Genomic DNA, 55,855 nt, shown 5'->3' with positions numbered 1-55,855 from the left:
GTTCGAGAAGTTCGGCCAGCACCAGCCATTGAACCGCCAGGCTGAGCGCTACGCCAGGGAGGGCGTCGATCTCAGCCTCTCCACGCTGGCCGACCAGGTTGGAGCCTGCGCAACGGCGCTGCAGCCGATTCATGATCTGATCCGCGCCCATGTGCTGGCCGCCGGGCGGCTTCATGGCGACGACACTACCGTGCCGCTGCTGGCCAGAGGCGCAACGAAGCAAGCGAGGTTATGGACCTACGTTCGCGATGATCGTCCCTTCGCGGGGGGCGCGCCTCCTGCGGCACTCTTCTACTTCTCACCAGATCGGGAGAAGACCCATCCCAACACGCATCTTGCCGGATGGCACGGCATACTGCAGGCAGATGCCTATGGCGGCTACAACGACCTCTATCGTGCCGGCCGCAGCCCCGAACCAATCAAGAGCGCGCTCTGCTGGAGCCATGCGCGACGCAAGTTCTTCGAGTTGGCCGACATCGCCGGCAACGTGCGCAAGGGCAAACCTGCCCATGAGATATCGCCGGTCGCGCTCGAGGCTGTAGCCCGTATCGATGCGCTCTTCGACATCGAGCGGGGCATCAACGGGACGTCCGCAGAGGACCGATTAGCTGCCCGACAACAGCATACTCATCCGCTTGTCGAGGACCTACACGACTGGCTCATGGCCCAGCGCTCCCAGATGTCGAAGCACAATCCCGTTGCCAAGGCGATCAACTACATGTTCGAAAAGGACGGGCGCTGGGAAACCTTCACCCGGTTCCTCGACGATGGCAGGCTCTGCATGTCGAACAATGCGGCAGAGCGTGCCCTGCGCGGGATCGCTCTCGGAAGAAAGGCATGGCTATTCGCGGGCTCCCAGCGCGGCGGCGAGCGTGCTGCCTTCATGTATTCCCTGATCGTCACGGCTAAGATGAACGATATCGATCCGCAGGCCTGGTTGGCGGATATCCTCGCCCGCATGCCCAACATTCCCGTATCACGACTGCCGGATCTGCTGCCTTGGAACTGGTCTGCCGCTGGCAGCGGCCGACAGATGGCCGCCTGATGGGCCGCCCGACGCATGTCTACACGATCGGCTACGTCGCTGCGCTGATCGCCGAAAACCTCGAACTCATCCAGGAAATCGCCAGCAACTCCGACAATATCGACTATGGCGAGATGATCCATGCCCATGACGGCAGCGAAGAGGGCATCACGACATTCACCGACCGGGGCGTCGAGAGCCTGAAGGAATTCCTCGCCGACATCCGCACCTGGGAGGGCGGCGTTCGCCAGTTCCTTGTCGACGAGCAATGCGACCAGGAAAAGATCGAGCGCATCATGGCAGACCAGCCAAAATCATAAGCGGTGCGGCCTACGCCGGATGGCTACCACTCAGAGGCTTTGCGCTCGGCAGAAAATCGTGGCTCTTCGCCGGATCGGACCGCGGCGCGGATCGTGCTGCCTTCATGGCCACCTTGATCATGACGGCAAAGCTCAACGACATCGATCCGCAGGCGTGGCTGGCCGACGCTCTTGCCCGCATCGCTGACACGCCGGTGACCAAGCTGGAACAACTGCTTCCGTGGAATTGGACACCGCCAACCGTCAACGCTCAAGCGGCTTGACCTGCGGCCTTCACCGGAGGCTTACTTATTTCGCGCATGAGTTCCAGATCGACCTGCTCGGCGAGCGGCCCGCCTTCCAGACTCTCCGCCATATGCGCGAGATCAGCGTTTGCAGCCAGTACGTCGTCGGGAAACCGTTCGTAGCGTATCGGGCGACCGGATGCTTCACTGAGTAGAACCTCAAGCTCGCGCCCGGTCAGTCGATCGCTGGCGATCTTAAGTGTTGCGCCGCCGAAGCGTGACTTGTCGGCAAGCACGGCAGCGACAAATCTGCCGATGTCTTCCACGGAGGTAAGCTGGATGGAATGGTCAGGTCGGATCAGGGACACCAGCCGGCCCTCATCCAGACCGAAGCCGGGCCTCACCAGCATTTCCATGAAAATCATCGGCCGGATGATGGTCGTAGTCATGTCGAGCTGTCGAATATGGGCTTCGATACGAGGCTTGGCGTCGAAACGCGGAACCCCTGTCAGTTCATTCCCCACGCTGGCGCCCGAAGAATAAACAAAATGGTTGATGCCGGTTTCGGCAGCGATATCCGCAATCGATATACCATGACGGACTTCGTCTTCGGCAGCCAGGCTGGCTGGCAACACGCTAAAGACACCGTAAGCGTCTTTCATCGCTGTGCGGATTACTTTGGTCTCTTCAAATGAACCCTGCACAAGCTCGACGCCTGCATTCCGCAATTGCAGCGATGCAGCTTTAGTGGAATCCAGAACGAGTGCGCGAACAGGCCATCCCGCCTTCAGCAAAGCATTGGCGACAGATCCTCCCTGTCTTCCGGTAGCGCCGAAAACCAGAATGGGTTGCTTGCTATTGGTCACTTGAAGCCCTCGCGTTAAAACAAGGACCGTCTATATATACGGATGTAATTTTGCCGGAAGACGGCACATTTTTCAGCATCAGGCACAAGGATGATACCCTTGGAAGAGCAGATCGATGCCGGCCCATCGCGCGGATCAGAAAACGACAGACACTTCAGACCCATCCCGTCAAACGGAGTCTGCAGCCTGCTGAGTGACAAATGGACTGTGCCGGTTCTTTGGCGTCTTTCTCTCGCGGAAGATCATCGGCTCCGCTTTTCGACATTGAAAAAAGAGGTCGGTGAGATCACCCAGCGCATGCTGACGCTCACGCTGCGTAATCTCGAGCGCGAAGAATTTGTTGTGCGTCACTACTTTCCCGAAGTGCCGCCGCGTGTCGAATATGAGTTGACAGAGATCGGCCACGGAGCTTTGCGTGCCCTTGAGGAATTTAACTTCTGGGTCCACGACAATCTGGACACCATCAAAGCGCGCCGGAGCGCTTACGACCGGGCAGAGTCTTAGACCAGATCCCCGAGAAGAGCTGGGTGGAGAGGCCGCTTCAGGCAACCGTTTCGCCACGCCCGCTTTCCGCGCTCAACGGATGCGTTCAAAATCGCAAGCCACATTTTGTGATCTGTTGCTGTCGATCGTTCCGGCGGAGATGTTTGGGCCTGTCGTATCAAAATGACGGTTCGCTCATTGACCTATTTGCCGATTGGACCGTTCGCCGGTTTGCTCAATGACAGAACAACCTTTTGACGGTTTCACCTCTTCGCCCAACCGGTGCTTCACCGCTTCACCGCTTCACTGCTTCACCGCTTCTCTTCTTTGCTGATCGACCGATTCTCCGGTTGGCGTAAACACCGATTCGCTCATTCACCGACTTGCCCAATCACGGATTCGCCTGGTCGCGCATACACCGGTTCACTCCTTCACCTATTCGGCGAATAGGCGTTGCGTCATTTCGCCGATACGTTTCTTTGCCGATCTGCCGATTTACCTATTCGGCCAAGCACCGCGCCACTCATTCGCTTATTTGCCGATGCACTCACTCGGCAAAGCACTCATTCACACCATCGCTCAGCCGCGGATTCGCTGACCCACCTGCCCACTTATTCGCTTGTTCACTTAACTGCACAATCGCCGATCACCGGAATTACGGGATATCTCCAGCCGGATGAAGGCTCCGGGAACCCCTCAAAACAGGCGCAACCGCCCTCCTCACTTCCGGCCGGACATCGATCGCTCACACCCGTCGTTCTTGTCCAATACTGGCAAAAGTTTGCAGATCACGGAGATGCCCGGTCGCTCTGGCGACCATCGCCCCTCGGGCGAAACGGCTAATGGTATACCATTAGCCTATCCTGCCATCTTCCACCACCATGTCCGGACCACGTGCCCGACCCGCCAATGCTGTTGCGAGTCGTCAGACGATGCGACAGCGATCACAGGTGTACAACCTGTGATCCGCGGAGGAGGAATAGCACGTGGTCCGGACATGGTGGTGGAAGATGTTGAAGCGAACCGCCCTCGGGAGCAGTCGGGATGCCCGTGACCGAAGGGAACGGGCATCGATGACATGCGAACGACGGGGCGGCGAGCGCACCGCAGGAGAGGATGATCGTCTGGAGCGGATGCCCGAAGCATGAGGGCGCAGCGCAGGACGATCATCCTCTCCGTATTGTTTGGGGAAGTCGCGGCAGCGTCCGTTTACCGGCCCGAAAGGCCGGGCGGGGCTTGCCACGCACAATAGGGAGAGGGGTGTTTGAGGGGAGAGGCGGCAAGTCTCTCCCCTCAAGACCGCGCCCAGGCTCGATGCCGGCAAGCGGTCAGGACCACGCGGAAAAGACGAGAGGCGATCGTGCGGCCTCTCGTCTGCATGTCAGTCGGTCCCCAGTTCGCGGATCACGGCGGCGACAGGCCAGTCGCCGAAATGGGTTCGGCGTTGGGCAACGAGGATATCGACGGCCGTCTCATTGGCCTCGATGGCTCGGATTGCCTCATCCATATCGTCATAGGGGCCGAGATTTTCGACCGGCTCATAGTCGCCATAGTCGTCGTCCCAGCTGCCGGCAATGTATTGCGGCGCGTTTTTGACACGGACCAGTGCCCGTTCTGCCTCGCGGATGAGACGGAACCCCTCGGTACGCTGCCGCCAGTATTCCGGGCTTCCACCATCGATGTATTTGATCTTGCGCTGTGTCATAAGAAGTCTCCTTTCGTTTTCTGACGGAAGGAGACCGCACGATAGCCGCGAGGGGTCAGGGAGCGCGGCACGCGACCGCCGGAGGCGGCAAGCGGGGGAGCCGATTTTCTGACGACGCCCGCAGGCGGCGGCTGAAAATTGGGGGAACCGCGCAGTCCTTGACGCCGGAGTGGCGGGTGCAAAATGGGAAGTCAGAGAAGAAGAGACCACGGCGCCAGGGGCGCCGTGTCCGTGTGGAGGGAGAGTGTGAGAGGGCCAGCCCTCTTGCCGCCGGGCGGGCCGGTCGATCCGGACCACCCGGCGAAGGTGCGATGACGGCCCGACCCATCCGACGGGGCCTCAGCGCGTCGGATGGGTTGAGCGGGGACGGGATTGCCGCCCCCTTCTGCCGTCGTCACGCCGTGGCGATCACGGCCGGATTGGCGGCCTTCAACGTGGCGGTAAAACCGCTGACGCGGCTGCCGAATACATGCGGCCCGCTGATCGTCTCGAAAGTCGGTGATAGAACCGGGAACCGGATCGTCAGGATGCCGGCAAAATCCTCGATCGGCCGTTGCGGTGATACGGTTTCGCCAAACTGGTCGGTGCCGACGATCAGGAGGTTTCCGGCCAGCGGACTTGCATAATCGGCAACCTCGGTGAAGCATGGGATCTCGTCCATCAAACCGTTGTCGTCGACGATGATGCAATGGTTCCGGTCGATCCTCACCATGTCGATGAGGTTGCATCCGATATGACGGCGAATGTCGGCGAGGCTGTTTGCCGGATCGATCGTCACCATGCGGATGCTGCGGGTTTCGACTTCGACAAGATAGGCATTGAGGGTCATTTTGAAGCTCCTTCGGTTCGCGAAGCGAAGGGCCTTTGGTCAGGAAGCAGGCCCCGCTCCTGCTTCCCGAGTGCGCGCGGAGCGGCGGGTGAGAGGGGGGCAAGGCGCAGGCGCCGGAGGGGGATCACCCGTCCTGCACAAGCCGGCGCGGAAGGACGGGGAGACCGGCGCCTGCACCTTGCTGGGGAGAGAGGGCGGCGCCCTCTTTTCCCGACCAGACCGGGATGAATCGCCAGGGGCGATTTCCATCGGCGCAGCCGAGCGAGAGGATCGTCACCGGGATCGGCGGAGACCGCCTGCGGGCTCCGTTCGCGCAGCGAATAGAGCCGTCCGCGAAGCGGCTCGCCCTGAATGACCTTTCATTCCGTTGATATTCGGATAAGGCGGGAAACGAGAACAGATTGCGAGGACCGGCAGGCATTGAACAAAATCGTCAAGCTCGACGAAGAGCGGCGCAAACGGACAAACCCGTCAAGACCGACAACAGCCGAAAGGGCCAGACCGGCAAAACGGCCGAGGTGGAAACCCAGCCGTATCCGACCCAGCAGCATTGTATTGGCGACCATCATCGCTTTGGTGGTGCTTGGTGGATATCTGGTTGCGACGCAGGACATCACCGCTGGTCTCGGACCGCCGATGACCGCACGGGCAAGCGGTTCGATTTCGGTTCGCTTCGGCATCTGTCCGGATGGGCTGCACCGCGACTGCGTGGTCGACGGCGACACGTTCTGGCTTGGTGATCAGAAGATCAGGATTGCGGATATCGACACGCCGGAGCTCAGCCCGCCGCGGTGCGAGGCGGAAAAGATCAAGGGCGAGGCGGCGAAGATACGTTTGCTCGACCTCCTCAATGACGGGGAGTTCTCGCTTGTGGCGGGTGATCGGGACGAAGACAGGTATGGCCGGAAGTTGCGCAGGGTTGTCCGCGACGGGCAGTCCATCGGCGAGATCCTCATTTCGGAAGGTCTAGCGCGGCGTTGGGACGGCGCGCGCCATCACTGGTGCGATTGATCCATCACCATGATGAATCGGTCGGGCCTGACCGATTCAAATCTATGGTTGGACGCGGAATCGGCAATCGACGATTCTGTCGTCATGATGGCGCAGCCCTATCAGCTTTATATAGAACGCAGGGACGCCTCGATGAACATGGCGCGTTACTATGCCATGGATATCTCGGAAACCCTGTTTGGAGAGACCCGGCTGACGCGCCGCTGGGGACGCATCGGCGCGCGCGGCCAGTCGAAGGTGCATATCTTCCAGCGTGAAGAGGAGGCGGTACTTCTGTTTCTCGATCTCGTTCGCCAGAAGCGGACACGCGGCTATCGCCCGGCTGAACAGCAGGTGGAACGAGGCCCGCGCGAGCGGGCCCCGGCAGGCGCCTTATCGGCGCCGGTCCCAGTCCGTCTCGAAGGCGATCTCGATCTCGACGAAGAACGGGATCTTGATTGCGAGCTTGAGGCCGAGTTTGCCTTTACGGAAGAAATGGCCGGCGACTTTGCCGAGTGCGCGCAGCCGGCGACCCGTGGCGGTGAGGAATTGGGCGAGTTGGCGCATGATGTTTACTCCTTTCGATAACGTGTCATTGCGGGGATAGGCCGCGGCCCGGAGAGGCGTGCTGCACCCGAAAGGGCCGCAGCGCATGCGGAGGACCTGCCGGCGACGGAATTTTGCGGCGCGAGGAGCCCAAGGCGGGGAAAATTTCGTTGCCGGCAGGTTGCAGTGCGACGACCGGGCTGCAACATCCCCGATGCCGATGACAGGGGATCGAAAGGAAGGACGCGGCTACGTCCCCGATCTCTACCGGTGGGATGCAGGCTGCGGTGTTGGTGTGGTCGGTGGCGATGCGGAGCGTCGAGCCCTGGCCGCCGGTCGATCCGGCGGGCTGGGCCGGCAACTGCGGCAGAAGCCTCCGTCAGAACGGAGGCTCCGAGGAATGGCTGCCGTCCTGTTCGGCAAGCGCGGCGGCCAGTTCGGCCTGGGCGAGTTCGAGCTCGGCCTTGATCTGACGGCGCTCTGCGGCATCCACTACGGCCCGCATCTCTGCGCGCAACTCTTCAACCTGGATTTCGAGGGCATAGGTCATCGTCGTCTCCTTGACGTTTGTGAAAAACGAGGACCCGCGGCGTGAGGGGATGGCGGGGTCAAGGATCGCGGCACGCGACCGGCGGAGCCGGCGCATGGGGGAGCCGATTTTCTGACCCGGCCCTTCGGGACGGGGCTGAAAATTGGGGGAACCATGCGTCCTTGAGGCCGTCATCTCCGAACGGCACAATGGGACGATCTGAGCAGACCCCACCTCTCCGTAAGCGCTAGTTTCGCCGCACCCGTTTTGGTGAAGATCAGGTGTTTTGGCTCTGACGATCGTCAAGTTTTTGAATTAGCGCGTCAGCAGAAGGCCATTGGTATCGCAGCAGCTCGACAGTAGGGTTACCCCATCGCGATACATCACGCTTCTCGATGACTGTGCCATTGAGCTTTTCGTATATTGCAACGGCATTTGTGTTTTTAGCAAATACAAGCAAATGAACTGGCAATTTTTGCCGCTCGCTATCAAATGCTGCGATCGCTTGCTTAAGAAGCGACTTCGCCACCCCACGCTTCTGATATTCCTGCGAGACGTATAGATTATGCAGATACGTACCGTGCTCCTTCTCTTCATTGAAGACGAAGCAGCAAAACCCAGCGATTTCCTGGCCCTGCATGGCTACAAAAATAAGTTGGTCGGTATTCGGCCCAACGAACCTCTTCTCCCACAGCTGTCTTTTTTCAAGCGGAAGTTCATTATCCAGATAATTTTGTGGCAAGACACCGGGGTAAGTGCTTTTGCTCATTACCACATGAAGATCGATAATCATTTCGATATCTGAGACTAATGCCCGACGATATTTCAGCATAAGAATGTTACCCGTCTAACGTGAGACAACCTTGAGGACAGCAATATTGCTGATTGACGGTACGCTGTAAGTTTGGCGTCTGCCAAGACACTATTGCTTAGCTTTCGGGCTCAAGGGTCGATTGAATACGATTAGATGTGGGATATTCGCGTATCAGAGATGCTTCTTGTGTATCGGTGCGCTCTACGAAGTTGAATGGCAGCAGATCGTCGATATTAGCGTCTTGGGATCGCTGCGGCAGTTCGGTGAGGACGTGCTTAAGCCATGCAAATGGTTCAACGCCACATGCCCGACAAGTCAGCATGAGGCTGTAGACGATAGCGCTGGCTTTGGCTCCGTCTACTGTATCGCTGAAGATCCACGATTTTCTTCCTGTGGCAAAAATCCTGATGTCGCGCTCCAGAAGATTGTTGTCGATCGGCATGCTGCCGTCTTCGGTGTAGCGGATCAGATATTGCCACTGATTGAGCGTGTATGAGACCGCATCCTCAAGCTTGCTTTCCGGCAAAACCTTTGGGGCGATTTTGTCGAGCCATTCCTTAAGGGCATTGAGGACCGGAACGCTGTGTTGCTGGCGAAAGCGGCGAATGCAATCAGCCTGCGTTTCACCATCATCCGGTTTTTCATTGCGAGCCTGTTTTTCAATCCGGTAAAGCTGCTCGAAGAACTTCAGCGCCTGCTCTGGCGGTCCGCCGCCTTTCTTTCTGGCGCGCAGCGCTTCGACAAAGCGCCGCCGCGAATGCGCCATGCAACCAATATGCGTTGCACCTCTCAGGGTGCGCCATGCCGTGTAACCATCGCTCATCAGTATGCCGCGAAAGTCACCGAGAAAGGCCTGCGGATATTGCTGCCCGCGACCGGGCTGATAATCGAGCAGCACGATCGGTTCGGAACTGTCTTCGCCGCTGCGGTAAGCCCACATGTAGGACGTGCTGGTGGCAGCCTTGTCCTTCTCCTTGAGCACCTGAACCGTCGTCTCGTCACCATGAATGAGGGACTGTGATCTGAGCTGCAGTTTCAGCGCATCATAGATGCGGGAAAGATGTTTTTCGCTCGAACCGATCACCCAATGACCAAGAGCGCCACGGCTGACAGGAACGCCAGCACGCTCGAAGGCTTTTGCCAGACGATAAAGCGGCGTCCCGTCGACATATTTGTGAACGAGCGCAAAGGCTAGCGTCGAGGCCGTGGCGATGCTGCCCGGCAAGGGCTGTGCGGGCATCGGCGCGATCAAAATCGGGGTTTTGATCGCGGTTCGATCGCAGTTGCGGCACGCGTACTTGAACCGCGCATTCTGCAGGACCTTGGCTTTCACCTCGATGTGAAGCTGCTCGGTGACCAGTTCCCCCATGCGGTGCATCCGCTGACTACAACATGGACAGTTCTTCTGATCTTCGGCAAGATCATATTCGACACGCTCGCGCGGCAGATTGGCAGGAAGCGGTCGGCGTCCAGGTTTCTTACCGAGCGGTTGTCCTGTTTCCGGCAATCCCGTATCCGGAGGTTCAACGGGGTCCGCCCCGGTGTCTGCAAGATCGTCGCTTTCATCCGCTTCCAGAACCGCCTGTTCGGCTTCATCAAAGAGGCGATCGACACCCTTTTCGCTTCGCGGCGCAAAACGATGCAGTCGCGCCAACGCCAGCTCTTCCTCAAGCTTGAAGACACGCTCGTTCAGTTGCTGATTTTCCGCCTGCAACGCAACTATCTGCGCCATCAGATCTTCGACGGTGGGCTTGCCGGTTCGATTCATCCCAATGCTTGAATCGAACGCGGCTCCAGACGTCGATAAACGAATGTAGATTTTGTCTACATTTATGCGCCGGGCTCAAATCCCGTCAGCCGGCAATTCTATATTGACGCACCGGGTGACGAACCATCGCATCGATATCAATGCCATCAAGCAACCAGTGTAATTGCTCGACGTCAAGCTGCATGATTGTGTCCTGACGTTGCGGCCAGCGGAATTTGTCGTCAGTCAATCGCTTTAACAAAAGCACAAAACCTGACCGATCGAAGAACAAAATCTTCATCCGGTCGCGACGTCGGTTGCAAAAGGCAAAGATCGCCGGTGCAAACGGATCGAGCTCCATCTCCTCCTGAACCAGAACCGCAAGGCTGTTGATCCCACCACGGAAGTCGATAGGATCGCGATGCAGATAGACCTGAACGTCAGAAGAAAAATTAAACATCGCTCACCGCTCCGATGACTGCCGTCAATGCACGAGCATCGTCGCATTCCAGTGACAGCTTCACACCGTTGGGCAGCGACACATGCAGCTTTGCCGCAGAGGAGAACGAAGCAGCATTCGCAGGAGCCTGCCGCATCTCGCCAGAATCGCGAACCTTCAAGTTCAGGGCGTGGGCGTCGTCATGCCTGGATACAATATCGTTTGCAGCAGCCTCGATCCGAACCGGAATAAATGCCGACCCTAAAGATGGCGAAGGCCGCAAGGCCTCCATTTCTGTTGCCTTATGCTTACGCACCCATTTGCGCACAAGGTTCGTATTAATCCCGTGATCAATGGCAACACGCGATAGAGAAGCGCCGGGTTCAAGGGCCAATCCAACAACCTGCTGTTTCCATGCGCGATCATAGTGATGGTTCCCTTGTCGGTCCACAAACAGCACATGTGGCTTGGCTCCGTCCGCTCCCATAATTCCCATCGGTGTCCACCCTTTCAATCGGTGGACACCCTTTGCACCACTCCTTTGAGCCAGTGAAGGTGCCGCGAATTGAGCGCTTACACCTCTCCATATGGCACCGGCAAGATGCATGCGGGTTCGATACCCGCCTGCATCTTCATCGTATCGGGAGACACCGGACCTGTTCGCCGGAATTGGAGCATAGAGCGCCGCGGGATCGCTCGCGAGGCGTCAGGAACGCCTGGAGAGGGCACATTTCCTGTGGTTTTCGCGTCTTATCTAACGAATGCGGATGTTTCGCACTTATCGTTGCGGCATCTTCAACTTCATACCGGAAGCTGTGAAACACGAGGAGCCATTATATTATGACCACGACCAGCGAAATTGCAGACAAGATCGCGTCCGAGCAGAACCTGAGCAAGGCGCAGGCCAAGGCGATTGTGGAGAGCGTCTTCCGGCAGATCACCGAAGCGGCGCTGGCCGGTGCGGAGACGTCCATTCCGAGCTTTGGCAAATTCAAGCTGAAGGAAACGCCGGAGCGCGAGGGCCGCAACCCGGCAACGGGCGCGACGATCAAGATCGCGGCCGCGAAGAAGCTGGCGTTTACGCCGGGCAAGGCCGTGAAGGACGCACTCAACGCCTGAGGCATCCCCATGACTAAGGCAAAGCCGGAACCGTGCACGCTGCCCGGATCCGGCTTTGTTGCGTTTTGCGAACGACCCCGCCTCGCGGCGGGGCCATTTGTGGATTCCGGTCATGCGGCCTCGCGGTTCGGGCGGGACCAGACAAGGACGTAGTCGCCTTCCTTTTCTGCCGGCCACAAGGCGGCGTTGATCGGGGCGTTGAAGCTCGGATCGTCGAGCTTCAAGGAGATGTAGGGCTCGCCGTTGGCCGAGACCGAGTTCCAGCCGGCTCCCACTTCGGCGGCGCCGGAGGTGACTCGGAAGTCCGGGGCGTCGCGGGAGACGCGCTCGATGGGATTGAGGCGGGCCTTCATTGCGACGGTTAGAGTGCGAACGTTGCCGACGATGGTGTTGCCGTTGGTGGTGAATTCGCCGATGACTGCCATGACTTGGTTCCTTTCGTGTGATCGGGCTGCGCCCATCGCTGCCTCGATGACGGTGTAAGGACCGGGAGCGATCAGCACTGCACCCCTTCAGGGGCCGGAACGCAGTGGAGGGCGACTGGAGCGGGCTATTTTGGTTCGCGATGCAAAGCCCGGCTCGCCGGGCGGCGGAAAATAGTCCGGGCCGGTCGTTGCGGTCGGCCGATCGAGCCGCAGGCGTCTTGCGGTCACACCAGTTCCATCGAGGTCTGCGTGGGTGCGCCGGTGTCAAGGGCGTTGGAACCTGGCAGGGCGCGTGGTGTCGGCGGTCCCCGGCGTCGAACGGACCCTTTCGGTGGCACGGACTTTCGGGATCGGCCGCATGCTGGCGCTTTGGTCCGGCGACGCTGTTTTCCGGGACGTGGCGTTTTTCGCATCCCCTCCCCTGGCGTTTGAGGCAGCCCACAGGTGGACTTCACCCACGCACTGTCCGCTCTCCTCATGCATGTGACGCATCAGTGGCGGCACCGAATTTCTCGTCGGCAACCCTGCCGAATGGGATGAAGACCGCCATGTCCCTTCTACCGCCCATCAGAACGCGGGGTATAATGTCCGGCGGCCCGATTGCCGACTTCCGCCTCTAAGGGATGGGGCGCGCCCGCTCGCTCGCGCCGGGCTCCTGTCAGACGTGCGATCCGACAAAGATGCCCGGCATAGACGGCAACGGCTTTCCAGTAGACCGCCATCGGCGCCTTGTTCTGTCGCCAGCTGCGTTCGGCGCGTTCCCGCGCGTCGAACGACAGTTCCCGCAGAAGCTCTGCCAGAACCGCACGCGCTTCCGGTGGCAGGGATCGCATTTTTTGCGCCGCGGGCAGTCCCAGAAGAGGGTTGCGCACTTCGGCGCTGGAGGATCGATCAGACACCGCACATACCCTCGCATTCATTCGGCCACAGATCGAGCTGGCCGTGGTCTGCGGCCGTCGACAGGTCCGCCTCTTCAAGTGGCACGGCGGAGCGATGGAGAAAGACCTTGCCGCGAATGCCGCGCAATCCGCTGCGAATGGCGCGGTCGACCTCGACCGCATCGATCCAGGCATCGGTGTCGTGATCGCGCATGAAGCGCCAGCGTGCATCGTCATGGAAGGGGCACCCGATGCAGGCGGATTTCGGGGGCTCGGGATAGTCATGGCGGCGCAGCCACGCAAGGCAGTCGCGTCGGCTCATGCGCTGTTCAATCAGTGGCCAGCGATTGGCTTGCCATGCCTCCCGGCTTGGTTTCATCCTGACGACTTCATCTGTCGAGATGCCGATCCATTGTTCCACAACCGGTTCGCCGGGAGACCGCCGGCGTGTTAGCCCTGCAAGCTCGCGTACCTTCCTGCGGATCGGAACGATCTTGTAGTCGGAGGTGCATTGGCGTCGGATCATGCCGATCGAGATTGTCTCGCTCCTGGTTCGACGGGTGCCGACTGTGACGATTTCACCGTCCTCGTCTTCATCAAGGATCGGCACACAGGAACCGACCGGCGTTACCGTGCGGGTGAAGGCGGGAATGGAGGCCCAGCGGTTGCCAGCACCTGCCTCCATGAGCTGGCTACGGATGTTTCCGTTCGAAACGATATGGACCGGAAAAGGCAGGACATTGGATGACATCAGCCATGCGAGATGATCGTAAACGGCCTTCGGTTCCCATCCGGTGTCTGCGAAGATGGCGCAATCGGGCATCGGGCCAATCTCGCCATGCGCCGCCATCAGGGCCATGGTGGTCGATTGCACGCCAGCACCGAGACTGAGCGTCCTCAGCCTGATTTCGGAGGATCCTGTGACATGGTCCGGGACAAGTGGAGAATACGCCATCAGCCCGCCTCCCCGTTCTGGTCGCGGAGCCAGCGGCGCAGGTCGCGTCGCATCAAGCCGATGGATCGATTGATCTCCGTGATCCGGGCGTCGCCTGCGACATAGCCCGCTTTGCGAAACAGATCGACAAGGTGCCGCATGACGTCGAGATAGAGATACCCGCCGGTGAGCCCGACATCGCAAAAGGCAAATTCCCGATGCTCGGTGAACAAGGCGATGTGCATTCCCGGATATTCGCCGGAGGGCATGACGCGGGCATGAGAAGTGGGACGCGGCCAGCGTGTTCCGAGATCGCCGCTCTTCATCGCCGCGACCATCGTTTCGGTCATACGGGCATCGTAGATCTCGATCGGCATTTCTGCGGCCCCGAAGCCGAGATGGACGGAAAGAACGGCGACTTGCGCCTTTTCCCTTCGCGGATCGACCGTGCGCAGCGTTGGCCAGAGCGGGCCATCGTAGCAGTCGATGGCCGGCATGTATCGGGGACCGTCTCGTTTGGTCGCCGAGCACGCGACGATGGGCAATCTTATGCAAGGGATGGCCATCACGCAGCCTCCCTGTGTTCAGCGCCGTTCGGCTGCAAGCCATGCAGATAGGCGGTGGCGCGTTGCGCGTGGGCCGCCGCCTGGAAGATTGCACGCTTGTCTTCGCCCAACACCTTCAACCATGAGTGGAGGTAACTTGCATGATCGGGCCGTGGTTCGAGCTCGGGCGAGATCCCCAGGTCTGCGGCTAGAAAAATGCTTCCCAGCTCGGCAATTAGCTCTTCGCGGCTGCGCTCCGATCTGTCCTTGGCATAGCGGCTGAGGTCGCGTCCGACCCGCTCCGGACTTGCCGTCCAATGGGTTGCTTCATGACTCAGGGTTGCATAGTAGCTTGCCCTATCCTTGAACGTCTCGAAGGGTGGCATCTGTATGTAGTCCATGACCGGCGAATAATAGGCCTGGTTGCCGCCATGCCGGATAAGGGCACCGGTGTGGCGAAAGAACCGGTCAGCGTGTTCGAGGCGCTCGACGGGATCGATCTGCGCGACCGGGCGGTGGTAATAATGCTCGGGCAGACCGTCGATTTGTTCGACATTGAATACATTGTAGGCCTTCAGGAACGGTATCTCCCGATCGACCTCGCCGCCTCTTCCATCGTCCTCGGACTTCGTGAAGCGGCTGGCGAAAACGACGGTGGAACCGGTCTCGCCCTTGCGCACGGCAGCGTCAAGCTGCAAAGCCTGTTTGAACGTCATCCAGGTCTGCGAAGAGAAGCCTCGCGCGATACCCTCCGACCACAACAGGAGGACGTTCATACCGGAATAGGGCTGTTCGTTATGGCGCAGCGGCCGGGTAACCCGACCAGCCGCGTTGGCGGAACTCCAGGGTTTCATCCACGGCCGGACGCCCTTCTCCAGCTCGGCGATGATCCGGTCGGTGATCCGTGAATAGATATCGCTTCGATCGCTGTGTTCTTTCCTGCTCATATTCCTTGTACCTCCATTCAGGAGGCCGCGCCATTGCGGCCCCGTCGCGGAGGGACAAGGGCAGGAGCGGTCAGGTGGTGAGCCGCACCGGAAGGCTTGCCGCCGGCTCCTGCAGGACCGACAGCAAGGACGGGGCCGCATTGCAGCGATCGTTCAAAGCCGGTTGTGCATCGATGCGTTCACGGCGGGGGCGGCACCCACGACTGCCGTCAACCGAAGACCACAATAGGGTCGAGCGCTGTCAGCGTGACGGCGGTGGATGGGTTCAACCCTGTTGGGTACCGCTGATACCGGCAATATCGGCTTGCAATTTTCTTTCGCGGCGGATTTCCAACACGCGCCGTTGCGCCGCCATTCTGTCATCGGCACTGACCGGCGATGTCGGGCGCCCGGCAATATCGTGGCGCATCGCATCCGGCTGGGCGCAGGCCAGCAAGTAATTTTTTGCCGCCGCGTAGGCGGCGACAGCGCGGCGAAGACGGATCCTGGCGATTCCAGGCTGAAGTCGAGCACTGAATTGCTCGAAGATGCCGATCTCGAATGGCAAAACCGGATCAGTTTCCTTGTGCGGAAGGATTGCCGCAACATCGATCAGCAATTCGTTGATGGCAGCAGCTTTTTTGAGATCATTGGCACTGGCAGTAACCAGGCCTTGCGAGGTGGCCCAGGGCTTCAGTTCGGACGCCTGTTCGTTATTCATGTCATCCCCATCGATAACGCCGTCCATGGGATATAGTGACAAACTGCGACGGTTAAACGGCTGCACGGCGAAACTGGCCGAGGCGGCCACCGCTATAGGCACAAAAAAAGCGGGGCCGAAGCCCCGCCATCAAGCGGATCAGTCGAAAGCCGCCAACTGAGCGGCCGCAGCCTTGCGGTCGAGATTTTGTCCGGGATTTTCGACCGGGCGGTCGAACGGCTTCCAGCTTTCACCGACCACCTGTTCATAGGCTGCGACGGCACCTTCGGCCGCCATGCGCAGCGCGTGGGACTGTATGGCCATGTCCGCGGCAAACTCCCGTTTGCGCTGGGCGGCGCTGTCGTAACCGACCGGACCATCGAGGTCCTCGTCGCGGGCGTCATTGGCGGCTTTGGCCGTCGCATCGCGAGCTTCGGTGACGGCGCGGCTGTAAAACTGTCCCGCACCATGAGCGGACCCGACATAGGCGCCGACGACACGCTGGAGATGGATCTGCATCGCCCGCTCGCCCAGGCCCTCGGAAAGGCTGTCTGCGGTTTCGATGATCAGCCGCTCATGCAGGTCGCGGATGCCGTCGCTATCGACGACGGCGGTCCCGAAGCTTTCGGCGATCAGTAGCGCCTGCGCGGTATCGGGGCAAGTGAGCCGAACCATTTCGAGGGTGGCTCCCTTGCGGAGCTGGACGACGCGCGCCGACGGGCGGGGGGACTGACGGGAGGGGGTAGCGGGCTTTGCCATGAGGGTTTCCTTCTCGGGTTTTCCTCCGGGGACCCGAAGCGGCCCCTTGCCGCTCCGTCCCTCGGGTGCGGTCTGGAAAAGCCGGCGGAATGACGGTTGCTTCAGGGTCCGGGGCGGCCATGACGAGCGTCATCGGCCTGCGGCCAAGCGGGGTGCAGCCCCGCGCGGGACGCGGGATGGTGATGTGAGACAGGCTGTTCCGGCCGCCACGCGGCGCGATAGCGGCCTTGAAGCAGACGGCCGCCGGTTTAGACCGCAACACAACCGAGGGGCGGAGCGGCAAGAGGTTGAAGGCATCATCGGAAACGCGTGATGGGATACCCGCCCGACAATGAAGCGCCCTCACCGCAGTTGACAATCACCGTGTCAGCGCTCCTTGTCCCCGTCGCAGGACCGTCCCTGTGAGCCGCTCACGCAGCCCTGCGGCCGGCCTCTTCGCCAAGTTTTCGTCGCAGCGTGTCGATGGCCTGCTCCTGACGAGCCAGTTTGCCGGCGAGCCCATCGAGTTCAAGACGCCGTTCGAATTGAAGCCGATCGAGATGTGCCTGAAGAAGCATCCGGTCGTTTCGGCACCACCGCGTTCCGGACCGCTTGCGGGAGGGGTGTCTCGCCTTTGCCTTCTGTGTGATCGCAATGCGTTCGGCGCGGCCTGCGATCTGCCGATGAACGAGATCGAGGTGCCGGCGGGTCTCGCGATGCGCAGTCTCCATTCGCTTCAACAGCACGCGAGGATTGACGGGTTTCATCCGACCATCCTCCGCGCGTCCCAGCCCACGAAGCTCGACCGACCGTCGTAGAGTTGATGTCGGTCGGGATCGATGACGAAACCGAGTGGGCTTCGGGTGACATATTCGGGACTTGGCACAAGATAGCGCCGCTCCTCGGCAGAATGGTCGCGTTTCCCGCCGAGTGTGGCGATCACTTCGGTCATGCCAGGACGCGGGTCAGAGAGGATGGCGGAAATGACCACCCAATCGCCGGCATGCGCGTCATCGAAAAGCCTGCGGGCCTTTTCCCAGGATTGGCCAGGATCCAGCACGCAACCATGGATTGTTTCCCACGCGTCCGGCCAGCTATTGCGGATCGCGTCGCCGGCGACCCGGCGCTCGTAAGTGGTGAAGAGATCCGGGAAAGTCAGCGCGACGATCGCCCATTCGGCATCTTCTTCGTACCACGGGGTCTCCTTGCGAAGCGAAGGATGGATCCGCAGATTGCGTTCCATCGACAGGTGAAATCCGCCGTGGCCGGCCGTCATGTGTGAGGTTATGCCCTCGGCATAAACCGTCGCCATTTGCGAGGCGCCCCATGGGGTGCTGCAGGCGATCCTCGTTTCGACACGGGCAAAAGCTGCAAGCTCACGACGGTGCTCGGCCGTCTCGAACACCCGATCGCGGAATGCCGCCTCGTCGTCCAGCCGGCCTTCGTGACCGAAAAAGTCAGCGCGCGTCATCTCGGCAAGTGGCCGGGATACGCACCAGGCACTGGCAAGGAAGCCGCCGCCATCGACCAACGACAGCATCGCGAGGGTGATATCGCCGATCCGGGCGACCGGGAAATCATCAGCACTGCGCGCGAACTCGACCCCTGAATTTTTGGGGGTCATTGCATCATGGGAGTTGGCTGGCCTGCTCATGCCACCCTCCCCTCTATCCGGTCGGCGGCGACTTCATCCGCTGTGACCTCGCGCAACATCGTATTGGTGAAGCCACAGCTCCGTAGCCAGATCTCGGCATGGTCCCGATTGGCTGCAAGATGCAGGAGCTCAGCATCCTCGGCATCGCCATCGAAAATGCGGATGGAGCCGATCTGAGGCCGTTCGAGCACGGCGAAAGTCAACACGCAATCGACTGAAAATGTCCTGAAGTCGGGGCCGATGATGACACCGAGATCGTCGACACCGTCGGTGGTAACCTTGAAGCATGCGGGAATGCGAGACTGTGCCATGACAGCATGGCTGCGTTTACGCACCAGCCGTCCAACGGCATTGTCGCGTTTCCATCCCGCGAGTGTGTGAATTCTGTCCTCGGGAGGACGAGGCCTGCCGTCCGACCAGGAAATGACGGCGCCGACCGGCGCAAGGTCGAAGATCATGAGTGCGGACATCTATGTCCTCCTTCTCAATAGGGGAATTGAACACGAGAGCGCCGCCGGACAGGGCCCGGCGGCGGTAGATGACTTCGATGTACAAAGGGAATGGTGGCCTATGCGGCGGCCTTGTCCTCGGAGGGGCTTTCCTGGCTGCGCGTTACCTCTTCCAGCACGGCGTGCGGATGCCGGTGGCGGGTGAGCCATTCTTCCGCCGCAGGACGATCGTCAGCGATATGAACGAGCTCCGCGCCCTCGCCGGCGCGATCGAAGACCCGCACCGAACCGATCGCTGGCCGCTCGACGACAGAGAAACTCAGGGAGCAGGCTCCAATATCGAAGGTGCGATAGACGCGGAGTACGATGGTGCCGTTGCTGCCATGGTCACCTTCATGGATGGTGAAGCAGTCAGGCGCGGTGTAGCTGCCACGGGTCTGGCTGGGCTGCTTGCGGATCAGGCGGCCGGAGCTGTTTCTGGTCTTCCAGGCAGCGAGCTTTTTCTTGTGACGCTCCGGCGGCTTGGGCGTTCCATCAGACCAGGAAACGATGGAGCCGATCGGAACGAGCGTGAAAACGAGAGACGCGGACATGCGATTTCTCCTGAAGATTTGAGGATCTGTAAACGAAACCGCCGCTGGTGATAGGCCGGCGGCGGAAACGATCTTGATGAGAGCACCGCCCCTATTCGGCGGCGATGCCGTAGGCACTGTCTTCGTCGTCGGACTCCGGAGTGTGCGATCCGTCGTCCGTGTCAGCCGGATCCTCGCCCGGTTCATCATCGCCGGCTTCGGACGGGTCGCTGTCAGCCACCTCGGTTTCAGCCTCGGCATCCTCGGAGACGGCAATCTCCTCCTCGTCACTGCCCGAGCCGTCGTCATCGGCGTCGATGACCTCGCCACGCTTGATCAGATCTGCCACGTCGCCGGCCTCCGGCGCGAAGAGAGCCGAAGCGTGCACGAAATGGCCGTCCTGGTAGTGGTCGACCAGCGCAGCGCGGGTTTCCCTCACCTTCTGGCGCGGAACGACCGAAGCGTCCTTGCAGGATGCTTCCAGCGCCTGGCGCGACAAGCAAAGCAGGAAGTCTCCGGTTCCCATATTCGGCAGATAGCCATCCGCCCCGATGGCATCGCCCGCAATCCGGGAGATGACGCCGCTGTTCGACATGCCACGGCGGCATGACAGCACCTCAACCAATGTCGAGCGGGCAACGACCCGCAATGTGTCGAGATCGAAGGACAGCTTGCCATTCTCGTCGATCAGGCGAACGACATGACGGGCGAAACGCTTCTGGCCGAAGACAGTGTCACCCGCGCCGGAATCGACGCGTACGTTGGTCCCGGCAAAGGCCAGGACGAGCAGAGCAAGCAATGTATCGTCCTCAATCGGCGCGCGACCGAGCGCCTCATGCAGGGCGTCCGTGCGGAAATCACCGACCATGTCGAGACCCTTCTGGGTGACATCCGGGCGCGGCTTTGCCCCGACGATCGTGTCGTCGGCCTCGCCGGCACCGCCCGCCGTCGCACCACCGGCGCCCTTCGGCTTCTTCACCTCGGGGAGACGATAGTGGACCGTCTGCACTTTCCCGTCACGATCGAGATACATGCCTGCATGGTCCGATTTCTGTGGCTTACCGTAGACACGCTCTGCCTTCTTCGGCAGTTCGGGCTGTCCCCAGGAATTGACCTCGACGATGGCACCGCGCTTGGGCAGGTTGGCGGTCATCCATTCGTGCTGAGCACCGAGGAAACCTTCAACGTTGGCTGTGTAACGCGTGTCCTCGTCAGCGGGAGCGAAGAGGTCTTCGACCCATTCGACACCATAGGCGGCCGCAAGATCGTCGCCGAAGCTCGCATCCTTGGCGTACATGCGCTTCTTGGCGAGCGCATTGGAGATCTGGTGCCAGGATGCCCGCTCGCCCTTCTTCGGCTTGTTGGCCTTCCAGACCTGCTTCTGTTCTTCGACGCTGGCGGCTGCGATCGTGCGAAGCTGCTGCTCGGACGGCATGTCGCCGAGCGCCATCTGATCGAGCATCGCAGGCAACACATTCGCAAGCAGCCTGAGCTTGCGGACCTGCCGTACCTGCAAAGTGAGCGCCAGCGCGATCGCTTCCTCGGTCCAGCCGAGAGCGACGAGGCGTTCGACGCCGCGCCATTGGTCGACAGGGTTGAGCGGCTCGCGTGCCGTGTTTTCCACCATGGAGCGCATCGCACCATTGTCGTTTGCCGCCTCATCGACGAGAACCTGAATTTCCTCGAGGCCTGCGGCGATTGCCTGGCGCACGCGGCGATGGCCGGCATCGATGATATAGCCGTTGCCACCATCCTTCTCGGGTTCGACGACCGGTGGCTGGATAATGCCGACGGCCTTGATGGTGGCCAGAAGAAGCGCATCGGCTTGTGCCGATGATTTCGACTGACGGGTCTTGTCGGGATTGTCTTTCAGCGCGCGTGGATCGAGCGTGACAAGATACATGGGTTTCTCCTTGACCGGATGCGGAGCGGCCCTTTGCCACTCCTGTTCGCGTCTTCTTTTTTCCGAAGACACCTTCCGGCCCGCGGGGCGGCCGGACCGGCGCAACTGCGGCCGAGCGTCCCTGCGGCGAAGGACAAGCGGGGCCGACGGCCTTGCGAAGGACGAGTTGCCGGGATGCGGCAGGCGGCAGTTGAGCGCAAGCGTCGGCGGGAGGACCGATCTGCGACCGGTTCTTCTTCCCCCTTTTCTTCCTCCCTATTCATTTTGCGCCCACGGATCGAAAGGGACAGGGCGATGCCACCTCTTGCGAGGAGCGCGACAGCGGAGTTGAGCGGAAGACAAAAAAAATGGGCCCTCGGAAACCGCGGCCCATGAAGTGTGGAGATTTTGAACCTCCAGAGGGGAACAGCTGATGCGACGGAACTGGGAGGTGACCGTCCAAATGCATCAGCTGTGTGCTCTATGGCTAGTTTCTGAGCAGACAGAAACTATTTATTGTGCAATGCAGCCATGCGAATGCTGCACCGCCTTTATGAATGGACCCAATTGCCGAGCACAGTTCCGCTGAGCACATGCCCGGAAACGGGTTGGAATTCTGTGGTCCGGATGCTGCTTTGCCCGAAGATTGAGCGCTTTCGCGGTTTCGTCGCGATGTCTTGGGCGAACGAAGTCTACCACACCGCTGCTACGTGAAGGGATCCCACGGATTGACAAGTTTCACGCCCATACCCGCAAAATCCTTGATGTTGCGCGTGACGAGTGTCATGCGCCGGGTGAGCGCCGTCGCGGCGATATAGGCATCGTTGATCGGCTTGGGGTCAGGCACATGCCATTCGGCTGCCTGCAAGGCCGCCGCCTCGTCAAGGGGAAGAATGCGACCCGAGAACGCTGTGATAACCGTGTTGTCCAGCCAGTTGCGCAATACCTTCCCGGCGGCGCTATCATTGTGTTCCACCAACCGCACGCCGATCTCAAGCTCATGCAGCACGACGGAAGAAATGAACGTTTCGTCCGGATCTACGGTTTCATTCCAGACCACGACATTGGGATGTGCCTTGCCGCTCACAATCTTGCGCAGTTCGGAGACAACATTCGTATCGAGCAACAGCATCAGGTCAGGTCAACTGCCTGCGCTCGTTCCGTCCGCGGCGAAAGTGGCAAGTCAATTTCGCCCGCACCCGGTGCGGCCAGCATGTCGCCAAGCGTCCGCATTTTTCCGGTCAGCCGTTTATATTCGTCGAACGACAAGAGGACATGCGCTGGCCGTCCTCTGTCGGTGATAATGACTGGACCCTCGTTGGCCGCGCGTTTTGCACGGCCAAGATCGTGATTGAGTTCCCGGCCTGAAAGCGTGGTGACCGTCATGACAATCCTCCAAAATATCGTGGTTACGTAACTACATTTAGCTCGCATCACCTTAAATTGCAAGATAAGCCACGCCAGCTGGCGCATAGAATGCGGGAACGAAATCCTCGCGTACTGGTATATTGCGCTCCCGTTTGTCGGATGCGCAACCCTCGCCAATCACTTAGACGGGCCACCGCGTGTGAAGAAAAAACAACGCGCTTGCCACACGCCACCCACTCGTTGATGCTGGATTCCCGTCAATTGTGATAGGCAGGATGCTTTAAGCATGGCAGAATCCCGTTCGCCGCGGCTTGCGGTACTTATCGACGCTGACAACGCGTCTGCGAAAATCGTTGATGGCCTGTTTGAAGAAATTGCCAAGATCGGCGAAGCGAGTGTTCGACGCATCTATGGCGACTTCGCCAATGCCCGTTCAAAGGCGTGGACCGACGTTCTCGCAAGACACGCAATCATTCCCCAGCAGCAGTTCGCCTACACGGCCGGCAAGAATGCTTCCGATATCACGCTTGTCATCGACGCGATGGACCTGCTGCATAGTGGTCGCTTCGACGGTTTTTGCCTGGTATCTTCCGACAGCGATTTCACCCGCCTCGCCTCTCGCATCCGTGAACAAGGCATCGACGTCTTCGGTTTTGGAGAGCAGAAGACGCCTGAAAGTTTCAGGCAGGCCTGCCGGCGTTTCATCTATACCGAAAATCTGTTGCCCGTGGCTGCCGCGAACGGGACAGATGCGGTACAGGTGACAGCCTCCCTCCAGCCCCCGACAGCCGCCACGCCCATCATCAGGAAGGTCATCGCCCAGATGGAGAGCGAGGATGGATGGGTACCGCTTGGCGCCGTCGGCAATCAACTTGCAAATCTCGCTTCGGATTTTGACCCGCGAACTTATGGGTTTCGCAAGCTGAGCGATCTCGTGAGGAAAACGAACGCCTTCGATCTGGAGTATGCAGAGGGCCGCCCGCTGCGAATCCGGGTGAAGCAAAAATCAGGAAAAAAGAACTGATAGAACTTGTGTGCCGCGTGTGAGACTTAGTCGGAATATACAAATTATTTGACTATTTTGCAAATGCCAGCGGTTCTGCGTGCGTGAACAGCCAAGGACAGGCGTCAAACACGATTTGTCCCCCACGATCAGCGGGGGACAAGAGATGGAAGCGATCAGGCTGCCTGTTCAACACCTTGGCTGTCCTCACGCATCGAGGCGGCCAAGGCCTCATCGACATCGCTTAACTGGCGACGCTTCAAAGCAAGCTCTTCAGCGAAGGCGAAACTCCCGCCCTCACGTGTGCGATATGAAACGAGCCGTCGGCGAGCGTCTTCGAGGCGATGGCGATAACGATCACGCTCCTCCTCGAACCCATCGAGCGCATGTTCGAGGCGAGAGATCGCCCCGAGCGGTGTCACCGTCACGGCCAGATCGACCTCGTAGTCCGCACCGGTGCGCTGCAGCAACGTCGCATAACGATAGCCCTCGGCTTTTCCAAACCGTTCCCCCTCATAGACGAGATCGAACCCGCCGATCGATGCGAGATGAACCTCGCCGTGCTGGCGAAGCTGTACGAGCGTCAGGATTTCCCGCATCAGCGCCCGACCGGCGTCCTTGCGTTCATCTTGGACCTCACCGAGAACTGTCATGGTGAAGGAATCCGCTGCGGTCGGAATAGACCGCTTCAAGTCCTCACCGATCTCACCAATCCGGCGGGTCGCGGTTTCGATGTCACGCTCGGCGTCACGGATCTGGCGTCGAACAGCATATTGATCGTCGTCGTGCGCGGCGCGCAACCGTTCGAGCCGGGCGATATCGGCTTCCAGACCTGCCTTTTGCATGAGCCTCTCGTCACCGCTGGCGATCGCTTTCGCCATCGCGAACTGGTTGGCCTGGCCCTCGCCCAGATCCTCAAGCCTGCGGATCGAGGTGTCGCCGCTCAACGCGGCAGCGATGAACCTCGCCTTGCGCTCATTGTTCTGCCACATCGACGCATCAAGGCTGCCCTCCGTCGCGTAGGCGAAAATATCGACCTCGTCATGCTGGTTGCCCTGTCGCACGATCCGGCCCTCGCGCTGTTCGATCTGGGAAGGGAGCCACGGCACATCGAGGTGATGCAAGGCTTTCAGGCGTAACTGCGCGTTGACACCTGTTCCCATTGTCTCGGAGGATCCGAGGAGGAAGCGTACCCTGCCGGCACGCACGTCGCCGAACAAGCGTTGTTTCGCCTCGGTCTTCTTGTAGTCCTGCATATAAGCGATTTCGGAAGCGGGCACGCCGAGGCGGATCAGTTCATCACGTATCCAGCGGTAGGCCGAGAAGCGGCGTGTCTTCTCGACATTTATGGTCCCCAGATCGGAAAAGATCATCTGGGCCGCACCCGGCAGATCGTAGTCCTTGCCATCCGGGCGGCTATAGATGCTTTCACCTGTCTCCTGCCAGATCCGGAAAGCGTTGCGGACGAGCATGTTGAGTTTGTTTTCGTCCTCGTTGTCGTTCGCCGGCATGACCAGACGAAGATCGATTGCCGCATGGCGACCATCGGTGATCACCGACAAGAGAATGTCGTCACCGGGCTGCGCCGGTCCCTCTCGCATCTCGATTGCCTTGATACGCGCTTCGAGGATTTGCTGATACATCTTGAAGGCAGGCGTCGGCTTAGCGGTGACGATCTGGCGGCGGCCCGTCGAAATCGCCGGCACCCTGACATATTCGCGAAGATCGTCGGGCATCACGACGTCGGCGAAGGCGCGGAACATGGCGATCAGTTCCGGCACATTCACGAAGCTCGCAAAGCGGCTGACAGGGCGGTACTTGCCGGACGGCTGGATCTCCAGTTCCGTTGACGTATCGCCGAAGCAACTCGCCCAGGCATCGAATTCATGCAAGCCACGTTCGGCAAGCGCCTCATGTCCAAGCAGCCGCTGGATCGAGAACATCTCGCCGAGTGTATTCGTAATAGGCGTCCCCGATGCCAGAACGAGGGCTCGACCCGGATTTCGTGTTTCAATGTAACGCGATTTCACATAGAGATCCCAGGCGCGTTGCGATCCGTTCGGATCGATGCCTTTCAACGTCGACATGTTGGTCGCGAACGAAAGCTTGCGGAACTCCTGGGCTTCATCAACGACGATCTGGTCGACGCCAATTTCAGAAATCGTCAAGAGGTCGTCCTTGCGCGTCGACAGCGCCTCCAGGCGCTCTTGCAATCCCTCCTTCAACCGTTCCAGCCGCTTGCGTGAGACACGGTCCTCACTGTCGACCCGGGTTAGCAGCTCCTCATAAAGCTCCAGCTCGTCGTGGATCATGCCTTGTTCGAAAGCTGAGGGAACACCGATGAATTTGAAGGCCGAATGGGTGATGATGATCGCATCCCAGGTCGCGGTCGCGGCGCGCGATAAGAATCTCGCCCGCTTGTCCTTGCTGAAGTTGGTCTCGTCCGCGACCAGAATGTTGGCGGATGGATAGAGCGCAAGAAACTCACGCGCGGCCTGAGCCAGGCAATGGCCTGGCACGACCTGCATGGCTTTGGCGATCAATCCGAGACGCTTTTGCTCCATGATGGCGGCGGCCATCGTCATGGTTTTCCCCGCACCGACGGCATGCGCGAGATAGGTGGAGCCGGCGGAAATGATGCGCCATATGCCACGCTTCTGGTGCGAATAGAGGTGGAAGGCCGCGCTGGCGCCGGGCAGTTTCAGATGCGAGCCGTCAAAGACCCGAGGCGCGATGTTGTTGAAGCGGTCGTTGTAAATTCTGGCCAGCCGGTCGGTGCGACCCGGATCGATCCAGACCCACTTCTGAAATGCCTCCTTGATCTTTTGGAGTTTGTCGCGTGCGGCTTCGGTGTCGACCACATTCAGGATGCGCCGTTCGCCACCGATATCCTTGATCACGTCGAAGATCTGCGGCACGCGGGAGTTCAGGGCATCGGCGAGTAGTTCGCCGGCATCGCGCCGGCTGGTCCCCCATTCGGACGTACCTGCGGCACTGTATCCGAGCTGGCGCGCCTCGACCGTCCAGCTTCCCAGTTCCGGCATGTGATGGATACGGATGTCGGCACCCATCAACTCGTTGACAAAATCCACGACGTCGGCTGCGGGGATCCAGGGCGCGCCTAGGCGGGCGGTAATGTCGGAAGGCCGAAGATCAGCCGGCTGGACAGCCTGCAATGCTCGGACATTCCGCGCGAAAGCTGGATCGAGCGCCGCGGCGGCCTCCGCTTCTGTCAGTCTGGTGCGAACCGGACCAGAGAGATAGGCGTCAGAGGTCTGCCAGGAGCCGTCTGCGGGATTTTGGAAGATTGCCTCCCCGAGGTCTTCGATCACCTCCTCGGCGGACATGTGCAACAGTTCGGCGATGTGCTCGAGGTCGACACGTCCGCGTTCGTTAAGCACAACAGCCAGCGCATCGCCAGCGCTGGTGATGACAGGTGCGACCGGTGGCGCTATCACCCGTTCAGAGAAGATCGGACCGGGCTTTGCCGTGTCGGTGTCGAGGTCGTAGTCCTCAATTGACGCGACCAACCAGCAATCGGGATCGTCCCTGAACGGCGCGAGGTTCGGCTGGCGATGGCTCTCACGCATCTCACCGGTCTGTTCGTCCTCGCTGATTGAGACCGTGGTATGATTGATCGGGCCGAACTCCCGAACAAAGGCACCCCAGGCGATGCGTAACCGGACCTGAAGATCCCGCCAGGGTCGATCCTGCTCCTGGGCCTTCAGCACCTCACGAACGGCATCGCGGATCGGCAGGAGCTTGCGAATGATTCGGGCATGCTTTTCGGGGATACCGTCGCTGCTGCGACCCTTGCGGATGCCGATCGGAACGGGGGAACCGTCAATCAACTGCATGAGGTTATGCTGGCCGTCGAGGAAAAAGCTGCCTTCGCGGACTTTGGCGTTATCGGGCTTCAGGTCGACGATCTCGGCGAGCTCTTCTTCCAGATCGAGATCGATGATGCTCGGCTCGCCATCATAGAGATGTTCGGGAAGCAGAGAGATCGCGGCCTTCAGCAGAATCTCAAGGTCCTCGCCGGGACGCGGCTGGCATGTATAGGTTTCGCCAAACGGGCCGGAGGTGAGGGCATGGTCACCGAGCACAAAGACGGGATGTCTGGCGAACCAGCGATTGACACGGATCGCGCCTTCATCGGCGGTGGCTGGCCGGATTTCGTCAACGTCGAGCCAGGTGACATCGCCTTCGGGCTCACCGGCCTTGCGTTTGCGGAAGAACAGGATGTCGACCACGACATCGGTACCTGCAGCCGCGCGGAACGCGCGTTCCGGCAGGCGAATGGCAGCGACAAGGTTGGCCGATTTCGCAATATGCTCACGGGCCGTCGTATCGGCCTTGTCCATCGTGCCGTGGGAGGTGACGAAAGCGGCGAGAGCGCCTGGCTTCAGCAGATCGATCGATCTTGCGATGAAATAGTCATGCAATCTGAGACCGAGACCGCGATAGTTACGATCGGAGCGGACAGTTCGATCAGAAAACGGCGGATTGCCGATGGCGAGATCGTAGATCACCCCGAGATCGGTGCGGGCAAAATCACCATTAACGATCCGGGCCTTCGGCTGGAGGAGACGGACAATCCGGGCGGTGACCGGATCAAGCTCGATGCCGGTGACATAGCTGGATGCCCGGAAGGCCTGCGGCATCAATGCAGGGAAAAGACCGGTACCGATGCCGGGTTCAAGAACGCGGCCGCCGCGCCATCCCAGACGTTGAAGACCTGCCCACATCGCACGGATGATGAACTCCGGTGTGAAGTGGGCGTACTGCGTGCAACGCGCCAGCGAGGCGTAGTCCGTCTCGGAAACCACACTTTCCAGCGAACCGCCAAGGTCGTCCCAGCCATCCCTGAATTCGACCTCGCCGGGGCGACGGAACATGCCGCTCGCCAGTTCGGAGGCTCCGAAACCGGTAAAACGGATCAGGCGCTTCTGGTGTTCGCGCGTGACCGGAACGTCGAGCTTCTCGATCTCGTTGGCGGAGAGGATGGCGGCGACATTGATCCGGGCGCGCTCCTTCCAGCTTTTCGGAAGGTCGCGATCATCGTCATCAAGATAGAAGTTGAAACGATCGCCCATCTTGCCTGGCAAGGGTGGTTTGGCCGCAACAACCGGTAACGGGACGACATGCGCTTCAGGCGCGGTAGCTGTGTTTTCATGCGCTGCCGGTCCGGGGGCAAATTCTTCAGTCGTGCCAAGGCCAAAACCAAGCCCGGAAGAGAGCGCAGTATTGCCGAACATATCGAGGGAAAAGGGATCGTTGGACATCGGATGAATGCTCCTGAAAAAAGACGAGCGTCATCGACCGGATGAACCGGCGTGGCGCTCGCGTGGAAGGGGGAAGGTTGTGGTTGCAGCGGACGATGATGCGTCAGCCGCGTTGGATGACCGAGATCTGCATCGCGTCTTCCTCAAAGGCGAAAGACAGATGCGTACCGCCAGGGCTGGCCGCGATCATGGCCTCGAGGCTCTCGGCATCGATGAAATCGACACCATCATCGCCCCCGAAGGTCTGGCGTTTGACCTCGAACCAGTCGTCGTTTTGCTCGGGGTGGCATTCTTCGGCATAGACGACCAATGGCTTGCCGTTTTCGGGCAACTTTCCGTTGGACATCAAATACACCCCATGATCTCCAACAAGCCAGAGGCCGGGCTTTTCGCCCTTTCCGGGTTCGAGGCCATAATAGGGATCGCGGAAGCCGCCATTGGCCTCGGCGTCGGCGCGACCACGTGCGATGACGTCGAGGACGGATTGGACCGGGAAAGTCAGCATGGTCGATCCTCCGTCAGACCGCGATGGGAAGCGGCGGGATCTCATTTGCCACCGACGCTGGTTTTACGGCGGCCGCAGGTGACGGCGGCGTTGGATCCGGATCGTCATCATTGGCGGCCAGTGGAATGAGGCGGCTTTCCGATCCGCCAGGCCGTCCTGCAAACGGTCGGCGCGATGAAGGGGGGAAGAACTTCATGGGCATGTCTTTCACCATTGGTTGGGACGAACGACCATGCCGCCGGATCTCGATCCGTCGGAGCATAGCATTCGCAGTTTCGGGATTTGGACTGGAGAAATTCGGCGCTGTCCTCGCCTCTTCAGACTTTCCAATCCAGCTTTTCACCGCTGCATTGGCGATGGCCGGTCAAAGGCCGCTTTAGCGGCGAAGCCCGCCCTTGACGGGCTGGAGCCACATGCGGCAGGGGTCTTCTTTTCTTCCCCTTCCTTTCCCCTTCACAGGGTCCGGAACCAGAAGCGACGGTCGGCCTCCAGCCGTACTCGCTTGGCGCACGCCTCCCATTCTGGCATCAGCCGCGCCTTGCAGCGTATGATAAGGCGTGTCACACGGCGCGACCGTTCGTCATCATCGCCAAACAGATCAGGGTTGGCCCTGAGGCGCCACAGAAGACGCTCATAGTTCATCGGAGCCACTCCAGACGTCCGCAACGTCGTCGTCCAGTCGAACTTCAAAGGGGCCGGGCCAGTCCCGGATCCATTGTGGAGCATCACCTTCGTGACGCAGATCATCCCTGATCTGCGCATTGGCATCCCACTCTGCCTCTGTCGGAAATCGTTCGAGGAGCAGTGACAGCGCCACGGTCCAGTCTTTTGGTTCAGAGACATCAACCTCGATCGCCTGATCATGGCGCCAGATCTGGGGCATGAATGTCAGTGTCACGCGCCGGTCTTCCAGCGAGACGAAGGGCGGACGCCGATGTCCGTCATCCAATATTTGCGGCTCGTGGTCTGGACTGTAGCTCCGGGTTTTCTCATAGTCCGGGTCGTCCGCTTCATCGACGAGATAGCCGACCACTTCCTCGGCATAGCCGGCCTCGATCACGCCGATACCGCGGGGATTGAGGCTGACGGCAAATCCGTTACCAAACAGACGTTCGTCGGCCGCGGTCATAGCGGCCCGGTGGTTTGTGGCATCGACTTCAACCTTGACCCGGACCACGGCGTAGACATGCACGAAATGCTTGCTGCACGCGGGATCGGCAGAAACCTTTGCAGTTGCCGGCGGGATGGAAGATGGTGCTTTCTCGCTCATCGACGTCCTCCTTCATGCATTTCCAGCTTCTTCAGCACGCGGGCGGCGGCATCCTCGAGCGGTGTTGCGAAGTCAGGACCATTCTCTGTCCATTCAAGCACTTCGAGAACCGCCGGGATAAATCCATAGTCGAACGGTGCATGGCGATCGATCAGCTCCCGTCCAAGATGGTCATGGATCTGGAGCGCGCAGATGGCAGCCGGGCGCGCCCAGCGCCGCAGTTCGATCGAACCGAGCTGGGTCCAGAGCAACATCAGAGCGTGAATGTTCCGCACCAGCGGCTTGTCGTGTTCGAACAGGATCCGGTAGTCCTGCATGGCCTCCCAGCAGCACAGGGCCGCGTCCAGTTGTCGGCTATCGATGTCGGCGATGGCCGGCGCAGGCGTGGCGAAGGACTCGATGAACCGGCGGATCGTGGTCAGCGAGTTGCGACCGCCAGCATCGAGCAGGAACTGGTCGTGCGGCAATCGCCCTGTCATCTGGCGGTCGATCGCACCGCGCATTCGCTCAAGAACGGGATCAGCTTTTGAGAGATCAGGCGCGCCGGGAAGGTATCTCAGGCCCTCGGCCGGCCTTTGTACCTCGTTTGCTGCGCGCAGTTCCTCGAAGAGATCACCGCTGGATCGGCCTGCGCATTCCGTCGCGGTGATCAGCATGACGCAGGCAGCGAAACTGTCGGGTCTCTGCGATGGATGCCGGGACCATTCGAGTACTCGGACTTCCGAAAGCGTTTCGGAGCGTGCGACAATGTCCTGCAGAATGAACTCCCAGGAGCTTGGTCGCAGATCGATTTCGATCCGGTCCCGACCATCGATCTGGTCGCGCCAGCATTCGGCAACGATCCGGTTCAGTTCGCTCTTCGGTGAGCGGCGAGACGTTTCATAGGCTACCGATAGATCGCCTGCGGCCAGGCTGAACGTCAGGGCAGCGCCGCTGTCGGTATAGAGCAACAGCGCGTTGTCGACCTCACCAGCATCGAACACGCTGGAGAGAACCAGCCGTTCAAGTTCGGTGATATCGGTAAGTGGGATCGCCGGGTTGATGACAATGGTGGTTTCGAGGTCGTCCATGGAACTCTCCTTTTTGGAAACGGAGAGGCCCGAAGCGATGCTCCGGGCCAGCTGATCGAAATGAAGTTTGTTGACCGCCGCGTTGCTGGTGTCAGTCAGTCCTCGGGCAACAGCTGCTGTACCTCCTCGGCACAAAGATGCGCGAGCAATTTGAGAACAGGCCGGAAGCCGGGCCTGCGAATAACGATGGTCCTGAAGCCTTCATTGCCGGGCGGCCAGACCTCGTCGGCATAGCCGCGGTCTGCGCCCGCAGCGTTCCAGATGCGTTCGAGCTTTTCCTGGCGGATGTCGGGGACAGGTTTGCCGGATTCGCGTGCAACAATCGCCGCCCGCATGGTCTCGGGCGTCACGGCGGGATCGGTGACGCTGACGAAACCGTGGAACCAGCGTTCGCCATCACTGGTCACGAGGCTGAAGAGGACGGACCGGATCTGTTCGGGACGGCGTCCGGGGAGAACAGTCAGACCTCCGGGCCGTAGACTGGCGAGGAACAAACCGGCCATCGCGCGCGCCGCGGGCTCCTGCAGCTCGAACCACTCACCGGCGTGCAGGATACCGGTGAATCGTCGCAGGGACATGGGTGCTGTATCGTGCCTCGACAGCAGCGCTCGAACTTCAGCTGCAGGCGCCGTCCCCGTGTGGATCCGACGAAACGGTGAAAAGAGAGAGGTGGTAGGCATCCGGATCGCTCCTTCGAGGATGGGGCTGGGACAGGACTGACGTCAATCCGTCTCGTCGCAGGCGAGGCTGTCGAGATATGCGGCCAGCGCTTCGGTATGCCGGTCCCGATCAAGCCAGCGGGAGATTTGCAGCAACAACGTGAAACTGTCCCATCCGGCGGTGGCGGCGATGCCCTCCAGACGGCTGCGGGTTTCATGCCCGCCGGTGTCGATACCAGGACTTTCTGGCACCGGTTGAGTTGGCTGCTCGTTCGACATTTGCTCGAGCATGTCGGTCGTCGAGGAATACTGAATTGCCGTGCCGGTAATGCGCATGACACTGCCGCCAAAGCCGTCTGCGCACATCTTCGAGCAGGTAAACGCCGCCCAGACCACGATTTCCTCGATAGTATTGGAGCGCCGCACAATATCCTGCAGGATCTCGGGCCAACCACCCTGGCTGGTGGTCAGGTCGATCTCGATATAGAAGCCACGCTCGGCCTCGTCTTTGGCATCGAATGCCGCAAGCAGGTTGGCGATATACTCGTTGAACCGGCTTTCCGATCCAGGAGAGCCTTCAAGCGCCACGCGCAGTTCGTCTTCGCGTGGTGAGATCCATTCGTTAGGACTGTTCCAGGTGCTGAAGAAGGTCCCGTCGCTCCACGCCTCTTCATCGAAAACAAGAGAGAGCATCAGACGCTCGAGCGGTGTCATGTCGCTTGCCGGGATGTCCGGCGTCACGACAGTCTCGGTGCGGTAGTCTGCCATGTCACGCCCCCTTACGCTGCGATGAAGACGGGAAGGTGGCGCAGATGCACCGGCAGTTTGGCGGCGATCTCGTCGTCGGTCAGGTCTTCAAGGAGCTTGAGTATGCTGCCGGTGGCACCGCCATAAAGCATCACTGTGCGCTTGCCGCGTGAGGCGTACGGCCAACGATCGCCGGCATAGCCGCGATAGTCGTCGGCCGTGCTGCTCCAGATATGGTCCAGCCGCTCATCCCGGGTCATGGCGCGCACCGGTCGGGTTTCGCGCTCGGTGATGGCAAGCCGCATGTTCTCGACTGAAGAGGTATCAGAGAGATCGCAATAGCCGTGGAAGTGGCGGATCGATCCATCGATGCGCAGCGCGAAGAAGACACTGGTGATCGATCCGGTCAGAAACTCGCGCATGGCGAACATCGACCCGCGGATCCACAGCGGTGGCAGGATCTCGAACATGTAATCGTGTTCGCTCTCGCGGATCTCGAACCATTCTCCGCTGTAGAGCCCAGTTGCATCGACGTTCCAACGATCAGGTCGCTGGGCGTGGCGGTCGAACATGCGGAACATCTGGTGGCGGTCGGCGACCCCCTGATAGACCTTGCGGATTGCGGGTGAGGTATTCATTTTCGGCTCCTTCGGAGTTGCTCCGGACCGATGCGCGGCGCTGTCCTCTCGACCTCACCATCCTCTTCAGTCCTTCATCACCCCTCCCGAGCCGCCGGCATCGCGTCCGGCCGGGTCAAGGGCCGGCTTCAGGCCGGGCGAAGCTTCCCTTGATGCGGCCGGCGCGTATGCGGCACGCCTTCCCTTTCCCCCCTTCTTTTTCTTCGTTCCGCCTCCCTCTCCTGCAGAGCCTCGTTCCAGTCGTCTGCAGGAGGCCGCAATCGCTGCCAGCCGCAGCCCGCTTCTTCGGCAAGGGTTCGAAGCCGATCGGCGAACGTGTCGCCCTGCGTGTTATTGTCAGTTGCCGCGACCAACTGGACGCCGGAAGAACCGGTAAGTACGCGCAGCGCCGCATCTGTTGCCGGAGACCACCCCCCGCCGGTACTGAGATAGAGGGTACCATCACGCAGACCCTCGAAGGCAGCAAGGCTCATGGCATCGATCGCCGCTTCGGTGACGCAGAGTCGGTAAGCCGCAGACCGGCCGAGACGAAACAGGACCTTTGTTCCCCCCGTCGAAAAGCCCCTCCATTCCGGGCCGCGCTCCTCCCAGCCCGTGATTGTGCCAAGATCGTTCGTGTGGGCGGCCCACATGCTGCCGTAAGGTCCTTCGCGAAGATGGTTCTGGGAAATGGCAGCATGAAGTGTATGGGGTGGCAGCAACCTTACTGCCGAGAGATAGTGCCAGGTTTGCGAACCAAGCCATGGACGACGTTGGCGGTTCCATCGGTCGACAATTGCAAGGTTTGGCCCTGGGACACGACCAACCATCCGTCTGGCGGTGTCTTGCGGGACATAGCCGATAAGCTCGGCAACGCGCTCGCGCGCTGCCTTGAACCCTCCGCCATCAAGATGGGCGACGAGCGAAAATACATCACCCTTGGCTTCGGAAAGCGGGTCGAACCAGCCGTGACCGTCATGGATCGTGATGATGATTTCGTTTTCACGGCGATACTTTACCGCCCGCCGTGTGCTCTCTTTCAGATCAATGAGGAACCCCGCCTTTTCCAGCACCGCAGAGCATGGCACACGGTTGCGAAGTTCCTCGATTTCCTTCTTTTCCATTCTCTTCTCGGCCTTTTTTGCCGCCCTCTTTTTGGGTTGCCTTCCCGCAGATTTCGCGAGACCCCATCTGTCAGCCGCGAAGAGCATGCGGAGGCAAGGGCGCGGCGGGAGTTGCTCGGAAATCGGGAGCCACAAGCGCCACCTGCCCGCTGCGGCGAAGCTTCCCTTGCCGCCGCCGGCTCGCAAGCGGCACCCGAAGGGGCAGGCCGGTTTCTTGAACCGGGCTCATCAAGGCAGGCTCGATCAAACCACTGAAAGCGGCAATGTCACTGAAGAGCGGGAGCCTCTATCCGGACCGTTGGAAGATTGGAATACGAAACTCGCTAGCCTTTCACCTGGCGGCAGTTTTGACTGCCTCAGACCCCTCCCACGCTTTCGTGGGAACATGCCCATATCCGGAATGTCGAGGGGGCGCCGTGATCGAAGATAAGCGAAGAAATTTCAGGACAAATTCAACAGGATCACATATCTTCCGCAGCGAAGCGGTACGCGCCGCTTTGGGGCGTCGAAACCCCTCATACCCGGTTGGTGCCACCCGTAAGGCATCAGACTCCTTGACCTTTGCGGTCGGGGGACCTGTGGCGTATGCAATAGGTTCTCCGGGACTAAAGGCCATGGGGCCGTGGTATGCGGTTTCGAATCCCCCGATCACCAGGGGTCAATGAGCAGTGGACGGCGGGGGCGCACCGCCGCAGTTGCTTTGGGAGAAACCGTTGGCACAGGATATTGTGTTCACTTTCTACACATACTCGAATGCCGGTGTTCGCGCCGAAGAGCGTTGGAAGCCAACCGGTATTCCGGACATTTTCTTCGACAGTCACCGAAAGGCGCAACGCGCGTTGCAAGAGATGCGCGACGATCTGATTGACGATCCCGAGATGGTGTGCCCGGTTATGAACATCGAAAAGGTGGTAACCGTTCCGATCAGCCCGGCAAGCATTCTCGCGTTATTGAACGAAGGTCTGGGATCTTTTGTCGATCGATATGAAATCGTTGAGACCATTGAGTCCAAATGAACCCGAAGCTTAAACGTTTCGACCGGGATTCTCATGAGATTTCCGCGGCGTCATGGAGAGACGCTCAATGACTATCGGTTTTCATAACAGGAGGCGTTCACATATCGAACGCCCAGGAAGAACAAACGCATCGTTCCCGGCAAAACTGGCACAAAGAGGGCCAACCTGGCTTGCCGCTTGAGATCTTCCCAGGGACGGCATCGTTGAGACTCTACGATTTTGCGGGTGCTGAATGAGCGGTTGCGGCGACTGCGAAACCAATTGCAGGATTGCGAGCGACGCACATATCAAACCTCCAATATCGGCGATTGGAATTGTGTCGATGTCATTCGGACTTGATCCGGCAAGGGCGACTTCGATATCGTCGCGTGTCACATCGCGGACCGCTTTGTGGATCGACACCTGAAGCACAGGTACTCCTGGACGCATGACCAGCACGACGGTTTCCCTGGGCGGGTATCCGGGCAGATGGCAGGTGACTCATTGACGGAGACGAGTGCGTCTTCACCAAGCGTGAGTGCATCGCGCGCCCATTGCTTTATGGCTCGGGCACTTGCGACGACGCCAGGATCGTTTCGTGACAGCGGATTGGCGAAGGTACGGCTCATGCTGGAGCACTCCGCCTGCGGGAAGCACGTGGCGCAAGCACATCGAATAGGTCGCGGATCGGTTTTTGCGGCATGTCCTGTCCGATCAGGACGACGCGGGTACTCCTGTCGTCGTCGGGCCAGGTGTGGAGGCGGTGACCCACGGCATCAAGACATCTTTCCAGATCGGCTTTGTCTTCGGCGGTAATTCTCCCGAGTAAACCCCTCCTCTGCCAGAAGCCGAGCGATATGAGGTCGATCACATGGGCGGGAAAGCTTCGGTCGATCTCCGACTGCTGCGGAAGATAGGCAAGCCGCTGGCACCGGCTCTCGCAGCGTCCACTGATCGGCTTGATAACGCCTGCAATCTCTTTAATCAGAGTCGACTTGCCCGACCCGTTGGCTCCGACGACTGCCGTCATCGATCCATATTCCATATTGCCAGTAAGATGGTGTACGGCGGGGTGACTGTCATAACCGAGAGTCAAGTCTTCGAAATGCAGGCAAATGCCGGTCATGGCCGCTCCGGAGGTTGACACTATCCAACAAGGTAATGTTATTACATGTTCCTATCCTATGTTATGTAATAACGTTTCTGCAACAGAGTGCAAGCCCGGTTCGATGCCTGCGTCCGTAATTCGCTATCAACCGGTCAATCGCGAGGACAAGATCATGACCCAGCAGACCGCCCCGACTCCCGTCATGGTGCTGACCGGATACCTCGGTGCCGGGAAAACGACCCTCCTCAACCGCATTCTCTCCGAGCCGCATGGCCGGAAGTATGCAGTGATCGTCAACGAGTTTGGCGAAGTCGGCATCGACAACGATCTCATTGTCGATGCCGAGGAAGACGTATTCGAGATGAACAACGGCTGAATCTGCTGCACGGTTCGCGGCGATCTGATCCGCATCATTGAAAGCCTGATGCGACGACGCGACCGCTTCGACGGAATTCTGATTGAAACCACCGGCCTCGCTGATCCCGCCCCTGTCGCTCAGACATTTTTCGTCGATGAGGACGTACGCGCCAAGGCCCGACTCGATTCCATCATCACCGTGGTCGATGCCAAGCATCTCATCGGCGAGATTGGCCGGGCCCATGAAGCACAGGAGCAGCTTGCTTTTGCCGACACGATCATCGTCAACAAGACGGATCTAGCTTCTCCGGAAGAACTGAAGGCGGTAGAGGACCGCATCCGCCGGATCAACCCGACCGCCAGCATCCTCCACACCCAACGCTGCGCCCTCAATATTTCAAGCCTTCTTGATAGGAGGGCCTTCGAACTCGACCGCATCCTTGAGGTCGATCCGCACTTTCGTGAGCGCAACGAACGCGCCACGTTGCCGAGGCGGCTGGTTTGTGCCGACGGCTATTGGCGAGCGGCCCGGGTGACAGCGTAGAGCTGGGTCACAGCGGCTCGGATATGGATATGAGCAGTCGCTCGGATTTTTCGTTTTTCCTGCGGTGACATGCGGAACAACAGTTTGGCGAGCTGCGGATTGACGGTCATGATCGGGGTGATGATGGGCTTGGGTGTGGCCAGCAGGATGGGTGCCCACGCCTCGCCACCCAAGCCCAGCCCCAGCGCAAAGCCGATTGCCCAAGCGTCGACGACCGTCCTGCCTTTGTCATGCATGAAGATCGGATAGTAGTCACCAGGGGCATGTGCGAGGAGGTGGTCCACTTCATCATGCCGGTTGAGGACGGTGTTTACGAGACGTTCCTCGATCGAACCGGGCTTCGTTTGTGGCAAGGTGCCACCGAAGACATTCGGCATCCAAAGTGCTGGCGCAACCGGCACGGGGCCAGCGACGATCGCCGCCAGCAAGCCGTCGATCGCGCTCATTCCGACATAGTCATTATGTCCGTCGCCGCGCAGGCGTTCATCAAGCTCATCATAGGAGACACATGGGCGATTCATGCTGCTTGCCTGGTCTGCTCGGGCGACCAATTCCAAGGAAGCAGTGTATCGAGCTGGTTGATTGTCGTTTGACCGGATACTACCCGCTCGAGGACATCGGCAAGCCAAGTCTGCGGATCAAGCCCGTTCAGCTTGGCCGAATTGATCAGCGAAGCCAGGATGGCAAAGGTCTCGCCACCTCGGGCGTTGCCGACGAACATCGAGTTTTTCCTCGTGAGAGCAACGGACTTCATCGAACGTTCAACAATATTGCTGTCGACTTCGATCGTTCCATCGTCGAGGAAGGCTGTGAGCCCAGTCCAGTGCGTGAGGGTATAGTTGATGGCCTTGGCGAGAGCCGATTGGTTCGAGATATCTCCCTTGAGGTCAAGCAGCCGGGCCTTCAATGACTTCATGATCGGGAGCGATTTTAACTGCCGCGTCTGACGGCGCTCTTCTGCGCTCTGCCCGCGGATCTGCTGCTCGGTCAGATAGACCTCCGCAAGGATCGACACGATCTCCAGGGCCTCCGATGAGCCGGTCAGCTTGACGACGTCCACGAACTTGCGTCGGGCGTGAGCCAGGCAAAATGCCAGCCGCAATGGATGCGCATTACTTTTGCCGCGCCGTTTGGCGAGGGTTTTGTATGCCGCATATCCGTCCACCTGAAGGACGCCATCAAAAGAGGCCAATTGGCGCTCGGCCTCACGGGCGCTGCGGCTCTCGGAGAAGATGTAACCAACGGCAGGAGGCGCTGGACCATTCCAGGGCCGATCGTCCACGGCTTGTGCCCACAGCTGACAAACCTTGGTTCGCTTACGCCCGGGATCGAGACGTGGGAGGCGTGTTTCGTCGGCGAAGACCCTGGGCTGTGAACGAATGAAGGCGAGAAGCCTGTCATAGAGCGGCTCGAGCCACCACGCCACACGCTCGACCCAGCTCCCGAGTGTTCCCCGATCCAGCACGATACCGTGGCCTGCGAAGATCTGGGTTTGTCGATAGAGTGGAAGATGCCATGCAAACTTGGATGTCACGACATGCGCCGCGAGTGCAGTCGTCGCCATTCCGCCATCCATGAAGCGTGTCGGCGCTGGCGCCTGCGTGATCCCGTTTGTGCAGGCCCGGCAGGCATAGCGAGGGCGAATAGTGCGCTTTACCCTCAGGATGGCGGGAACGATATCGAGGGCTTCGGTGGTCGTTTCTCCAACGCGATGCAGGTCGCCTGCGCAGCACGAGCATGTCTTGCTCTCCGGCTCGATGACAACCTCATAGCGGGGGAGATGCTTGGGGAGTGCACCAAGATTGCGTCCTGGAGCTCTCCGGGGAGATGGAAGAGGACTTTGCCCGCTATCATCGTTGGCAGCAACTGGGATATCCGCGAGGTCGCCGAGATCCAGACTAGTTTGTGTTGGATCGATGGTCGCAAGCTTCTCCGACCGAGCCCCGTGGATCAAGCGCTTGAGATAGTCTATCTCGGCTTTGAGATCAGCGTTCTCTGCACCGAGAGCACGAACCGTTCGGCTCAAATGCTCGATATTCTGCAGGAGTTGATCTTGGCTTGGCGACATGCTGGAGACTACCACATCCCCTAAAATCTTCAAGCAATTACAATTACATCATGCTGCTTTCGTCGGTCTTTTGACCTGCTGTGAGCCGATCCTCGTCCAATCCAATCCCGCGATCAGAAGGGCAAATTGTTCGGCCGACATCGTCATCGCACCATTCGTGATCGGCGGCCAAACGAACTTGCCAGCCTCCAACCACTTCGTGGCCAGGATCATGCCAGATCCATCCCAATAGACATAACGCAAGCGATCGAGACGCTTGGCGCGGAAGACAAACACGTCACCACAATAGGGATCCGCCGCTAGCGCCGACGCAACCAAAGCCACCAAGCCATTCATGCCGCGTCGAAAGTCGACGGGCTGCGTGGCTACCATGATCTTCATCCCAACAGCAGGAACTCCGATCACCGGCGACACCGGAGAGCTGCCAACATCGCCTGGGCCAACTCCGGTGCCACCGAGCCCACCACAGTCATGCGCGCACCGTCGAGCTCGATCTCAATTCTACCCGCAGCACTGCTGGCGACATCGAATGCCGTCGCGCGTTGCAGTCTTTGGCTATCGACCACATTCACCGGCACGAACGCTGGCTCCTGACCCAAGGCCTTGCCCGCTCTTTGCCCGATCAACCCAGCCTCCCGACGCCAGGCGTTCAGCAAACCACGATTGACCCCGTGCCGCCGGGCAACGGCAGAGATGTTGGCGTCAGGTTCAGCGCTCTCACAAACAATCCGCGCCTTCTCCTCGTCACTCCAATCCCGCCGCTTGCGCCGCCCGGTGATCACCTCAATCAGTCGGTACCCGCCTTCATGACGAGCCTCATGCATGGCTTCATCCATGACTCCAAGCATGGCATTAGCGTAATCCCTGGCCATCCCATTCAGCTCCTCTCGATGAAGGAGCATATCTCGCGGCCGCAATCACAAAAGAAAAGGTGGGGTGTTCGTCGCGCTCACGCACTTTCTTGAAGAGGCGCACGATCACGAGCACGACGACCATTTGACCAGCTTCTCGCTTGTCGAGCGCGATCCCCTTGATCCGGAGAAATTCTTCCCCTGGCTGCAGATGATCATCCATGCCTTTGGCCTGGATATCCTCCGTCTGAAAGGAATCATTTCCTTCTCCGGTGATGACGACCGTTTCGTCGTTCAGGGCGTCCATATGCTGCTGGAGGGAGACCATCAGCGCCGGTGGAAAGATGCAGAAGAGCGCGTCACTCGGCTCGTATTCATCGGTCGCGACCTGCCGAAGGATGTGATCACCGATGGTTTCCTCAAATGCCGGGCTCTCAGCCAGGCATCTGAGTAGGCACTCAAAGCAGATGTCCTGCTCTTTCAGACGCTGGCTTGGGCGATGGTTTGCAGTAACGTCTCGCCGGAAACCGCCTTGCTGCCGCGGCTAAAGGCCACGGTATGCCTTGGATACGGGGCTAAGTGACGAGGCCCCTATCCGACCACCAGCAAGGAGCAACAGATCATTGCTTCTACCGCGTGGTTGTCGCCGGACATCTATATATCATTCGCGTGAACCGTCAGGTTCTTCAAAAGGATCGATCGGCTGCTCACCTTGCGGTAACAATGGTCGCTCACCCCCATTCTCCGGTGATCCGAGCCCATTCGCCGAAGGCTTAGTTTTTGCTGCGATACCCGTTCCACCAAGAGTTGAAGGTAGTTCTGCCGAAATTGAGGCATTTCGATTTCGCCGGCAATCCATTGCTCGATCCAAGCCAGAAAGCGGGGATCGGTCTCCATTGGAAAGCCTGCGCTCCGAATTCGCTCGAAAACCCTTTCAGCAATGTTTCGTCGTTGTTCATTCTTCATCGGCTGCCACTCATTTGATTTGCGAGCGAAGACTGTCTATCGCTCAATCGCAAGGAATGTGCGCGGCGGCTAACGGTAATCTAGCGTGCGTATGGGCCAGTCTATGTGTCTATATTGATCAGTAATATCACGCGCCTCATGCAGAACATACCATGAGTATCTGCATTTTATCGAACAATTCCAAGGCGTTCACCAATTCTCGGCGCGTGCGGCTGCGCGGCCAGCTTGGTCATTTCGATGATCGTTTCCCGAGATATATCCTCGATCTCATACCCTTGGCTCCGGGCCCCCTCGGTGAGGGCTTCCAAACTAAGGAACTCTTCCAGAACGGTGCCAAGCCAGATCTCCCTGGACTTACCCATGAACGCTTGCAGGAAAAAGGTACGCAACGGCGGATCAAAGCCGATCACGGCGTGACGATCGGTTTTGCCCCCCTTGGTGACTGTGATTTTATGTCTGCGATCCAATAACCTTCTCCTTTCTTGCAATGTTACATCTTAACTCGGCAATGTCCGCGTTGAACCCACTGCCACCAAACGCCGCGATGGCCTGTTACATGGCTCGTCGCTCGTCGACTGAGGGAGCTATCGCGAACCGCCCTCTCAGTTTACTGGTGTCTCTTGGCACTCGATTGCAAGGCGCCGCGTACAACCATCCGAACAAGATAATAAGGTATTCAATCTGAGATCCTCACCGCAATATTGGAGCGTGATCCAGAATTATCCACCCGAGAGACCATAGTTGCCCTCGATCAACTTAATCAAAAGCCCCAATACGATAGTGGTTATTTTCAGGATGGCGGTGTTAAGTGCTGAAACCGCACCGCAAAACCTTAAATTGGGTACTGATATCGGCAGAAACGGGCGCACTCTCGTAGGGGACGGACGTTTCAATCAGACCCATTAAGTGCAGCGGAGCGGAAAAAGGCCATAGGTGCAGCGATTGATGTGATCAGAAAAGGTTCGCGGCGATTATACCGCTCGGGCCTCAGCGAGGAGTAGTTGGCAATTGCAGTGCCTGCAGCAGGACACCCCTGACTTCGGCCGCACACAAATCCTAGCCAAGCGCCGCGGTTTCACTGGTTGGTTGAGCCAAAGAGTCCGATCGCCGCGGATAAGATTGCCTTTCGAGTTTCCGAAACGGCTTACAACTCATCACGGGCTACAATGACAAGCAACAGCGTCACACGCTTTCGAGCCGATTGAGCACAGACTGCATCCACTCGTTTTCCTCCCGAAGTTTTACGAGCATGAGGCGTTTGAGGTAGCGATTGTCAGCCTCAAGCAGCGCGAGCGACTCTGGTGCGGCATGCCGACTGTGAGCGTTAGGGGATTTGAGCTGTTGCAAACGCCTTTCCTGGCTCCCCCTTCCCTTTTGCTTCTCTGCCAGCCCATTCGCCGGCCCTACAAGATCGTCGGCCTTCGCCTGGTCCGCAGATAGAATTTCACTCGACTGGTCATCGAGTTCCCCAATATCCAACCTCTCGCGCGGAATATTTTCGCGACCTGCAAGGATAGTTGATTTTTCGTCTTCTGAGTGCGCTTCCGAAATCAATGTTGGAAAGGCTCTATCAACTGTCACCATCGACGTTGAGGCATACGGTTCTGAGATACCCTGTGGCACCGCCTCGTCGGTCTCAATCTGCCGCGCGACGGCCTGCAGATCGAGATTGCCCCAAATGGAAGCCGATCGTGGCTTTGCCACGCGCCTGCTCGTCTTGTATTCGACGACAAAATTAGATCGTGGTGTTCTCATGTTCCGGATATTCAGAATTGGATGGAGTGAAAAGACCAATCGATTTGGACCGATGAAAACGCGCTTGCCCCAGAGGTACGTGCGCTCCTATGGCACGGACGCCGCATTACAACATGCTACTTCAAGCCCAATCTGCGGCGCAAATCAGCGTTTTCTGTTCGAAGTTTTTCCGCCAGAAGTTTGCGTAGCCGGCGGTTTTCTTCATCGAGCTGGATGAACTCCGCAAACTCGTCATCTTCTGCAATAGCGGATTGCGAAGTGGACCCAAACGCCTTTTTCCACTGATAGTAGGCCTGGTCGGAGATGCCGGCCTTCTCTACTGCTGCTTTGAGGGTATCTCCAGCCGCAACCTGCTCGTCGATGTGACGAACACGCTCGATCTTCTCCTGCTCACTGAGACCTCGGCTCTTGGGTTTCACGGACTTCTTCACATCCCCGCGAGCCTTGCCGGACGCAGCACTACGTGCCCTCGCAGGTAACTTCGCAGCGCGCTGTTCGACCTCAGTCGGTGACGCACCGTCGGCAGGAACATGGTTATCTTCGTCGGCCATTGGTCATCCTCTTTTGTTGCATGATCTTCTCCGTCAGCTCTAAGCGCCTGTCAACTCATCGGTGAAGACTCTGCGATAAACGAGCGATTTATGGCAGAATATGACAGCTCACATCGGACGAATGTTCTCTTATTTGGGAGCTACATTTATCCACCCCGGAGCATTCGACGGGTTTCGAATTGAACACCGCTGCGGTTTCGACCGAGGGGTAGAAGGATACCGGGGCCTAACAGACCGATGGTTCAATGACAGTAAACAGCGCGTCCATCTTCACGGCGAGGCGCTAACTGAATCAGTTACAACATTGTTTCAGCCCTTATATGCGCTGCATGTCCCGGTTAGGGTGATGCTTTACGGTCAAGGAAAATCTCAGTGTAATGTAACAGAAGACGCCTGCGCGATGTGAAATGGTCATGCACAAGACACCCAAAAAGATACAATATGGAAAACTGTTTGTTTTCCGCATATTAGTCGCTGTGGGAGCTCCCACAGAAAACCAGCGGTCTGTTTGCGCCTGTCTCGGGCCCGAAACCGAAGGATGGTAACGAAACGGCTGTCGCTCTCATCTGCGGCACGTACTGCAGCAAGCCTTCACGGTCTTGCGCAAGAGGGTTGTGACGATGATGAGTACGATGTTGCCCTCGCCGAGGGAGGCGGAAGTGAGCAGCTCTGGGCCCCTGTGATTGAATGGTGCATCGCTGGACGAGACCAGATCGAATAGAGCTTTGGTGAAGGCATTATACAAGCGTTGCCTAATCGGAGGGCCGACTGCCTTCGCGAAGAGTAGGGACAAGTTCTCTTCCAGTTACCCGGACCGGAGGTGGTTGTTCAGCGGTCTTTCCATGCCACGCTTCTTCACGAGCGTAGCGTTGCAGAGTCGACGATTTTAGGCCCTTTTCCCAATAACCCTTGGTCGCCACTCTCGCGCGCTTCCGAGCCATTGCGGGGAAAATCGTTTCCAGTGGTGGGCGTCCTCACGAACGCGGTTTATGACGCGCACGTGATGCGCCTTTATATTGGCGCCGCCTGCCCGTTCTCCATATCACGGAAGGCACCGGTTGCTCCTCAGTTAACTGCTGCACCGTTGCCTGGCGCGGCGCCGCGGCTAGCCAGCCTGATGGGAAGTGGGCGTGGTCCCTGCCCGCATGTCATGCTGACACCTCCATTTCTGCTTTGAAATCCCGCGACTGTGGAACCGAACGGTCATCACCGCATGAGCCTTCGTGTTGTCGGCATCCACGTCGAATTCAAGTTCGAATTTCGTCTATCTGACCCGTGCCACCGTCCCGAGCCGTATGTTCTAGACGTCTTTTTCATCTGTGTTCCCTAGCTCCAGGAAATGAGGTGATATCAGGTACCCCCACGCTTATACATTCAGACTCTTTAGTACTGCGCTTATAAATCATCGCTCTACGCACAATCAGGATATCGCTTTATATCCCCTCATAGCGGATGGTACCGATCGAACCATGGCAGCGGCTTCGTTCGATTAAAGCCGAACAGCCACTGGGTCTCCCCACAAAGACCAAGCTCGCTTAAACAAGATGGGATCAGGTGGATGATGTGGGTGGATCTATGTTCTGAAAGGCCGGTTCGATGTGCCGTCGTCAAGAGCGCGCCTCTCTGTTGCGAATGACAACCGGGGCAGGTGTTCGCTGATCCAATGCTTTGGGTAGCGGGACAAGACCGATCCATTTAATGCTGAACGATCGCCGCCTTCGTAGCTCGTTCAGCCGGAAGATCTGGCTGCTGCAGGGCAAGATGAGCCAATCGCTCGCAGCGATTATCGGCCGCGGCGTCAAGAACTCACCGAGGAGGCGCGAGAACGCAGCAAGCAACTGCCTATCGATCGAGACTGCTGAGCGGATGGCCGATGGCTGTAACATTTGCCGATCTTGCTTCCGATGGACATTGAGGTCTCGCAAATGGAAGGGCAATAGCCTCATCTGCGGCACTCGGGCACACCCTGCACAAAGTGCTGTATCCAACGGTCGTGGCTGAGGGTTTCAATTCCTGCGTCAACGGCGAGATTGCTGGCGCCATTATTCATATCAGCACGTAGACCCGTAGAGCCACGGGTCGGCTACCGTCGTTCGCACCACGTTCTCTTGGCAACGCATCTCCAAAATATTACGACAACCGAGGAGGGGCCCTCTCACCGTGCTTATCCCGCATTTCGCCCTTCCCGCGGGCTAACGTTTAGGAGCGCCATGACCATGGGCCCGATTGAAAATTCGCCACGCTCAGCCCTTCTCGTCAGATCTCTGAGATAGCCCCCCGGAGAATTGATCATATTCGCTTTCTCGAGAATGCAGGCAACCGCTACCGCAGCATTCTCAGGCCCCATAACCTCGCAGGCTTCTTGGTAGGCGGAAGCGCTGATGCCGAGCATTGATCGAACGACGACTCCGGCGGACATGAACTCTCGCCAATTCGCGATTTCACCATTCTTGCCGTAATCGGCAATCTGCGGGCATGCTCTCATCACCAACCCTAGCGGAAATACCTTCGGCGGCTCGCTCCGTTGCCTGTTACCAGCACTCGACTTCGCCCCCAGCCCTTTTTCGGAGCTTGGTTCAAGTTCATATAAGGATTCGGTTTTTGAATTCTGTATGTGCTGCTCAATACGGGCAGCATTGCTGCTAGAATTCTTCTCTTTATCATACGTTTCCAGTCGGTTGAGCACTTCTTCCTTCAGCATTTTCATCTCATCGAGCAGACTTGTCACCACCTCGATGTCTGCTTTGCGTGGAATGCGGGATACGAGCCGCACATACATGTCCTCAATGGCGTCCCAGTCTCCATCAGCAGCCTCTTCGATTGCCGCAGAAACAAGCTTCCTGACGTCTCGCCGGCAAACGGTCAGTGCTTCCCTGGCGTTCTTGAGGGCAACGCGGTCGGCCAAAGTCTGCTGTGCCATAATGGCGAACTCGTCAGCGCGTGCGAGCAGGGGAGACAAATCGAAGCCGAAGGCATGGTTGACAATGCCAGAGTTATCCTTCCGCGCGTAACGCTTTCCATTTGCGCTGTCCTTTCGGACAATCAGCCCGGCTTCGACCAGAACAGCGATATGCCGCCGAAGTGTCGAACCAGGCATACTGTGAGCTCGCAGGGACAGCTGAATGTTTGACGGGAAAACGATGAGTTGCGCATCCTGACGCAGCTCATTTTCGGGATAGAAGCTTAGGAGCGCGTCCAGGACCGCAAGGCTGTTGGACTGTATTGCCAACAGCTCAATAGCCACGGAGATGTCCCGGAAGACTTTCCACTTGTCTACGCTTTTGCCTGCTCTGATTTCCCCGACAGCTTGTTGCCGCCGTACGAGGGCAAGAGATATCGGCCGCCGTCCGAACGGCGTTGTAACATTTCCGCTTTGCATCGTTCTTTACCTGTCAGCAGGCAAAAGAAATTTGTTCGCCAAATTGGCGCCGAAGACTCTTGACGATGATTCTCGAAAATGCGATTCTGAGCTTGCTAACGAACAGAATAGGGCTTCCGAGACGGCGACGTTTTGGGGGCTCTTTTCTTTTGCGGGTTAAGCTTCCTTCTCTTTTTCATTGCTGGCCTGATACTCCTCGTAGAGTGAGGCCAATCGTTCGAGCACGAAGGTCGCGAAGTCTGGCGTCGCCTTCTTGTCGATTGTTATTTCGAGTTTTGCCCGGCTGTTCTTAACTTGGGCCAAGCGGCTACCTGTGGATGTCGACAGGACGTCAGGAGCACCGCGTCCAAGACGAGCGGGTTTCAGATAAGAGATAACCTTTTTGAACCGGTCCTCTGATGGAAGGGCGCTCAGTGAGCGAGCCAGATCGAGAACCTTTGGAAGTTCTGGAAACTTTTCGACAAGCTCCGCCAATTGCTGCCAGTTACCGCGTCCTACACCCGGCGCCGGTCCGATAGCATCGACTAGATCGGCTGGGAGGGCATCCACAAGCGCCATCATGCGCGAGACATCTGCTCTGTCGATCGACATCGCCGCGACGATAATCTCGCGTGTGAACCGATCCTTGAGATTGGCGGCGAACCGCGCTTTCTCGATATAGGTCAGGTCTGCGCGTTCATTGTTTTCTTGTCCCTGTGCGATCACCAACTGCTCATCGGTGAGCTCACGGACAATGGCCTTCGCCTTGATTCCGAGTTCTTTGAGAGCCCGCAGGCGACGATGGCCGAACGCAACCTGATATCTATCGGGAAACTCGGGATGAAGACGAACGAGAATAGGTACCTGCTGCCCTTGTTCAGCAATCGAAGACTTCAAACCTTCGACATCACCGTCCATACGGTCTTGAACAAAAGAAGGTTCGATAATGGCGGTGTCGATCTCGATCACCGCCTGGCCTTCCATCAAACTCTTTTCGATCTCCTCAGCGCGCCGGCTGCGGTCGTTCAGGTCTCCAACAGACCGCTTGATAGCTGACATCGGTTTCGCGGTCCCTTGGAGAGGCCTGGCGAGCGGTGGCGCGGTTCCCCCTGGTGTGGGGAGGTCGGCGAAGAGATTTTTACGGCTCATGTTCTACCCCATGTCTTTTTGATGAGGCTCTCAATCTCGTGATTGACACTGTTCATCGATTCGAGTGCCCGATCATAGGTGGCGCGGTTGAACTGACTTCTGTCGACCTCAAAGAGGGTCTGGTTGGTCAGGCCAGCGTCTGAAATCGCGGTACTCTTCACCATTGAGTTGACCATTACATTTGCACCGAACAAAGACCGCAAAAACGCGACCATCTGGTGCTGAGGCCCGTCGGTGGGTTCAAAACGGGTGACGAGATAGCGCATCCAGTTCTGCTTATCTTCAGCTCCCGCTTCCCCAATGGTGTCTAAGAGGTCACTGGTCATTGCCAAAAACTGATTCATGGACAGAACATCGAGCATCTGAGGATGGACTGTGATGAGGACGGACGTGGCCGCGGTCAGGGCTGAAAGCGTGAGATAACCAAGTTGGGGAGGGCAGTCGATAACGACGACATCATATGCATCGGCAATTTGGTCGAGTGCATCTGACACGCGAGCGAAGAATAGCCTATCGCTGGGATCTCGTTTTGCGAGAGCCATGGGAGTCGCGTGCTCGAACTCCATGAGTTCAAGATTGCCGGGGATCAAGTGAAGGTCAGGGATATACGTCGCTCGGACGATATCCTGAATTGGCCGTCTCTCCTCATCATACCGGATAGCGCCGTAAATCGTGTCGTTTTCGCCGACATCCGTCTCCGGTTGGCTGCCAAACAGTGCTGACAAACTCGCCTGGGGATCAAGATCGACGGCAAGGACGCGGTACCCACGAAGTGCGAGGTACTGGGCAAGATGTGCCGAAGTTGTTGTTTTACCGGAACCGCCTTTGAAATTCATGACCGCAAGGACCTGCACTTCTTCACCATCGCGGCGATGCGGTAGGTATCGCCCAGCGGGCCGGCTGCCTGCGTCCATATATTGGCGTATCTTGGCGATGTCTTCGACAGAATATACGCGACGGTTGCCCGGACCAGAAGCCACTTTGAAGTTCAGGCTTTCATCCTTCTCCATTTCGCTAACGATGGTCCGCAGATATCCTTCTGCACAATCGAAGAGCTTCTCAGCCTCTGCTGGCGAGAAGTTTCTGATCGTCTTGCGTGCGTGAGGCGGGAACACCTTCGTTTGGTAGGCTTGAAGTTGGGCCGAGAGCGCAGCCGAATGGTTTCGGACAAGATCCCGAAAACCCGAAAACTCCTCGATGGGTGCCAAATCCAAATTCACCATTGCCGCACTTTCTTCCCCAAGATACGGAGTTTTGCCAACGCACGGCTAAACTCCGCAAACAGATAAGACGCGATTTTCCGATTTCCGCAAGCGCTTTATAGTTAATGAAATATTAACGCGGGACCTTGCGCATCGCGTATGGAGCCTGAATTTCGCCTTAAACCGCTAGAAACAGGCGGTTGTTTAAACTTTTCAGTCACTAACACGGGTTGTCAAAAAAAGAGTCGATAAACCGCGTTCGATTATCTTTACCCTCCGAATGGGTGCACCTATTGAAGAATCCCTCCCCATCCAGCTGACGTGAGTCGGCACAAGCTGTGACGCAGACAGGGGCCAACGGCGGTTGTTCAAACGCAAGAAATTCGAGATTGATCGGTCGGCTCGAGTGCCTTCCCGGGAAACCTTGACCAACCCGCAAAATTAAGTGGCCTCATCGTCCAGTGCATGCCGCCACTACGTTTGGAATAGATGCACAGGAGTTCTTGCGCTGCCCCGCAGTTGTAAGAAAAACAACATTCCTCAAATGCAGGATAATTGACTAGGCCTCGTCGAGATCGCCGAAACAACCATGGTGTCCCTCGTTCTTTTCATCGCTCGCTTCGTGGCGGCCAACGAAGTCGTCTTGTGGCAGTGGTTGTGTATGTGCCGCGCCTTCGCCGGATACCTTTAAACGAAATCACAAACAGCAGCGCTGCACAGATCAGTAACAGGTATCCGCCCACATGCTGATAGGCGAACACGCCCAATACACCTCCGGTGAGGAAAGCTCCGATCGTCCAAATGTGTAGCGTGAGCCTTGTTCGGTTCTCGGCCGCGTGGGCGTCCGGTTCTCGTCCCCGCAAAATGTCCATCGCGATACCGAGCTCAATGCCGATATCGGTTGCCATGCCGGAGATATGTGTCGTCCGCACGCGAGCGTCAGAGATCCGGGTGACGGTCGCATTCTGCAAGCCCATCAAGAATGCCAAGCCAAGAGTGAGTAGGGGAGGGCGCCACGCCGCGAGTAACCAGATGTCCGCGATCCCGAGCAAAGCAAGCAGGATGGCTTCTACGAGAATACTATAGGCGTAAATGGCAGCGATACCGCGGCGTCGACCCGAATTGATAAGGAGGGATGAGATCGCTGCGCCGAGGACGAAAATGATGACCACGGCAAGGAAAAATAGCGCCTGATTCCATCGCGCCGTTGCAAGATGATCAGAGAGAGCCGAAACATTACCGGTCATGTTGGCCGAGAAGAAACCGACTGCATAAAAAGCCGCAGCGTTCAAAGCCCCTGCAATCAAGGCCAGTGAGCAGGCGAGGTTTAGGTTTATCCGCTCGTTGCGGGCGGAGCCTTGGCTGATCAACATACACGCGATCCAACTTGTTCAGCGCGTAAGATTTGCGCCTGCTCCGTCAATAACATTGCCATTTGCATTGCGGCAATCATAACAGGGAGCCTTGGCGAGATTGTACTAGAACCAATCTCACTGCGATTGGTGTCGATCGGGCGTTGCGGCTGAAGCGTGCACCGTTGCCTTTGTCGATCATGCTAGAGGCCGATCCCCTGCGAATGGAATGCTCTGCAGATTCAAGAGAGCGTCCAACCGACGAGAGCGATTCTCGGGCGGGCGACTAGATCTTTGCAGCAAATCTCGAAATCGCCTGCGCGCGTGTTGCCACACCAAGTTTCCTGAGGATTTCACTCATGTGGTATTTCACCGCGCGTTCTGAGCAGTTCAAGATCACCGAAATGTCGCCGTTGGATTTGCCGGAAGCAGCCGATTTCAGGACTTCGGACTGCATTTCGGAAAGTTCGCTCAATTGCTGGCGCTCATCGATCGATACATCCGGACAAAGACCCAAGGCTACCGCCTTCATCACCGCCGAGTTTGCGATCACCGTGTCCTGCTCGTCAACGAAGCGGGCCATGCCCTTAAGTTGATAGGTGGCAGGGTTCATGCGATCGACGAGCAGATCGATGGCATCGTTCAATCGGCACAAGAACAGGCGATCGGACTTCGGGATATCAACAATGCTGTGACCAACCTCGATAGCATCACTCAGAAGAATGTCGCCATGATGGAACAGACCCGCGCGACTACGGCAAGGCTCGCAGAGGCGAGCATTAGGCTTTCCGACCTTGTTGAAGGCTTCACATTGCCCGGAGGCCGGTCGTTGACCGACATTGCGACGGGGCGCAATGATGAATTCCGAAGGTCTGCAGCCTGACCAATAATTACAAACCCGCAGCCTTCGTGAGATTGACGCGGAAGCGATCACGCCGGCGCTGATAGCGTCGCGTCATCTCAGCAGAGGCATGACCTAGTTGCTTCTGCACATAGCGCTCATCGACTTCGGCCGAAGACGCCAGTCCGGCGCGCAGCGAATGCCCTGAGAACTTAAAAGCCCGTTCGATCTCTGCCAGATCACCTCGGATGCCTGCATCCATAGCGGTGCGCTTGACGAGCCGCGCCACTTCCTTGTCGTTGAGCCGGTCCGGCCCGACGGTCTTCCCTTGCCCTGTAACACGCCGGAAGAGGGGACCATGGGCGAGCCTGGCGAACCGGATCCAGGTCTCAACCGCGGCAACGGGGCAGGTGGCTTCGGAGGACCCGCGCCCGATTTCGACCTCCCGCCATCCAGTCTTGCCGCGAAGCGTCACCAGCAAGCCTTTCTCAAGGATTTCGATCCATCCGCGGCCGTCCTCCGTCTGGTCGGCCTTCAGATCCAGCCCGACGATTTCCGAGCGCCGCAGGCCGCCCGCGTAGCCGATCAGCAGCATGGCCCGATCCCGCAGACCGCGCAGGGTCCCCCGGTCGAGCGTCTCCAACATGGCAACGATATCCTCAGCCAGGACCGCCTCTTTCTGCAGGGGCGGGCGAGCATGGCTGTTGCGAATGCCGGCCATGACTGTGGCAATGTGCCGGTCCTTGCGATTGAGCATCAAACCGCGCTGCGAATAATTCCACGACAGCGAGGAGAGGCGACGCTCGATCGTCGAGACCGAACTCGCCTTGGCGCCGCGTTCGGCGGTCCCCGACGCGCAGGCGGTAATGTATAGGCCGACGGTCTGAGGATGTGGGGGGAGGGGAGAGAGGCCCGAGCGCCGGCACCAGGCGGAGAAGTGTTTCCAGTCGGCGGCATAGGCGCGGCGGGTGTTGGCGGAACTGGCGGCTTCGACATAACCCCGCGCGCGATCGGTGAGATCCTGAAGATGGCCCAGCAGGCCGGACGCCGGTTGCGGGGGAGGAGAGGGCGCCGTCTCTGAGAAATGTTCGCCAAGTATGATCTCGCCGCCGCTATTCATGCCGCCTCGATATCCGTCTGTTTAAAATCGTTGCCCTTGAACAGGAGCGGTTCGCCAGTCAGACTGGCAAGCGCATAGGAGAAGCAGTCGCCGTAGTTCAGGGAGGCAGGATGGCGGCCCTTGCCGTAACGGCGCCAGGCCCGGCGCGCCTGATCGGCATGCTCGGCGGTCACCGCGACAACGTCCACCTTCGCCTTGTGCAGCCACAGATCAAGCTCTGCGCCACCAGCCTCACCGAAACGGCTTTCTACCACCATAGCGGCTTCGACAAGCGTCGCCGCCGAAACGAGCCGAATGGGATCGTCGGCGACGCATTCGCGATAATGTTGGGCGTCCGGTTCATTGAAAAAGATCGCGACAATCGCTGAGGTATCGATGACCATCAGTTCGGAATACCATTTTCGTCGTAGCCGATGATCTCTTCATCGCTGCGATCATCGAGGACCGGCAGCACGCTCAGGCGCCGCTGCATTGCCTCCATGTCCTCAAGGAGAGCAGACTTCTTGGCTTGCGAGCCCATCCGCTTCAGCCGATCCTCGAGGGCGCGCCGCGTCGCAATGGTGATAGTTTCGCCGGTGCGCGCGGCAAGCGCGCGGGCGAGCTTCTCTGTTTCGGGATCTTTGATGCTCAGCGCCATTGAAGGTTTCCAGGTTCCTTAGTATACATATTCTACCTAAGGCCTGCGCGGCGACCGGGGAGTTTAACCATACCGCCGCCGCACTCTCTCGCGTCGCTCAGCCGGAAAAGCGGGGATTGGTGCGGCTGAAGGCCGCGAAACGGCCGTTTCTTATATAGAGCACAGAACGTCCGATAAGGCAAGATTATCGGACATAATTATATGCGGACAGGCTGTGCGGTTGATTGTGAAATAGGTGGTAGAAACTGCGCGCCTCGGCTATGCTTGACGGCATGGATTCGCGCCTTCCCCCACCTTTCGCCGCCCCGGTTCTCCCAGCGACCGTGTCTCCCCTACCGGCTTGGGCGAACGGGCGCGCGCGCGATTCAAGCGAAGGGGACGCCGCCTTTGCCGCTGGCATTGCTCTGAAATCGCTCGACGATTTGGTTCGCGCCGACCTGCCGTGGGCGGGCTGCTGGCGCCAGCGCCTGGCGCTTAGGGCCTCGCATTCGGCCGTGCAGCTGATTGGCCGCAACGAAGGCGAGGCGGGCTTGCGCGATGTGGTGCTGCTCACCGCGCCTGGCAACGATCCCGGGCCGGCCGGAGCTATGTATTTGGCATTCCAGAAACTGGCGGCAAAGAAGCGGCCGATCAGCAGCAAAGTTCTGGAGGAGGTAGCGGCGCTGATGGGGATGCGTCGCGAGGGCCTGAGCGAAATTGCCGATTTATTTGACGGCGCGCTTCAGTCCGGTCGTGCTGTGCCCTTCGTCGTCGCCGACCTTGTCACCAACATCTGCGCCGCCCGGCCAGATGCCGAAATTTTGGCCTGGTGGCTGGCCGACCGCCTGCTCGCGGAAAAACTCGCCTGGGCGTATGGCGTGCCGCTCACGATGGGCGAGCGGTTTGGCGCAGCGTTCAAGACCATAGGTGGCCGCGGGCGGGTGCGGCCCGGGGAGCCCGCTTTCCCGCGGGCGGTGTGCCTGGCGCTCGTGTCCGCCACGGTCGAGGCCTTGCGGCAGGCCAATGACATTGGCCGGCGTGCCGAGACATTGTTGGCGATCGCGCCGAAGTTGCGAACCAAAGGCGCCGGCGTCGTCATCGAAAAGCTGCTCAACGAGGATGCCATGCCCGCCTCCGTGCCCGGCAGCCATCTCTCCCGCTGGGCGGCGACGCGATTGTTCGAGCGGCTGGAAAGTTTTGGCGCGGTGCGTGAACTGTCCGGCCGAACTTCGTTCCGGATTTTTGGGTTGTGACGATGGCTGGATCAAGCGCAACACGACGGAAGTCACGGCCGCAGGACGAAGTGTTGCTTGATCGCGAGCTCGAAGATCTGCCGCCGGAGCTGCGCTGGCGCGAATGGATGCTGCGGGTAGAAGCAGTGATCTTTGCCGCCGCCGAGCCGGTCAGCCGTGAGATTTTGGCGCGCGTGGTCGGTTGCGGCTGCAGCATCGATCTCATCATCGATGATTTGCGCGAGGATCTGCGGTCACGTCCCTATGACATCGTTGCGGTCGCCGGGGGCTGGCAGCATCGAAGCCGTTCGGCTTACGCGTCTGCGATCCGTGCCTCGCAGGCGCCAACGCGTAGCGTCGCCGCGTCGCTGTCGGAAAACGAGGCTGTGGTGCTGGCGGCGATCGCATACTTGCAGCCGGTGACCCGCGGCGAGTTGTCCAACATGTTCGGCAAGGAGATAAGCCGCGACATGATTGCCGGCCTTCGCGATGCCGGGTTTCTCAGCTCCGGCCCGCGCAGCCCGACACACGGCGCGCCCTACACCTATGTGACGACCAGGCATTTTCTCTCGGCGTTCGGCCTCGAGACACTGCGCGATCTGCCCGATCTCGAGCGGCTTGAGGATGACGGGCTGCTTAGCCGGCATTCGCTTGTGAGGGAAGATTTGGCGAAAGAAGTCGCCGATGGCGGCGAGCAGGACTAGCTGTAGCGGCTTGCCAACATAAGCGCCTCTGCTCGCAAACATCGGCATTTTCTGCTCGAATTATCTGACAATGGAGCGGGCGTCGTGCTCACGCTCTTTG

57 protein-coding genes and 4 pseudogenes (1 of these 61 running past the window's edge) are annotated in these 55,855 nt (G+C 58.9%); 13 read left to right on the top strand and 48 right to left on the bottom strand.

The annotated features are described in order from the left end of the window. The 3 genes and pseudogenes from ASC75_RS06260 to ASC75_RS06250 form a co-directional block, all read left to right on the top strand. Nucleotides 1-1,045 carry the 3' portion of an IS66 family transposase gene (locus ASC75_RS06260; RefSeq protein WP_055971861.1) on the top strand. 593 nt of this gene lie to the left of the window's left edge, so 1,045 of the gene's 1,638 nt are visible here — the last part of the coding sequence; its start codon lies beyond the left edge, outside the window; it ends in the stop codon at nucleotides 1,043-1,045. Further along, nucleotides 1,045-1,344: a hypothetical protein gene (locus tag ASC75_RS06255; protein ID WP_055971996.1), complete on the top strand. Its 300-nt coding sequence runs from the start codon at nucleotides 1,045-1,047 to the stop codon at nucleotides 1,342-1,344. The genes ASC75_RS06260 and ASC75_RS06255 overlap by 1 nt, the downstream gene beginning before the upstream one ends. A gap of 29 nt (nucleotides 1,345-1,373) precedes the next feature. After that, nucleotides 1,374-1,607 (top strand): annotated as a pseudogene (locus tag ASC75_RS06250) (transposase domain-containing protein); the annotation flags it as partial. Here the strand turns inward: ASC75_RS06250 and ASC75_RS06245 are convergent. Beyond that, nucleotides 1,595-2,434 (bottom strand): NmrA/HSCARG family protein, encoded by an 840-nt coding sequence (locus ASC75_RS06245; protein ID WP_055971858.1) that lies wholly within the window; start codon nucleotides 2,432-2,434, stop codon nucleotides 1,595-1,597. The pseudogene ASC75_RS06250 and the gene ASC75_RS06245 sit on opposite strands and share 13 nt — an antisense overlap. A gap of 90 nt (nucleotides 2,435-2,524) precedes the next feature. Here ASC75_RS06245 and ASC75_RS06240 point away from each other — a divergent pair, with 90 nt between their 5' ends. Next, on the top strand, nucleotides 2,525-2,938 hold the full coding sequence (locus ASC75_RS06240) for a helix-turn-helix domain-containing protein (RefSeq protein ID WP_055971855.1): 414 nt from the start codon (nucleotides 2,525-2,527) through the stop codon (nucleotides 2,936-2,938). Between the two features lie 1,360 nt (nucleotides 2,939-4,298). On the opposite strand, the gene ASC75_RS06235 is transcribed toward ASC75_RS06240, so the two are convergent. Together ASC75_RS06235 and ASC75_RS06230 are read right to left on the bottom strand one after the other, a co-directional pair. Beyond that, on the bottom strand, nucleotides 4,299-4,622 hold the full coding sequence (locus ASC75_RS06235) for a hypothetical protein (protein ID WP_055971852.1): 324 nt from the start codon (nucleotides 4,620-4,622) through the stop codon (nucleotides 4,299-4,301). Between the two features lie 394 nt (nucleotides 4,623-5,016). Then, nucleotides 5,017-5,451 carry a DUF3846 domain-containing protein gene (locus ASC75_RS06230; RefSeq protein WP_055971850.1) on the bottom strand — a complete coding sequence of 145 codons (435 nt, stop codon included), beginning with the start codon at nucleotides 5,449-5,451 and terminating at the stop codon, nucleotides 5,017-5,019. Between the two features lie 594 nt (nucleotides 5,452-6,045). Here ASC75_RS06230 and ASC75_RS06225 point away from each other — a divergent pair. Both ASC75_RS06225 and ASC75_RS26640 read left to right on the top strand, forming a co-directional pair. Then, nucleotides 6,046-6,462, top strand: a complete 417-nt coding sequence (locus ASC75_RS06225) for a thermonuclease family protein (protein ID WP_055971993.1) — start codon at nucleotides 6,046-6,048, stop codon at nucleotides 6,460-6,462. Nucleotides 6,463-6,546: 84 nt separating this feature from the next. After that, nucleotides 6,547-6,783 (top strand): annotated as a pseudogene (locus tag ASC75_RS26640) (WGR domain-containing protein); the annotation flags it as partial. Nucleotides 6,784-7,366: 583 nt separating this feature from the next. On the opposite strand, the gene ASC75_RS26375 reads toward ASC75_RS26640, so the two are convergent. From ASC75_RS26375 to ASC75_RS25170, 5 genes are all read right to left on the bottom strand, one after another. After that, the gene (locus ASC75_RS26375; RefSeq protein ID WP_011982966.1) at nucleotides 7,367-7,537 is read right to left on the bottom strand and encodes a hypothetical protein; all 171 of its coding nucleotides are present in this window, start codon (nucleotides 7,535-7,537) and stop codon (nucleotides 7,367-7,369) included. A gap of 256 nt (nucleotides 7,538-7,793) precedes the next feature. Continuing rightward, nucleotides 7,794-8,348: a GNAT family N-acetyltransferase gene (locus ASC75_RS25175; RefSeq protein ID WP_082496420.1), complete on the bottom strand. Its 555-nt coding sequence runs from the start codon at nucleotides 8,346-8,348 to the stop codon at nucleotides 7,794-7,796. 97 nt (nucleotides 8,349-8,445) lie between these two features. Continuing rightward, nucleotides 8,446-10,098: an IS66 family transposase gene (locus tag ASC75_RS06205; protein WP_244487766.1), complete on the bottom strand. Its 1,653-nt coding sequence runs from the start codon at nucleotides 10,096-10,098 to the stop codon at nucleotides 8,446-8,448. Between the two features lie 85 nt (nucleotides 10,099-10,183). Further along, complete coding sequence (gene tnpB / locus ASC75_RS06200; protein ID WP_055971843.1) at nucleotides 10,184-10,537, bottom strand: IS66 family insertion sequence element accessory protein TnpB; 354 nt, start codon at nucleotides 10,535-10,537, stop codon at nucleotides 10,184-10,186. Then, the gene (locus tag ASC75_RS25170) at nucleotides 10,530-11,012 is read right to left on the bottom strand and encodes a transposase (RefSeq protein ID WP_162244898.1); all 483 of its coding nucleotides are present in this window, start codon (nucleotides 11,010-11,012) and stop codon (nucleotides 10,530-10,532) included. Before ASC75_RS25170 ends, tnpB (ASC75_RS06200) begins: the two co-directional genes overlap by 8 nt. A gap of 344 nt (nucleotides 11,013-11,356) precedes the next feature. On the opposite strand from ASC75_RS25170, the gene ASC75_RS06195 reads away from it, so the two are divergent. Continuing rightward, nucleotides 11,357-11,635, top strand: coding sequence for an HU family DNA-binding protein (locus ASC75_RS06195; RefSeq protein WP_055971840.1), 279 nt, complete (start codon nucleotides 11,357-11,359; stop codon nucleotides 11,633-11,635). 110 nt (nucleotides 11,636-11,745) lie between these two features. Here ASC75_RS06195 and ASC75_RS06190 read toward each other — a convergent pair whose 3' ends face one another. The 14 genes from ASC75_RS06190 to ASC75_RS06130 form a co-directional block, all read right to left on the bottom strand. Beyond that, the gene (locus ASC75_RS06190) at nucleotides 11,746-12,060 is read right to left on the bottom strand and encodes a DUF736 domain-containing protein (RefSeq protein ID WP_035226669.1); all 315 of its coding nucleotides are present in this window, start codon (nucleotides 12,058-12,060) and stop codon (nucleotides 11,746-11,748) included. A 557-nt stretch (nucleotides 12,061-12,617) separates the two neighbouring features. Continuing rightward, nucleotides 12,618-12,959: a hypothetical protein gene (locus ASC75_RS25165; protein WP_200943437.1), complete on the bottom strand. Its 342-nt coding sequence runs from the start codon at nucleotides 12,957-12,959 to the stop codon at nucleotides 12,618-12,620. Next, nucleotides 12,952-13,893, bottom strand: coding sequence for a hypothetical protein (locus ASC75_RS06185; protein ID WP_055971837.1), 942 nt, complete (start codon nucleotides 13,891-13,893; stop codon nucleotides 12,952-12,954). Before ASC75_RS06185 ends, ASC75_RS25165 begins: the two co-directional genes overlap by 8 nt. Next, nucleotides 13,893-14,369 carry a hypothetical protein gene (locus ASC75_RS06180; RefSeq protein WP_235916842.1) on the bottom strand — a complete coding sequence of 159 codons (477 nt, stop codon included), beginning with the start codon at nucleotides 14,367-14,369 and terminating at the stop codon, nucleotides 13,893-13,895. The genes ASC75_RS06185 and ASC75_RS06180 overlap by 1 nt, the downstream gene beginning before the upstream one ends. A 68-nt stretch (nucleotides 14,370-14,437) precedes the next feature. Continuing rightward, nucleotides 14,438-15,364: a zincin-like metallopeptidase domain-containing protein gene (locus ASC75_RS06175; protein WP_055971832.1), complete on the bottom strand. Its 927-nt coding sequence runs from the start codon at nucleotides 15,362-15,364 to the stop codon at nucleotides 14,438-14,440. A gap of 265 nt (nucleotides 15,365-15,629) precedes the next feature. Beyond that, nucleotides 15,630-16,064, bottom strand: a complete 435-nt coding sequence (locus ASC75_RS06170) for a ProQ/FINO family protein (protein WP_055971988.1) — start codon at nucleotides 16,062-16,064, stop codon at nucleotides 15,630-15,632. A 138-nt stretch (nucleotides 16,065-16,202) separates the two neighbouring features. Beyond that, nucleotides 16,203-16,802, bottom strand: coding sequence for a hypothetical protein (locus tag ASC75_RS06165; protein WP_055971830.1), 600 nt, complete (start codon nucleotides 16,800-16,802; stop codon nucleotides 16,203-16,205). Nucleotides 16,803-17,212: 410 nt separating this feature from the next. Then, nucleotides 17,213-17,548 (bottom strand): hypothetical protein, encoded by a 336-nt coding sequence (locus tag ASC75_RS06160; protein WP_055971827.1) that lies wholly within the window; start codon nucleotides 17,546-17,548, stop codon nucleotides 17,213-17,215. After that, a complete protein-coding gene (locus tag ASC75_RS06155; RefSeq protein ID WP_055971824.1) occupies nucleotides 17,545-18,435 on the bottom strand; it encodes a hypothetical protein in 891 nt (296 codons plus the stop codon). The genes ASC75_RS06160 and ASC75_RS06155 overlap by 4 nt, the downstream gene beginning before the upstream one ends. Continuing rightward, on the bottom strand, nucleotides 18,432-18,905 hold the full coding sequence (locus tag ASC75_RS06150) for a hypothetical protein (protein WP_055971821.1): 474 nt from the start codon (nucleotides 18,903-18,905) through the stop codon (nucleotides 18,432-18,434). Before ASC75_RS06150 ends, ASC75_RS06155 begins: the two co-directional genes overlap by 4 nt. Before the next feature lie 98 nt (nucleotides 18,906-19,003). Then, nucleotides 19,004-19,477 carry a hypothetical protein gene (locus ASC75_RS06145; RefSeq protein ID WP_055971819.1) on the bottom strand — a complete coding sequence of 158 codons (474 nt, stop codon included), beginning with the start codon at nucleotides 19,475-19,477 and terminating at the stop codon, nucleotides 19,004-19,006. A 91-nt stretch (nucleotides 19,478-19,568) separates the two neighbouring features. After that, nucleotides 19,569-21,359, bottom strand: coding sequence for a ParB/RepB/Spo0J family partition protein (locus ASC75_RS06140; RefSeq protein WP_055971816.1), 1,791 nt, complete (start codon nucleotides 21,357-21,359; stop codon nucleotides 19,569-19,571). A 685-nt stretch (nucleotides 21,360-22,044) separates the two neighbouring features. Continuing rightward, complete coding sequence (locus ASC75_RS06135) at nucleotides 22,045-22,470, bottom strand: type II toxin-antitoxin system VapC family toxin (protein ID WP_055971813.1); 426 nt, start codon at nucleotides 22,468-22,470, stop codon at nucleotides 22,045-22,047. Further along, entirely contained in the window at nucleotides 22,470-22,724 is a 255-nt protein-coding gene (locus ASC75_RS06130) for a type II toxin-antitoxin system Phd/YefM family antitoxin (protein ID WP_055971985.1), read from the bottom strand. Before ASC75_RS06130 ends, ASC75_RS06135 begins: the two co-directional genes overlap by 1 nt. Nucleotides 22,725-22,992: 268 nt before the next feature. Between ASC75_RS06130 and ASC75_RS06125 the strand changes: the two genes are divergently transcribed. Next, complete coding sequence (locus ASC75_RS06125; protein WP_055971810.1) at nucleotides 22,993-23,730, top strand: NYN domain-containing protein; 738 nt, start codon at nucleotides 22,993-22,995, stop codon at nucleotides 23,728-23,730. 155 nt (nucleotides 23,731-23,885) lie between these two features. Here ASC75_RS06125 and ASC75_RS06120 read toward each other — a convergent pair whose 3' ends face one another. The 9 genes from ASC75_RS06120 to ASC75_RS06085 form a co-directional block, all read right to left on the bottom strand. Next, nucleotides 23,886-28,994, bottom strand: coding sequence for a lactate dehydrogenase (locus ASC75_RS06120; protein ID WP_055971807.1), 5,109 nt, complete (start codon nucleotides 28,992-28,994; stop codon nucleotides 23,886-23,888). 103 nt (nucleotides 28,995-29,097) lie between these two features. Then, a complete protein-coding gene (locus ASC75_RS06115) occupies nucleotides 29,098-29,499 on the bottom strand; it encodes a DUF3085 domain-containing protein (protein ID WP_055971803.1) in 402 nt (133 codons plus the stop codon). A gap of 453 nt (nucleotides 29,500-29,952) precedes the next feature. Beyond that, nucleotides 29,953-30,141: a hypothetical protein gene (locus ASC75_RS25900; protein ID WP_147182085.1), complete on the bottom strand. Its 189-nt coding sequence runs from the start codon at nucleotides 30,139-30,141 to the stop codon at nucleotides 29,953-29,955. Then, entirely contained in the window at nucleotides 30,131-30,769 is a 639-nt protein-coding gene (locus tag ASC75_RS25155; RefSeq protein WP_082496417.1) for a hypothetical protein, read from the bottom strand. Before ASC75_RS25155 ends, ASC75_RS25900 begins: the two co-directional genes overlap by 11 nt. Next, nucleotides 30,766-31,839, bottom strand: coding sequence for a hypothetical protein (locus ASC75_RS06105; protein WP_055971800.1), 1,074 nt, complete (start codon nucleotides 31,837-31,839; stop codon nucleotides 30,766-30,768). The genes ASC75_RS25155 and ASC75_RS06105 overlap by 4 nt, the downstream gene beginning before the upstream one ends. Before the next feature lie 95 nt (nucleotides 31,840-31,934). After that, a complete protein-coding gene (locus ASC75_RS06100) occupies nucleotides 31,935-32,519 on the bottom strand; it encodes a DUF1419 domain-containing protein (RefSeq protein WP_082496416.1) in 585 nt (194 codons plus the stop codon). 42 nt (nucleotides 32,520-32,561) lie between these two features. Beyond that, the gene (locus tag ASC75_RS06095; RefSeq protein ID WP_055971794.1) at nucleotides 32,562-33,266 is read right to left on the bottom strand and encodes a hypothetical protein; all 705 of its coding nucleotides are present in this window, start codon (nucleotides 33,264-33,266) and stop codon (nucleotides 32,562-32,564) included. Nucleotides 33,267-33,277: 11 nt separating this feature from the next. After that, nucleotides 33,278-33,883 (bottom strand): DUF1419 domain-containing protein, encoded by a 606-nt coding sequence (locus tag ASC75_RS06090; RefSeq protein WP_055971793.1) that lies wholly within the window; start codon nucleotides 33,881-33,883, stop codon nucleotides 33,278-33,280. 128 nt (nucleotides 33,884-34,011) lie between these two features. Next, complete coding sequence (locus ASC75_RS06085) at nucleotides 34,012-34,986, bottom strand: DUF3991 and toprim domain-containing protein (protein WP_055971982.1); 975 nt, start codon at nucleotides 34,984-34,986, stop codon at nucleotides 34,012-34,014. A 713-nt stretch (nucleotides 34,987-35,699) separates the two neighbouring features. On the opposite strand from ASC75_RS06085, the gene ASC75_RS06080 reads away from it, so the two are divergent. Then, nucleotides 35,700-36,002: a hypothetical protein gene (locus ASC75_RS06080; RefSeq protein ID WP_055971979.1), complete on the top strand. Its 303-nt coding sequence runs from the start codon at nucleotides 35,700-35,702 to the stop codon at nucleotides 36,000-36,002. A gap of 604 nt (nucleotides 36,003-36,606) precedes the next feature. Here ASC75_RS06080 and ASC75_RS06075 read toward each other — a convergent pair. Next, nucleotides 36,607-37,107: an ATP-binding cassette domain-containing protein gene (locus ASC75_RS06075; protein WP_055971790.1), complete on the bottom strand. Its 501-nt coding sequence runs from the start codon at nucleotides 37,105-37,107 to the stop codon at nucleotides 36,607-36,609. A gap of 154 nt (nucleotides 37,108-37,261) precedes the next feature. On the opposite strand from ASC75_RS06075, the pseudogene ASC75_RS06070 reads away from it, so the two are divergent. Next, nucleotides 37,262-37,918, top strand: a pseudogene (locus ASC75_RS06070) (GTP-binding protein); the annotation flags it as partial. Nucleotides 37,919-37,959: 41 nt separating this feature from the next. Here the strand turns inward: ASC75_RS06070 and ASC75_RS06065 are convergent. From ASC75_RS06065 to ASC75_RS06050, 4 genes are read right to left on the bottom strand one after another with little or no spacing between them, the layout of a single operon-like run. Then, on the bottom strand, nucleotides 37,960-38,511 hold the full coding sequence (locus ASC75_RS06065) for a YecA family protein (RefSeq protein ID WP_055971787.1): 552 nt from the start codon (nucleotides 38,509-38,511) through the stop codon (nucleotides 37,960-37,962). After that, nucleotides 38,508-40,058 carry an IS66 family transposase gene (locus tag ASC75_RS06060; RefSeq protein WP_055971785.1) on the bottom strand — a complete coding sequence of 517 codons (1,551 nt, stop codon included), beginning with the start codon at nucleotides 40,056-40,058 and terminating at the stop codon, nucleotides 38,508-38,510. Before ASC75_RS06060 ends, ASC75_RS06065 begins: the two co-directional genes overlap by 4 nt. A gap of 48 nt (nucleotides 40,059-40,106) precedes the next feature. Next, entirely contained in the window at nucleotides 40,107-40,463 is a 357-nt protein-coding gene (gene tnpB / locus ASC75_RS06055) for an IS66 family insertion sequence element accessory protein TnpB (RefSeq protein WP_055971975.1), read from the bottom strand. Beyond that, nucleotides 40,460-40,930, bottom strand: a complete 471-nt coding sequence (locus ASC75_RS06050) for a transposase (protein WP_055971973.1) — start codon at nucleotides 40,928-40,930, stop codon at nucleotides 40,460-40,462. The genes tnpB (ASC75_RS06055) and ASC75_RS06050 overlap by 4 nt, the downstream gene beginning before the upstream one ends. An 85-nt stretch (nucleotides 40,931-41,015) precedes the next feature. Between ASC75_RS06050 and ASC75_RS06045 the strand changes: the two are divergent. Continuing rightward, a pseudogene (locus ASC75_RS06045) lies at nucleotides 41,016-41,363 on the top strand (GTP-binding protein); the annotation flags it as partial. A gap of 200 nt (nucleotides 41,364-41,563) precedes the next feature. Here ASC75_RS06045 and ASC75_RS06040 read toward each other — a convergent pair. The 12 genes from ASC75_RS06040 to ASC75_RS05975 all read right to left on the bottom strand — a co-directional run bounded on the left by ASC75_RS06040 (nucleotide 41,564) and on the right by ASC75_RS05975 (nucleotide 53,840). Beyond that, on the bottom strand, nucleotides 41,564-41,875 hold the full coding sequence (locus ASC75_RS06040) for a hypothetical protein (protein WP_156381129.1): 312 nt from the start codon (nucleotides 41,873-41,875) through the stop codon (nucleotides 41,564-41,566). A 167-nt stretch (nucleotides 41,876-42,042) separates the two neighbouring features. Then, a complete protein-coding gene (locus tag ASC75_RS06035; protein ID WP_055971779.1) occupies nucleotides 42,043-42,342 on the bottom strand; it encodes a hypothetical protein in 300 nt (99 codons plus the stop codon). A 715-nt stretch (nucleotides 42,343-43,057) separates the two neighbouring features. Continuing rightward, nucleotides 43,058-43,579, bottom strand: coding sequence for a hypothetical protein (locus ASC75_RS06030; RefSeq protein WP_055971776.1), 522 nt, complete (start codon nucleotides 43,577-43,579; stop codon nucleotides 43,058-43,060). 167 nt (nucleotides 43,580-43,746) lie between these two features. Beyond that, nucleotides 43,747-44,181 carry a transposase gene (locus ASC75_RS06025; RefSeq protein WP_055971773.1) on the bottom strand — a complete coding sequence of 145 codons (435 nt, stop codon included), beginning with the start codon at nucleotides 44,179-44,181 and terminating at the stop codon, nucleotides 43,747-43,749. Nucleotides 44,182-46,345: 2,164 nt separating this feature from the next. Further along, nucleotides 46,346-47,560 carry a plasmid replication protein RepC gene (gene repC / locus ASC75_RS06015; RefSeq protein WP_055971766.1) on the bottom strand — a complete coding sequence of 405 codons (1,215 nt, stop codon included), beginning with the start codon at nucleotides 47,558-47,560 and terminating at the stop codon, nucleotides 46,346-46,348. Nucleotides 47,561-47,716: 156 nt separating this feature from the next. Further along, the gene (gene repB, locus ASC75_RS06010; RefSeq protein WP_055971763.1) at nucleotides 47,717-48,688 is read right to left on the bottom strand and encodes a plasmid partitioning protein RepB; all 972 of its coding nucleotides are present in this window, start codon (nucleotides 48,686-48,688) and stop codon (nucleotides 47,717-47,719) included. Continuing rightward, on the bottom strand, nucleotides 48,685-49,911 hold the full coding sequence (repA, locus tag ASC75_RS06005) for a plasmid partitioning protein RepA (protein ID WP_055971761.1): 1,227 nt from the start codon (nucleotides 49,909-49,911) through the stop codon (nucleotides 48,685-48,687). The genes repB and repA overlap by 4 nt, the downstream gene beginning before the upstream one ends. A gap of 587 nt (nucleotides 49,912-50,498) precedes the next feature. Further along, on the bottom strand, nucleotides 50,499-51,263 hold the full coding sequence (locus ASC75_RS06000; protein WP_055971758.1) for a YoaK family protein: 765 nt from the start codon (nucleotides 51,261-51,263) through the stop codon (nucleotides 50,499-50,501). Between the two features lie 265 nt (nucleotides 51,264-51,528). Beyond that, a complete protein-coding gene (locus ASC75_RS25895; RefSeq protein WP_147182402.1) occupies nucleotides 51,529-52,176 on the bottom strand; it encodes a helix-turn-helix transcriptional regulator in 648 nt (215 codons plus the stop codon). Next, entirely contained in the window at nucleotides 52,133-53,203 is a 1,071-nt protein-coding gene (locus ASC75_RS05985) for a tyrosine-type recombinase/integrase (protein ID WP_055971749.1), read from the bottom strand. The genes ASC75_RS25895 and ASC75_RS05985 overlap by 44 nt, the downstream gene beginning before the upstream one ends. Next, nucleotides 53,200-53,586 carry a type II toxin-antitoxin system VapC family toxin gene (locus tag ASC75_RS05980; RefSeq protein ID WP_055971746.1) on the bottom strand — a complete coding sequence of 129 codons (387 nt, stop codon included), beginning with the start codon at nucleotides 53,584-53,586 and terminating at the stop codon, nucleotides 53,200-53,202. The genes ASC75_RS05985 and ASC75_RS05980 overlap by 4 nt, the downstream gene beginning before the upstream one ends. Further along, nucleotides 53,586-53,840 (bottom strand): type II toxin-antitoxin system VapB family antitoxin, encoded by a 255-nt coding sequence (locus ASC75_RS05975; protein WP_055971743.1) that lies wholly within the window; start codon nucleotides 53,838-53,840, stop codon nucleotides 53,586-53,588. Before ASC75_RS05975 ends, ASC75_RS05980 begins: the two co-directional genes overlap by 1 nt. 272 nt (nucleotides 53,841-54,112) lie before the next feature. On the opposite strand from ASC75_RS05975, the gene ASC75_RS05970 reads away from it, so the two are divergent. Next, entirely contained in the window at nucleotides 54,113-55,072 is a 960-nt protein-coding gene (locus ASC75_RS05970; RefSeq protein WP_036589502.1) for a DUF1403 family protein, read from the top strand. A 2-nt stretch (nucleotides 55,073-55,074) separates the two neighbouring features. Beyond that, the gene (locus ASC75_RS05965) at nucleotides 55,075-55,755 is read left to right on the top strand and encodes an SMC-Scp complex subunit ScpB (RefSeq protein ID WP_051517927.1); all 681 of its coding nucleotides are present in this window, start codon (nucleotides 55,075-55,077) and stop codon (nucleotides 55,753-55,755) included. Nucleotides 55,756-55,855 lie beyond the last annotated feature (100 nt).

It is taken from the genome of Aminobacter sp. DSM 101952 (assembly GCF_001424795.1).
GTDB lineage: Bacteria > Pseudomonadota > Alphaproteobacteria > Rhizobiales > Rhizobiaceae > Aminobacter > Aminobacter aganoensis.
The sequence above is the reverse complement of the archived record's forward strand: the minus strand, read 5'-3'. Positions and strand labels throughout refer to the sequence as shown.

Coding starts and splice junctions, on each gene's coding strand:
- ASC75_RS06135 (WP_055971813.1), bottom strand. CDS start 22,470: ATGCTGTTGCTCGATACGAATGTTGTCTCCGAACTGCGCAAGATTGTG.
- ASC75_RS06120 (WP_055971807.1), bottom strand. CDS start 28,994: ATGTCCAACGATCCCTTTTCCCTCGATATGTTCGGCAATACTGCGCTC.
- ASC75_RS06175 (WP_055971832.1), bottom strand. CDS start 15,364: ATGAGCAGGAAAGAACACAGCGATCGAAGCGATATCTATTCACGGATC.
- ASC75_RS25155 (WP_082496417.1), bottom strand. CDS start 30,769: ATGAGCGAGAAAGCACCATCTTCCATCCCGCCGGCAACTGCAAAGGTT.
- ASC75_RS06065 (WP_055971787.1), bottom strand. CDS start 38,511: ATGAATCGCCCATGTGTCTCCTATGATGAGCTTGATGAACGCCTGCGC.
- tnpB (WP_055971843.1), bottom strand. CDS start 10,537: ATGTTTAATTTTTCTTCTGACGTTCAGGTCTATCTGCATCGCGATCCT.
- ASC75_RS05970 (WP_036589502.1), top strand. CDS start 54,113: ATGGATTCGCGCCTTCCCCCACCTTTCGCCGCCCCGGTTCTCCCAGCG.
- ASC75_RS06060 (WP_055971785.1), bottom strand. CDS start 40,058: ATGTCGCCAAGCCAAGATCAACTCCTGCAGAATATCGAGCATTTGAGC.
- repB (WP_055971763.1), bottom strand. CDS start 48,688: ATGAGCCGTAAAAATCTCTTCGCCGACCTCCCCACACCAGGGGGAACC.
- ASC75_RS06150 (WP_055971821.1), bottom strand. CDS start 18,905: ATGTCCGCACTCATGATCTTCGACCTTGCGCCGGTCGGCGCCGTCATT.
- ASC75_RS06095 (WP_055971794.1), bottom strand. CDS start 33,266: ATGGCAGACTACCGCACCGAGACTGTCGTGACGCCGGACATCCCGGCA.
- ASC75_RS06025 (WP_055971773.1), bottom strand. CDS start 44,181: ATGGCCGACGAAGATAACCATGTTCCTGCCGACGGTGCGTCACCGACT.
- ASC75_RS05980 (WP_055971746.1), bottom strand. CDS start 53,586: ATGGTCATCGATACCTCAGCGATTGTCGCGATCTTTTTCAATGAACCG.
- ASC75_RS06100 (WP_082496416.1), bottom strand. CDS start 32,519: ATGCCTACCACCTCTCTCTTTTCACCGTTTCGTCGGATCCACACGGGG.
- ASC75_RS06040 (WP_156381129.1), bottom strand. CDS start 41,875: ATGAAGAATGAACAACGACGAAACATTGCTGAAAGGGTTTTCGAGCGA.
- ASC75_RS06155 (WP_055971824.1), bottom strand. CDS start 18,435: ATGAGCAGGCCAGCCAACTCCCATGATGCAATGACCCCCAAAAATTCA.
- ASC75_RS06050 (WP_055971973.1), bottom strand. CDS start 40,930: ATGGCCAGGGATTACGCTAATGCCATGCTTGGAGTCATGGATGAAGCC.
- ASC75_RS06240 (WP_055971855.1), top strand. CDS start 2,525: ATGATACCCTTGGAAGAGCAGATCGATGCCGGCCCATCGCGCGGATCA.
- ASC75_RS06000 (WP_055971758.1), bottom strand. CDS start 51,263: ATGTTGATCAGCCAAGGCTCCGCCCGCAACGAGCGGATAAACCTAAAC.
- ASC75_RS05985 (WP_055971749.1), bottom strand. CDS start 53,203: ATGAATAGCGGCGGCGAGATCATACTTGGCGAACATTTCTCAGAGACG.
- ASC75_RS06255 (WP_055971996.1), top strand. CDS start 1,045: ATGGGCCGCCCGACGCATGTCTACACGATCGGCTACGTCGCTGCGCTG.
- ASC75_RS06145 (WP_055971819.1), bottom strand. CDS start 19,477: ATGTCCGCGTCTCTCGTTTTCACGCTCGTTCCGATCGGCTCCATCGTT.
- ASC75_RS06180 (WP_235916842.1), bottom strand. CDS start 14,369: ATGCCGGCCATCGACTGCTACGATGGCCCGCTCTGGCCAACGCTGCGC.
- ASC75_RS06190 (WP_035226669.1), bottom strand. CDS start 12,060: ATGGCAGTCATCGGCGAATTCACCACCAACGGCAACACCATCGTCGGC.
- ASC75_RS06115 (WP_055971803.1), bottom strand. CDS start 29,499: ATGCTGACTTTCCCGGTCCAATCCGTCCTCGACGTCATCGCACGTGGT.
- ASC75_RS25175 (WP_082496420.1), bottom strand. CDS start 8,348: ATGCTGAAATATCGTCGGGCATTAGTCTCAGATATCGAAATGATTATC.
- ASC75_RS06165 (WP_055971830.1), bottom strand. CDS start 16,802: ATGGCAAAGCCCGCTACCCCCTCCCGTCAGTCCCCCCGCCCGTCGGCG.
- ASC75_RS06085 (WP_055971982.1), bottom strand. CDS start 34,986: ATGGAAAAGAAGGAAATCGAGGAACTTCGCAACCGTGTGCCATGCTCT.
- repC (WP_055971766.1), bottom strand. CDS start 47,560: ATGCAAAGCGGAAATGTTACAACGCCGTTCGGACGGCGGCCGATATCT.
- ASC75_RS06230 (WP_055971850.1), bottom strand. CDS start 5,451: ATGACCCTCAATGCCTATCTTGTCGAAGTCGAAACCCGCAGCATCCGC.
- ASC75_RS06235 (WP_055971852.1), bottom strand. CDS start 4,622: ATGACACAGCGCAAGATCAAATACATCGATGGTGGAAGCCCGGAATAC.
- ASC75_RS06075 (WP_055971790.1), bottom strand. CDS start 37,107: ATGACCGGCATTTGCCTGCATTTCGAAGACTTGACTCTCGGTTATGAC.
- repA (WP_055971761.1), bottom strand. CDS start 49,911: ATGGTGAATTTGGATTTGGCACCCATCGAGGAGTTTTCGGGTTTTCGG.
- ASC75_RS06105 (WP_055971800.1), bottom strand. CDS start 31,839: ATGGACGACCTCGAAACCACCATTGTCATCAACCCGGCGATCCCACTT.
- ASC75_RS25900 (WP_147182085.1), bottom strand. CDS start 30,141: ATGAACTATGAGCGTCTTCTGTGGCGCCTCAGGGCCAACCCTGATCTG.
- ASC75_RS06130 (WP_055971985.1), bottom strand. CDS start 22,724: ATGACGGTCACCACGCTTTCAGGCCGGGAACTCAATCACGATCTTGGC.
- ASC75_RS26375 (WP_011982966.1), bottom strand. CDS start 7,537: ATGACCTATGCCCTCGAAATCCAGGTTGAAGAGTTGCGCGCAGAGATG.
- ASC75_RS06185 (WP_055971837.1), bottom strand. CDS start 13,893: ATGGCGTATTCTCCACTTGTCCCGGACCATGTCACAGGATCCTCCGAA.
- ASC75_RS06205 (WP_244487766.1), bottom strand. CDS start 10,098: ATGAATCGAACCGGCAAGCCCACCGTCGAAGATCTGATGGCGCAGATA.
- ASC75_RS06195 (WP_055971840.1), top strand. CDS start 11,357: ATGACCACGACCAGCGAAATTGCAGACAAGATCGCGTCCGAGCAGAAC.
- ASC75_RS06160 (WP_055971827.1), bottom strand. CDS start 17,548: ATGAAACCCGTCAATCCTCGCGTGCTGTTGAAGCGAATGGAGACTGCG.
- ASC75_RS06090 (WP_055971793.1), bottom strand. CDS start 33,883: ATGAATACCTCACCCGCAATCCGCAAGGTCTATCAGGGGGTCGCCGAC.
- ASC75_RS06125 (WP_055971810.1), top strand. CDS start 22,993: ATGGCAGAATCCCGTTCGCCGCGGCTTGCGGTACTTATCGACGCTGAC.
- ASC75_RS06140 (WP_055971816.1), bottom strand. CDS start 21,359: ATGTATCTTGTCACGCTCGATCCACGCGCGCTGAAAGACAATCCCGAC.
- ASC75_RS25170 (WP_162244898.1), bottom strand. CDS start 11,012: ATGGGAATTATGGGAGCGGACGGAGCCAAGCCACATGTGCTGTTTGTG.
- ASC75_RS06170 (WP_055971988.1), bottom strand. CDS start 16,064: ATGAATAACGAACAGGCGTCCGAACTGAAGCCCTGGGCCACCTCGCAA.
- ASC75_RS05975 (WP_055971743.1), bottom strand. CDS start 53,840: ATGGCGCTGAGCATCAAAGATCCCGAAACAGAGAAGCTCGCCCGCGCG.
- ASC75_RS05965 (WP_051517927.1), top strand. CDS start 55,075: ATGGCTGGATCAAGCGCAACACGACGGAAGTCACGGCCGCAGGACGAA.